Source organism: Limnobacter parvus (genome assembly GCF_024623725.1).
Taxonomy (GTDB): Bacteria; Pseudomonadota; Gammaproteobacteria; order Burkholderiales; family Burkholderiaceae_B; genus Limnobacter; species Limnobacter parvus.
In genome coordinates this window covers 230,686-287,818 of the sequence record NZ_JANKHG010000017.1, presented here as the reverse complement: position 1 = coordinate 287,818, position 57,133 = coordinate 230,686, and the positions used below count along the sequence as shown (strand labels likewise).

57 protein-coding genes (2 of these 57 running past the window's edge) are annotated in these 57,133 nt (G+C 51.8%); 18 read left to right on the top strand and 39 right to left on the bottom strand.

The window, feature by feature from the left end:
- On the bottom strand, window positions 1–287 hold the 5' portion of the coding sequence (locus NSP04_RS08420; RefSeq protein WP_257511895.1) for an ArsR/SmtB family transcription factor. The gene continues 58 nt to the left of window position 1, outside the view; the window shows 287 of its 345 coding nt (coding positions 1–287); the start codon lies at window positions 285–287; the stop codon falls past the left edge of the window.
- Window positions 288–350: 63 nt separating this feature from the next.
- Complete coding sequence (locus NSP04_RS08415; protein ID WP_257511894.1) at window positions 351–1,952, bottom strand: peptide chain release factor 3; 1,602 nt, start codon at window positions 1,950–1,952, stop codon at window positions 351–353.
- Window positions 1,953–2,210: 258 nt separating this feature from the next.
- On the opposite strand from NSP04_RS08415, the gene NSP04_RS08410 reads away from it, so the two are divergent.
- From NSP04_RS08410 to NSP04_RS08400, 3 genes are all read left to right on the top strand, one after another.
- Window positions 2,211–3,191 carry a TAXI family TRAP transporter solute-binding subunit gene (locus NSP04_RS08410; protein WP_257511893.1) on the top strand — a complete coding sequence of 327 codons (981 nt, stop codon included), beginning with the start codon at window positions 2,211–2,213 and terminating at the stop codon, window positions 3,189–3,191.
- A gap of 99 nt (window positions 3,192–3,290) precedes the next feature.
- Window positions 3,291–5,480 carry a TRAP transporter permease gene (locus NSP04_RS08405; protein WP_257511892.1) on the top strand — a complete coding sequence of 730 codons (2,190 nt, stop codon included), beginning with the start codon at window positions 3,291–3,293 and terminating at the stop codon, window positions 5,478–5,480.
- Between the two features lie 137 nt (window positions 5,481–5,617).
- A complete protein-coding gene (locus NSP04_RS08400; RefSeq protein WP_257511891.1) occupies window positions 5,618–6,193 on the top strand; it encodes a hypothetical protein in 576 nt (191 codons plus the stop codon).
- Window positions 6,194–6,270: 77 nt separating this feature from the next.
- Here the strand turns inward: NSP04_RS08400 and NSP04_RS08395 are convergent, their stop codons facing one another.
- Complete coding sequence (locus NSP04_RS08395) at window positions 6,271–6,396, bottom strand: hypothetical protein (protein ID WP_257511890.1); 126 nt, start codon at window positions 6,394–6,396, stop codon at window positions 6,271–6,273.
- Window positions 6,397–6,532: 136 nt separating this feature from the next.
- Here NSP04_RS08395 and NSP04_RS08390 point away from each other — a divergent pair, with 136 nt between their 5' ends.
- A complete protein-coding gene (locus NSP04_RS08390) occupies window positions 6,533–6,997 on the top strand; it encodes a hypothetical protein (RefSeq protein WP_257511889.1) in 465 nt (154 codons plus the stop codon).
- A gap of 35 nt (window positions 6,998–7,032) precedes the next feature.
- The gene (locus NSP04_RS08385) at window positions 7,033–7,899 is read left to right on the top strand and encodes an esterase/lipase family protein (protein WP_257511888.1); all 867 of its coding nucleotides are present in this window, start codon (window positions 7,033–7,035) and stop codon (window positions 7,897–7,899) included.
- On the opposite strand, the gene NSP04_RS08380 is transcribed toward NSP04_RS08385, so the two are convergent.
- Entirely contained in the window at window positions 7,896–9,665 is a 1,770-nt protein-coding gene (locus tag NSP04_RS08380; protein WP_257511887.1) for a long-chain-acyl-CoA synthetase, read from the bottom strand. The two genes, NSP04_RS08385 and NSP04_RS08380, sit on opposite strands and share 4 nt — an antisense overlap.
- A 129-nt stretch (window positions 9,666–9,794) precedes the next feature.
- Here NSP04_RS08380 and NSP04_RS08375 point away from each other — a divergent pair, with 129 nt between their 5' ends.
- Entirely contained in the window at window positions 9,795–10,289 is a 495-nt protein-coding gene (locus NSP04_RS08375) for a hypothetical protein (RefSeq protein WP_257511886.1), read from the top strand.
- 34 nt (window positions 10,290–10,323) lie between these two features.
- Here the strand turns inward: NSP04_RS08375 and NSP04_RS15035 are convergent, their stop codons facing one another.
- The 7 genes from NSP04_RS15035 to NSP04_RS08340 are packed head-to-tail and all read right to left on the bottom strand — an operon-like array spanning window position 10,324 to window position 17,065.
- A complete protein-coding gene (locus NSP04_RS15035; RefSeq protein WP_257511885.1) occupies window positions 10,324–12,003 on the bottom strand; it encodes an ATP-binding domain-containing protein in 1,680 nt (559 codons plus the stop codon).
- A 3-nt stretch (window positions 12,004–12,006) separates the two neighbouring features.
- A complete protein-coding gene (locus NSP04_RS08365; RefSeq protein ID WP_257511884.1) occupies window positions 12,007–12,936 on the bottom strand; it encodes a 3'-5' exonuclease in 930 nt (309 codons plus the stop codon).
- A complete protein-coding gene (tilS, locus tag NSP04_RS08360; RefSeq protein ID WP_257511883.1) occupies window positions 12,923–13,915 on the bottom strand; it encodes a tRNA lysidine(34) synthetase TilS in 993 nt (330 codons plus the stop codon). The genes NSP04_RS08365 and tilS overlap by 14 nt, the downstream gene beginning before the upstream one ends.
- A complete protein-coding gene (locus NSP04_RS08355; RefSeq protein WP_257511882.1) occupies window positions 13,916–14,878 on the bottom strand; it encodes an acetyl-CoA carboxylase carboxyltransferase subunit alpha in 963 nt (320 codons plus the stop codon).
- A gap of 9 nt (window positions 14,879–14,887) precedes the next feature.
- Window positions 14,888–15,523, bottom strand: coding sequence for a DNA-3-methyladenine glycosylase family protein (locus NSP04_RS08350; protein WP_257511881.1), 636 nt, complete (start codon window positions 15,521–15,523; stop codon window positions 14,888–14,890).
- A 2-nt stretch (window positions 15,524–15,525) separates the two neighbouring features.
- Window positions 15,526–16,932, bottom strand: coding sequence for a cysteine--tRNA ligase (cysS, locus tag NSP04_RS08345; RefSeq protein ID WP_257511880.1), 1,407 nt, complete (start codon window positions 16,930–16,932; stop codon window positions 15,526–15,528).
- The gene (locus tag NSP04_RS08340; RefSeq protein WP_257512289.1) at window positions 16,868–17,065 is read right to left on the bottom strand and encodes a hypothetical protein; all 198 of its coding nucleotides are present in this window, start codon (window positions 17,063–17,065) and stop codon (window positions 16,868–16,870) included. Before NSP04_RS08340 ends, cysS begins: the two co-directional genes overlap by 65 nt.
- Window positions 17,066–17,123: 58 nt before the next feature.
- Here NSP04_RS08340 and NSP04_RS08335 point away from each other — a divergent pair, with 58 nt between their 5' ends.
- The 4 genes from NSP04_RS08335 (at window position 17,124) to NSP04_RS08320 (ending at window position 21,078) form a co-directional block, all read left to right on the top strand.
- Window positions 17,124–18,263 carry a nuclear transport factor 2 family protein gene (locus tag NSP04_RS08335; protein ID WP_257511879.1) on the top strand — a complete coding sequence of 380 codons (1,140 nt, stop codon included), beginning with the start codon at window positions 17,124–17,126 and terminating at the stop codon, window positions 18,261–18,263.
- A complete protein-coding gene (locus tag NSP04_RS08330; protein WP_257511878.1) occupies window positions 18,264–19,562 on the top strand; it encodes a L,D-transpeptidase family protein in 1,299 nt (432 codons plus the stop codon).
- A 122-nt stretch (window positions 19,563–19,684) separates the two neighbouring features.
- A complete protein-coding gene (locus NSP04_RS08325) occupies window positions 19,685–20,176 on the top strand; it encodes a peptidylprolyl isomerase (RefSeq protein WP_257511877.1) in 492 nt (163 codons plus the stop codon).
- A 74-nt stretch (window positions 20,177–20,250) separates the two neighbouring features.
- On the top strand, window positions 20,251–21,078 hold the full coding sequence (locus NSP04_RS08320) for a UDP-2,3-diacylglucosamine diphosphatase (protein WP_257511876.1): 828 nt from the start codon (window positions 20,251–20,253) through the stop codon (window positions 21,076–21,078).
- A gap of 6 nt (window positions 21,079–21,084) precedes the next feature.
- On the opposite strand, the gene cysE is transcribed toward NSP04_RS08320, so the two are convergent.
- Both cysE and NSP04_RS08310 read right to left on the bottom strand, forming a co-directional pair.
- The gene (gene cysE, locus NSP04_RS08315; RefSeq protein WP_257511875.1) at window positions 21,085–21,852 is read right to left on the bottom strand and encodes a serine O-acetyltransferase; all 768 of its coding nucleotides are present in this window, start codon (window positions 21,850–21,852) and stop codon (window positions 21,085–21,087) included.
- Window positions 21,853–21,904: 52 nt separating this feature from the next.
- Window positions 21,905–22,723: an RNA methyltransferase gene (locus NSP04_RS08310; RefSeq protein ID WP_257511874.1), complete on the bottom strand. Its 819-nt coding sequence runs from the start codon at window positions 22,721–22,723 to the stop codon at window positions 21,905–21,907.
- Between the two features lie 43 nt (window positions 22,724–22,766).
- Between NSP04_RS08310 and NSP04_RS08305 the strand changes: the two genes are divergently transcribed.
- The 3 genes from NSP04_RS08305 to NSP04_RS08295 all read left to right on the top strand — a co-directional run bounded on the left by NSP04_RS08305 (window position 22,767) and on the right by NSP04_RS08295 (window position 27,211).
- On the top strand, window positions 22,767–23,534 hold the full coding sequence (locus tag NSP04_RS08305; RefSeq protein ID WP_257511873.1) for an inositol monophosphatase family protein: 768 nt from the start codon (window positions 22,767–22,769) through the stop codon (window positions 23,532–23,534).
- Between the two features lie 72 nt (window positions 23,535–23,606).
- Window positions 23,607–26,183: a DNA mismatch repair protein MutS gene (mutS, locus tag NSP04_RS08300; protein ID WP_257512269.1), complete on the top strand. Its 2,577-nt coding sequence runs from the start codon at window positions 23,607–23,609 to the stop codon at window positions 26,181–26,183.
- Window positions 26,180–27,211 carry a metallophosphoesterase gene (locus NSP04_RS08295; protein WP_257511872.1) on the top strand — a complete coding sequence of 344 codons (1,032 nt, stop codon included), beginning with the start codon at window positions 26,180–26,182 and terminating at the stop codon, window positions 27,209–27,211. The genes mutS and NSP04_RS08295 overlap by 4 nt, the downstream gene beginning before the upstream one ends.
- 2 nt (window positions 27,212–27,213) lie before the next feature.
- Here the strand turns inward: NSP04_RS08295 and NSP04_RS08290 are convergent, their stop codons facing one another.
- Window positions 27,214–27,762, bottom strand: coding sequence for an FKBP-type peptidyl-prolyl cis-trans isomerase (locus NSP04_RS08290; protein ID WP_257511871.1), 549 nt, complete (start codon window positions 27,760–27,762; stop codon window positions 27,214–27,216).
- 101 nt (window positions 27,763–27,863) lie between these two features.
- On the opposite strand from NSP04_RS08290, the gene NSP04_RS08285 reads away from it, so the two are divergent.
- A complete protein-coding gene (locus tag NSP04_RS08285) occupies window positions 27,864–29,015 on the top strand; it encodes a cupin domain-containing protein (protein WP_257511870.1) in 1,152 nt (383 codons plus the stop codon).
- 238 nt (window positions 29,016–29,253) lie between these two features.
- Window positions 29,254–29,478, top strand: coding sequence for a hypothetical protein (locus NSP04_RS08280; RefSeq protein ID WP_257511869.1), 225 nt, complete (start codon window positions 29,254–29,256; stop codon window positions 29,476–29,478).
- 83 nt (window positions 29,479–29,561) lie between these two features.
- Here the strand turns inward: NSP04_RS08280 and NSP04_RS08275 are convergent, their stop codons facing one another.
- Genes NSP04_RS08275 through NSP04_RS08235 form a run of 9 tightly spaced genes read right to left on the bottom strand, consistent with a single transcriptional unit; the run spans window position 29,562 to window position 37,134 of the window.
- Entirely contained in the window at window positions 29,562–30,416 is an 855-nt protein-coding gene (locus NSP04_RS08275) for an MBL fold metallo-hydrolase (protein ID WP_257511868.1), read from the bottom strand.
- Window positions 30,417–30,421: 5 nt separating this feature from the next.
- The gene (gene bamC / locus NSP04_RS08270; protein WP_257511867.1) at window positions 30,422–31,576 is read right to left on the bottom strand and encodes an NlpB/DapX family lipoprotein; all 1,155 of its coding nucleotides are present in this window, start codon (window positions 31,574–31,576) and stop codon (window positions 30,422–30,424) included.
- Between the two features lie 24 nt (window positions 31,577–31,600).
- Window positions 31,601–32,479, bottom strand: coding sequence for a 4-hydroxy-tetrahydrodipicolinate synthase (gene dapA, locus NSP04_RS08265; protein ID WP_257511866.1), 879 nt, complete (start codon window positions 32,477–32,479; stop codon window positions 31,601–31,603).
- Window positions 32,480–33,040, bottom strand: a complete 561-nt coding sequence (locus NSP04_RS08260; protein WP_257511865.1) for a class I SAM-dependent methyltransferase — start codon at window positions 33,038–33,040, stop codon at window positions 32,480–32,482. It abuts the gene before it with no gap.
- Window position 33,041: 1 nt separating this feature from the next.
- Entirely contained in the window at window positions 33,042–34,079 is a 1,038-nt protein-coding gene (trpS, locus tag NSP04_RS08255; protein WP_257511864.1) for a tryptophan--tRNA ligase, read from the bottom strand.
- 6 nt (window positions 34,080–34,085) lie between these two features.
- Window positions 34,086–34,742, bottom strand: a complete 657-nt coding sequence (locus NSP04_RS08250; protein ID WP_257511863.1) for a site-2 protease family protein — start codon at window positions 34,740–34,742, stop codon at window positions 34,086–34,088.
- Window positions 34,742–35,398 carry an L-threonylcarbamoyladenylate synthase gene (locus NSP04_RS08245; protein WP_257511862.1) on the bottom strand — a complete coding sequence of 219 codons (657 nt, stop codon included), beginning with the start codon at window positions 35,396–35,398 and terminating at the stop codon, window positions 34,742–34,744. The genes NSP04_RS08250 and NSP04_RS08245 overlap by 1 nt, the downstream gene beginning before the upstream one ends.
- 11 nt (window positions 35,399–35,409) lie before the next feature.
- Entirely contained in the window at window positions 35,410–36,309 is a 900-nt protein-coding gene (locus NSP04_RS08240; RefSeq protein ID WP_257511861.1) for a 3',5'-nucleoside bisphosphate phosphatase, read from the bottom strand.
- A gap of 15 nt (window positions 36,310–36,324) precedes the next feature.
- On the bottom strand, window positions 36,325–37,134 hold the full coding sequence (locus NSP04_RS08235; protein ID WP_257511860.1) for a ferritin-like domain-containing protein: 810 nt from the start codon (window positions 37,132–37,134) through the stop codon (window positions 36,325–36,327).
- An 81-nt stretch (window positions 37,135–37,215) separates the two neighbouring features.
- Here NSP04_RS08235 and NSP04_RS08230 point away from each other — a divergent pair, with 81 nt between their 5' ends.
- Window positions 37,216–37,740 (top strand): gamma carbonic anhydrase family protein, encoded by a 525-nt coding sequence (locus tag NSP04_RS08230; protein ID WP_257511859.1) that lies wholly within the window; start codon window positions 37,216–37,218, stop codon window positions 37,738–37,740.
- A gap of 38 nt (window positions 37,741–37,778) precedes the next feature.
- Window positions 37,779–38,702, top strand: a complete 924-nt coding sequence (gene hslO, locus NSP04_RS08225) for an Hsp33 family molecular chaperone HslO (RefSeq protein WP_257511858.1) — start codon at window positions 37,779–37,781, stop codon at window positions 38,700–38,702.
- Here the strand turns inward: hslO and ftsB are convergent.
- The 6 genes from ftsB to NSP04_RS08195 form a co-directional block, all read right to left on the bottom strand.
- Window positions 38,699–39,046 (bottom strand): cell division protein FtsB, encoded by a 348-nt coding sequence (ftsB, locus tag NSP04_RS08220; RefSeq protein WP_257511857.1) that lies wholly within the window; start codon window positions 39,044–39,046, stop codon window positions 38,699–38,701. The genes hslO and ftsB overlap by 4 nt on opposite strands.
- 46 nt (window positions 39,047–39,092) lie before the next feature.
- Window positions 39,093–40,376, bottom strand: coding sequence for a phosphopyruvate hydratase (gene eno, locus NSP04_RS08215; RefSeq protein ID WP_257511856.1), 1,284 nt, complete (start codon window positions 40,374–40,376; stop codon window positions 39,093–39,095).
- A gap of 48 nt (window positions 40,377–40,424) precedes the next feature.
- Window positions 40,425–41,282: a 3-deoxy-8-phosphooctulonate synthase gene (kdsA, locus tag NSP04_RS08210; protein WP_257511855.1), complete on the bottom strand. Its 858-nt coding sequence runs from the start codon at window positions 41,280–41,282 to the stop codon at window positions 40,425–40,427.
- 25 nt (window positions 41,283–41,307) lie between these two features.
- The gene (pyrG, locus tag NSP04_RS08205) at window positions 41,308–42,954 is read right to left on the bottom strand and encodes a CTP synthase (protein ID WP_257511854.1); all 1,647 of its coding nucleotides are present in this window, start codon (window positions 42,952–42,954) and stop codon (window positions 41,308–41,310) included.
- Window positions 42,955–43,065: 111 nt separating this feature from the next.
- Window positions 43,066–43,710 (bottom strand): CoA transferase subunit B, encoded by a 645-nt coding sequence (locus tag NSP04_RS08200; RefSeq protein ID WP_257511853.1) that lies wholly within the window; start codon window positions 43,708–43,710, stop codon window positions 43,066–43,068.
- Window positions 43,711–43,725: 15 nt separating this feature from the next.
- Window positions 43,726–44,427, bottom strand: coding sequence for a CoA transferase subunit A (locus tag NSP04_RS08195; RefSeq protein ID WP_257512268.1), 702 nt, complete (start codon window positions 44,425–44,427; stop codon window positions 43,726–43,728).
- A 211-nt stretch (window positions 44,428–44,638) separates the two neighbouring features.
- Between NSP04_RS08195 and NSP04_RS08190 the strand changes: the two genes are divergently transcribed.
- Entirely contained in the window at window positions 44,639–46,291 is a 1,653-nt protein-coding gene (locus NSP04_RS08190) for an electron transfer flavoprotein-ubiquinone oxidoreductase (RefSeq protein WP_257511852.1), read from the top strand.
- A 320-nt stretch (window positions 46,292–46,611) separates the two neighbouring features.
- Here the strand turns inward: NSP04_RS08190 and NSP04_RS08185 are convergent, their stop codons facing one another.
- The 10 genes from NSP04_RS08185 to nuoG all read right to left on the bottom strand — a co-directional run.
- The gene (locus tag NSP04_RS08185) at window positions 46,612–47,040 is read right to left on the bottom strand and encodes a hypothetical protein (protein ID WP_257511851.1); all 429 of its coding nucleotides are present in this window, start codon (window positions 47,038–47,040) and stop codon (window positions 46,612–46,614) included.
- A gap of 84 nt (window positions 47,041–47,124) precedes the next feature.
- The gene (locus NSP04_RS08180) at window positions 47,125–47,427 is read right to left on the bottom strand and encodes a DUF2818 family protein (protein WP_257511850.1); all 303 of its coding nucleotides are present in this window, start codon (window positions 47,425–47,427) and stop codon (window positions 47,125–47,127) included.
- Between the two features lie 51 nt (window positions 47,428–47,478).
- Window positions 47,479–48,948 carry an NADH-quinone oxidoreductase subunit NuoN gene (nuoN, locus tag NSP04_RS08175; protein ID WP_257511849.1) on the bottom strand — a complete coding sequence of 490 codons (1,470 nt, stop codon included), beginning with the start codon at window positions 48,946–48,948 and terminating at the stop codon, window positions 47,479–47,481.
- 22 nt (window positions 48,949–48,970) lie between these two features.
- Window positions 48,971–50,452, bottom strand: a complete 1,482-nt coding sequence (locus NSP04_RS08170) for an NADH-quinone oxidoreductase subunit M (RefSeq protein ID WP_257511848.1) — start codon at window positions 50,450–50,452, stop codon at window positions 48,971–48,973.
- A gap of 39 nt (window positions 50,453–50,491) precedes the next feature.
- A complete protein-coding gene (gene nuoL, locus NSP04_RS08165; protein WP_257511847.1) occupies window positions 50,492–52,477 on the bottom strand; it encodes an NADH-quinone oxidoreductase subunit L in 1,986 nt (661 codons plus the stop codon).
- A 6-nt stretch (window positions 52,478–52,483) separates the two neighbouring features.
- Window positions 52,484–52,789 carry an NADH-quinone oxidoreductase subunit NuoK gene (nuoK, locus tag NSP04_RS08160; protein ID WP_008251215.1) on the bottom strand — a complete coding sequence of 102 codons (306 nt, stop codon included), beginning with the start codon at window positions 52,787–52,789 and terminating at the stop codon, window positions 52,484–52,486.
- Between the two features lie 16 nt (window positions 52,790–52,805).
- Window positions 52,806–53,438 carry an NADH-quinone oxidoreductase subunit J gene (locus NSP04_RS08155; RefSeq protein WP_257511846.1) on the bottom strand — a complete coding sequence of 211 codons (633 nt, stop codon included), beginning with the start codon at window positions 53,436–53,438 and terminating at the stop codon, window positions 52,806–52,808.
- A 30-nt stretch (window positions 53,439–53,468) separates the two neighbouring features.
- Window positions 53,469–53,960: an NADH-quinone oxidoreductase subunit NuoI gene (gene nuoI / locus NSP04_RS08150; RefSeq protein WP_257511845.1), complete on the bottom strand. Its 492-nt coding sequence runs from the start codon at window positions 53,958–53,960 to the stop codon at window positions 53,469–53,471.
- 13 nt (window positions 53,961–53,973) lie between these two features.
- Window positions 53,974–55,023 (bottom strand): NADH-quinone oxidoreductase subunit NuoH, encoded by a 1,050-nt coding sequence (gene nuoH / locus NSP04_RS08145; protein ID WP_371825013.1) that lies wholly within the window; start codon window positions 55,021–55,023, stop codon window positions 53,974–53,976.
- A gap of 14 nt (window positions 55,024–55,037) precedes the next feature.
- Window positions 55,038–57,133, bottom strand: partial view of an NADH-quinone oxidoreductase subunit NuoG gene (nuoG, locus tag NSP04_RS08140; RefSeq protein ID WP_257511843.1) — the 3' portion only. Its footprint extends 181 nt past the window's final position; the window shows 2,096 of its 2,277 coding nt (coding positions 182–2,277); the start codon falls outside the window, past its right edge — the gene reads right to left on this strand; its stop codon occupies window positions 55,038–55,040.

The window sequence follows — 57,133 nt, the reverse complement described above, 5'->3', positions numbered from 1 at the left end:
TTGGCGGCCACATGCACACACACTGTGCGACACAACTCCACCACTGTGGGCTCTTTCACCTGATACAAAACCAGCGTGCCTTCCTTGCGGCGCTGCAAAACCCCTGCCCTGTACATCAAGTTCAAGTGGCGTGAAATATTGGATTGGGTGGAATCGACCTCGTCAACAATGTCGTTGACAGACTTTTCACCGTTACACAAAGCGTGAATAATCTTAAGCCGGGTCGGCTCGGAAAGCACAGCAAAGTAGCCGGAAACTTGTTCCAACAGGGTATCCAGTTCGCTCATTGCATGACCGTAGTATTTGTGTATTGTTAAGATTGTACCCCCGTTTGCCAACGGGGGAAAAAATCAATGATTTGCCAGCAGTAGTCCGGCATGCTCGCGCATAGGGTGGAACTCAATGGTCTCCCAACGTTTCTGCATCACATCCAGATCAAAACGAGAGGTGGCCAGAAATGCGTTGGTGTCGGATGCATCTGTAACCATGCGACCCACATTTGCCTCCATGAAGCGGCGCAAATCGTTTGCATTTTTACTGGTGACCCAACGCGCGCAGCTGTAGCGGCTAGGAGCCAAACGCACTTCTACACCATACTCTCCCTTCAGGCGTGCTTGCACCACTTCAAACTGCAACTGGCCAATTGCACCCAACAACATTTCAGAACCCACCACCGGCTTGAACACTTGAATCGCGCCCTCTTGCCCCAGTTCCATCAAACCCTTTTGCAGCTGTTTGCTGCGCATCGGGTCTTTCAGTTCAACGGCGGCAAACATTTCCGGTGCGAAAAATGGCAAACCTGTGAATTGCAAACCTTCGCCTTCACTCAGGGAATCGCCCAGCTGTAGGCCGCCATGGGTGGTCAAACCAATAATGTCGCCAGCGTAGGCTTCATCAACGCGATCGCGGCGCTGCGAGAGGAACGTCACTACGCTGGTGGGCCTGAAGTCTTTGCCGGTGCGCAGCACCTTGAATTTCATGCCATGTTCAAACCGGCCAGAGAGCACACGAACAAACGCAATTCGGTCGCGGTGCGATGGGTCCATATTGGCCTGAATCTTGAACACAACGCCGCTGAACTTGCTTTCAGTGGGCGCCACTTCTCGCTCAACGGCCTTGCGTGGGCCGGGGGGTGGAGCAATGTCCACCAAAGCATCCAGTACTTCCTGCACGCCAAAGTTATTTACTGCAGAACCAAAAAACATGGGGGTTAGCTTGCCCGCCAAAAATTCTTTTTCATCAAAACTTGGCGCAGCGCCTGTTACCAGCTCAATTTCCTGCTCAGCCTGCTTGAACTCTGCACCGAAGCGGGACCTTAATAGTTCCCGGTTGTCACCATGAATTACCTCGTCGTCTTCACGACGACGGTCGGCCCCGGGAGTAAACACGCGCATGTGGTTCTTTCGAATGTCGAAAATACCGTGAAACAACTTGCCCTGCCCCACTGGCCATGCAAAGGGAACACACGGGATGCCTAAGGTGCTTTCGATTTCATCCATCAGTTCAAGCGGATCGCGCACTTCGCGGTCCATCTTGTTCACGAAGGTAATAATAGGAGTATTGCGGGCACGGCAAACCTCGATCAAACGCAAGGTTTGGGGTTCTACACCGTTGGCCGCGTCGATCACCATCAAGGCAGCATCTACAGCAGTCAGCACCCGGTAAGTGTCTTCAGAAAAATCTTTGTGACCAGGGGTATCAAGCAGATTAATGACCTGGTCGCGATATTCCATCTGCATCACCGAGCTGGCCACAGAGATACCACGCTGCTTTTCAATTTCCATCCAGTCCGAAGTGGCATGTCGCGTCGCTTTACGCGCTTTCACGCTTCCTGCAATTTGAATTGCACCCGCAAACAACAGCAGTTTCTCAGTCAGCGTTGTTTTACCGGCATCGGGGTGGGAAATAATTGCGAACGTTCGACGACGCTTAACTTCAGATTCGATAGACACAGCAGCCCTTGTGGCGCAAAAGTCGTGATTCTACACGGCTCGAGCCGTAAATTCACTCCCCTCTCGATTGATATCGATTAGCGAAACTCTTTTGTCAGGCAAACCCGGATGCGGACATCCCGTATTGCCCTAAATACCGATAGATAAGACAGTAACGAGGTGTTTTCCAACACCAAAGTCTTTTAATTTAAGAATGATATAAAACACCAAGCCCAAAACCCAAAGGGCACGGTGCCATCAAAAACATAGGGGATACGAATGAAATCAATTCTGGCAAAGTCAGCGGTGGCAATCAGCTTGGCAGCTTTCGCCATGGGCGCAGCCCATGCAGACAAATCCAAGTGGCCTAAAAGTTTCACCGTAGGCACGGCCTCCCAAGGCGGCACTTACTACGCCTATGGCGCTGGCTGGGCCAACCTGGTAGCTGAAACTGTTGGCATTACCGGCGGTGCGGAGGTTACCGGCGGCCCCACGCAAAACCTGGCGCTTGTTCACACAGGCAAGCTTGCATTCGGCATGACTACCATGGGCCCTGCCCGCGAAGCGCTAGACGGCAAAAGCCCATTGGCTCCCGGTTTGAAGATGAACAAGGTTTGCGCCATGTTCCCCATGTACGAAACACCATTTTCAGTCACAGTACTGTCTTCAAGCGGTATCAAGTCGATCAAAGACATTCCAGCCGGCTCGAAAATTGGTTTCGGCCCAGCAGGTTCAACTTCTGATGTGTACTTCCCGAAAATGCTTGAAACTCTGGGCGTGAAATTTGAGCGCCGCAACGGCGGCTGGGGCGACCTGGGTGGTCAATTGCAAGACGGCTTGATTGATGTGGTGGCCTTTGCCGCCGGTGTGCCCATTCCTGCTGTTACACAGCTGGAAGTGCAAACCGACATCAATATTCTTGAGTTCAATGAAGCTGAGCAAAAGAAAATTATTGATGCTTACCCCGTGTCTGCATTCCCAATCAAAGCAAGCACCTACAAAACCTTGAAGAATGATGCACGTGCCGTGTCCATGTGGAACTACGCGATTGCGAACTGTGACCTGCCGGAAAGCTTTGTTTACGAAGCCACCAAGGCAGTACTGGACAACAATGCAAAAATGATGAACATCCACAAAGGTGCCCGCACCACATTGACCGAGAACTGGGACAAGAACACATTAATCCCGTTCCACCCAGGTGCAGTGAAGTACTTCGAAGAAAAAGGCATCAAGATTCCAGCGAATCTGAAGCTGAAGTAATACAGTTTCGATCAACCTGATCGAATAGACGCCGGGCCCTGCAAAGGGTTCGGCGTTTTACAACAATCAATTCCCCTTTCACTTTTAATCGGTTTCATCATGACCACACCATCTAGCGCAGCTCGAACCGCAGAAGAGGACCGTCTTATCGCCCAAGGCGTTGATGACGAACCACTTGCGAATAACCAGCGCACATTTACCCAAAAAGCAGCATTGTTTGTTTCTGTGATTTCAGCGATCTACGCCTTTTGGCATGTTTTTACGCTAAACGTTGCGCCAGTTGAAACATGGGCTTTCCGCATTCTTCACGTGGCAGGCGCGCTGGTAATTGGTTTCATTGCCTATGGTTCCAGCAGCACCGACCACCCGGCTAGAGGAAACCAGAATCTGATTAAAATACTGGCAGCACTTTTGACGCTGCCAGTTCTGTATTCGCTCTACATCGTCTTTGAGATGAGCCAAATTATCGCCCGCGGCGAAATGATTACGCCGGAAATGGAAGTGAATCAATTCGGCATTCCATTGGCAATTGGCGCATTGACGGCAATCCTCGCCTCCATGTTCTTGCGCCCGGCCGGCAACAAATTCAATTGGCTGGATGCAACCCTGGTGTTGGCCGTTATCGCCAGCACTGCCTATCTAATGGTGCACCTGGACGGCACTGCCATGCGCATGCGCGCCGGCACTCCGTTCGCTTCACCGGGTAATGCATGGGCCGCCATGGTGGGTATCGCCTTAATTCTGGAACTGACACGCCGCGTTGCAGGTACAGCCCTGGTCATTATTTCGGTGATCTTTGTGATTTATTCGTTTGTTGGGCCTTATTTACCTGGCTTTTTAACGCACGACGGTTTCGATTTCAGTCGATTCTTCTCGTACATGTACACCGATGCAGGCGTGTTGGGTGCAACCACGGCAGTGTCGTCCACCTACATTATTTTGTTCATCGTGTTTGCGGCATTTTTACAGGCCTCTAAAGTGGGCGATTACTTTGTTAACTTCGCTTTTGCAGCTGCGGGCCGCTCACGGGGCGGACCGGCGAAAGTGGCCGTGTTTGCATCTGGCCTAATGGGCATGATCAACGGCACCAGCGCAGGCAATGTGGTGGCCACTGGCTCACTGACCATTCCTTTAATGAAAAAGGTGGGCTATAGCGGCAAAACCGCTGGTGCGATTGAAGCTGCTGCGTCTACGGGTGGGCAAATCATGCCGCCCATCATGGGCGCAGGCGCATTCATCATGGCTGAAATTACGGGTATTCCTTACTCCGACATTGCGATTGCGGCCATCATTCCAGCGGTACTCTATTTCCTGTCAACCTACCTGATGGTCGACTTCGAGGCAGCCAAACTCGGCATGCGCGGCATGCGCTCAGATGAACTGCCGCAGTTTTCAAAAATGGTGAGGCAGGTGTACTTGTTCATCCCTATCATCATTTTGATTGTGGCTCTGTTTATGGGCTACTCCGTCATCCGTGCGGGTACTTTGGCCACTGCCGCAGCAGCAGTGGTTAGCTGGCTCACTCCATTCAAAATGGGACCAAAAAGCATTTTCAAAGCCTTTGATCTGGCTGGTGTGATGTCTATCCAGATCATAACCGTGTGTGCATGCGCTGGCATTATCGTCGGTGTGATCGCGCTGACCGGTGTAGGTGCACGCTTCTCGTCCATTCTTCTGGACATTGCGGAAAACTCACAGTTAATCGCTTTGTTCTTCGCAATGTGCATTGCCATTTTGCTGGGTATGGGCATGCCCACCACAGCGGCCTATGCAGTTGCCGCTTCAGTTGTGGCACCGGGTCTGATCGAACTTGGCATTCAGCCCTTGGTCGCACACTTCTTTGTGTTTTACTTCGCCGTAATCTCGGCCATCACGCCGCCTGTTGCATTGGCAGCCTATGCGGCTGCTGGAATTTCTGGGGCCAATCCCATGGCCACATCGTTCACATCATTCAAGATCGGTTTGACCGCGTTTATCGTCCCTTTCATGTTTTTCTACAACGCTGCGTTGCTTATGGAAGGTGAATGGTTCGTCATCCTGCGTGCATTCGTAACAGCCTGCATTGGTGTGTTCTTCCTGGCCTCTGCAATCCAGGGTTGGTTCTGGGGGGCACATGCCAACTGGGTAGTGCGCGGGGTTCTGCTGATCGCCGCGCTGTGCATGATTGAAGGCGGTTTGTACACTGACATTGCCGGCGCAGTTTTGGCTGGAATCGCCATTGTTCTTAATAAGTTCTTTAAAGGAAAACCCGCACCTGAACCCATGGTTCAATCGCGCGGAATGGACTAAAACTGCAACATCCTGAGGCTTTTACACCAATTTTTAGTGTAGAGCCTCAGGTTCAAACCCTTTCATTGCGTAATCGATTTCCCTATAGTGCGAAGTGTCACGAAATTTGACTACCCGCTACCCCAAGGAGATCTCACATGTACGCATTCGAAAAAACAGCAGAGCTGCTGACCAAAACCAACACTGAACTGAAAAACCAGCACCAAGCCGCTGCCAAAGCTTTGAACAGCTTGGTACAAACGCAGTTTGGCCTGTTGTCTCAAGGTCTGGGCAACGCTTTCACAGCCGCTGAAAAACTGCCTTTGGCCGACAAGCCCGTAGTTGTGAATGCCCGTACCGAGATCAAGCAAGGTCTGGAAAAAGTAGTGGGCGTAAGCCAGGTTTACACACAGAAAGGCGTTGAGCTGTTTGAAGTTCAACTACCAGTTGTAATCGACAAAGGTTTTTCGTACGCAGCTTTGGCCTTGTCACAAGCTGAATCGTTGACCGAAAACGCCATCACCATGGGTGTTAGCGCTTTGGAACAAGCCAAGAAAAACGAAACCTTGAAGCCTGCGATTGAACAAGCTGAGCAAATTGCTGCCCAGTTGTTCGAGAAAATCGGTGTGAAAGGCGAAGCCGGCGTTAAGAAAGCTGCAAAGAAGCCAGTTGCCAAGAAAGCCGCTGCACCACGTGCCAAGCGTGCTGCTGCAACGCCAAAAGCTTCTGTATGAATGGGCATGGCCCAGCTTGAGCTTGGCTTTGACTGAAAAAACCCTCGACAAATCGTCGAGGGTTTTTTATTTGTAGTTCAGCACAGCCACAAAATCAACGCATAACAAAAGCTTGCGCCTAGAATTCCCACGATCCATTCGCGTTTTGCTTCCATTTCGCCCAAAGCCTGAACACCTTGGTTTTTGTAATTAAAATCGTCCATATTCATGCTCCAAGCGCGCAATCCACGCGCATATGTTGATGAATGGATTAAACGTCAGAAACGTTGATTCGTCTGTCCCACAATGGGGGCCACCTTATACGGCTACCCCCAGGGGATGACATTTTAAAGGTCAATCATGTCCATTAGTGCAGCCACCTCCTTCGCAATTTTCTCAGCAGGCGTGTTTCTACTTACCGGTCTTTTCAGCGGCTTGTGGAAATTCATTCAGATGTGGCGCAGCCCCCAAGGCCTTGCCCACCCTTATGTTGACATTGCCCACCGCGCCAGCCTGTTGTACGGATTCGCCTGTATCACGCTGGCTGCTTTGGCCCACTTCAGCGTATACAGCCCCCGCGGCAATTTAATCGCGATGGTCATCACCATTTTGTTTTTCGCCCTTGCCGTAATGGGTTACCTGCTACAAGCCGCGCTGAATGGCCCTGACAACCAATTGCGCCAGCCCCACAAGCTGGGAAAGCATCCAATGCCTCGAGCAGGGCTGATGGCATTTATGGTGGCACTGATACTGTGTGAAGTAGGGGGAACGCTCTATTTGTTTTTAGGCGCAGTGCAGAACCCTTTGATTCAATTTTGGTCATAAACAGTGAAACAAGCCGACTCGACATTTTCACGACCATGAAAAACATCCGCTCATTGATCGCCGTGTGTAGCCTTTCACTATTCGGCTTGAGTGCCTGCAGCACAACCAAGGGCGAGGGCCAGTACAGCGCAAAAGCAAACTGGACCAGTTCTTTCCTAAGCCAGGTGGTGGGCGGGCAAACTGTGCCTGATGGTGTGAACAACTGGCAATGCAAGCCCGCCGAAGGGCAAAACCCAGTGGTGCTGATCCACGGCACATTTTCTTCAACCATGTATTCATTTGGTGCATTGGGCCCTGCCCTTGCCAACCAGGACTTGTGCGTTTATTCAATAGATTATGGTGCGGCTGACCCCAGCGATTGGTTCAAAGGTGTGGGAGCTGTGGATGAATCGGCCCAACGGATTGCAGATTTCATTGTGTCAGTTAAAACAGCAACTGGCCAAGACAAGGTCACCTTGGTGGGTCATTCACAGGGTGGACTTATTGGCTTCTATTATTTGAAAATGCTGGGCGGTTCACAGCATGTAGACCGATTTGTGGCGCTTGCACCTAGCGTGAATGGTACATCGATAGCCAAAACCCCAAATCGTGAACTCGTGGACTATTGTGTGGCATGCGCCGACCAACATCCCAGGTCAGCTTTGCTTCGAAAGTTGAAAGAAGGAAATATCACAGTGCCTGGCGTGCAATACAGCGTGCTTGTCACCAAAAACGACAAGGTTGTGTTGCCAGTTGAAAAGCAGTTTGTTGAAGAACCGGGAGTTCAAAACCTATACATTCAAGACCGTTTTCCTGGCAAAAGGGTGTCGCACAGTGGCATGCTGTACGACGAAGAGTCCCTTGGCTTGATATCCCAACTGGTGAAGGGCGAACAGGTAGAAACTGCCGCCAACAAGCCCTAATTGATGGAATAGTAGGTTTTTCGCTTCGTATCAAATTGGTACAGCGGGTCACTGAAGGCAGCTGGGTTCGCCCCATCTTTTTTAAGTTGTACTTTCTGGTACTTAAATGTGCCGGTTGTTTCAACAGCGTTCAACACGCGCACAAATTGAGGCACTGCATAAGTGGGTAGATTTGCGACCAACGCAGCAGCCAAGGCGTTCATGTCAAGATGATGGCCAGATTTAACAGCAACTGCGGCCATCCCTGCCCTTCCGTCGGCGCCGTCGATTTTTACGCCGTAAACCACCGCATGTTCCAGAAAAGGCAATTTGGCCAAGGCACCCTCTACCTCGGAAGTGGCCACATTTTCTCCCTTCCAGCGAAAGGTATCGCCCAACCGGTCCACAAATTGAATATGCTGCCAGCCTTGCCGGCGCACCAAGTCACCTGAATTAAACCAACAGTCGCCCTTTTTGAATACATTGCGCAGCAGCTTTCCCTCGTTGGCTTTTGGATCGGTATATCCGTCAAAAGGGCGCAATTCAGTAACCTCGCTGATCAGCAAACCTATTTCACCGCGCTCTACTGATTCACAATAACCTTGTCGATTCCGAACCACTTGCTCGGTGTCTGCATTGCATGCCACCACTTCAAATGGCAAAGGGCAAAAACCCACTGTTTCCTTCAAACCAAAGGCATTCATGAACCCAAGATTTGATTCACTGGCGCCATAAAACTCAAAAATGTGATGAATACCAAATCGGTCTTCAAAGTCATTCCATATTTCCGGTCGCAAACCATTGCCAAGAATTAAACGTATTTCGTGATTTTGATCACTCATGTGCTCGGGCTGGTTCATCAAATACCGAAGTAATTCGCCGATGTAGCAAAACGCCGTGGCCTTGTAATGAACGATCCGCTGCCAGAACTGGCTGGCGCTAAACTTCTCATCCAAAGCAAAACAGGCCCCTGAAGCCAACACTACCCCCAGCGACACGGTGAGGGCATTGTTGTGATACAGCGGTAAGCAACAATAAAATACGTCACTGCTATTCAAGCGCACCGCAGTGCTCATGCCCTGCGAGGCTTGAAGCCAGCGATAATGGCTCATTACCGACGCTTTGGGCAAGCCAGTAGTGCCCGAGGTAAAAATGTAGAAACACGGCGAACTGGCAGCAATTTGCGGTGTTTGCGCCAAGTTGTGAGAAGGCTGCGTGCACCAAGCACTTTTAAAATCGCTGACGCGAAGTGTGGCGCTTTCAGTTTCCAGTGAAAGAATTTCAACGCCGTCCAGCGCGCCAGGATACGAAGCAAGCATTTGGCTCACAATCTCAAGCCCTTGACTGCACGCCAGCAATAGCTTGGGTTTGACCAAACTCAAGCTGTGGGCCTGTACCTCACCCCGCTGATTGATATTCAGCATGGCTGCCACCGCTCCCAGTTTTGCGCATGCAATCACCGCCAACAAAGTATCCGCGTGGTTTGCCGATAACAAACCCACCGTGTCCCCTGCTTTCACACCCATGGCGAGCAGACCTCGCGCCATCTGGTTGCATATCAAATTGGCATGTTGATAGGTCCAGCTCTCAGTGCCGCTTTTTAAAAAAGTGCGTTTTGCGTACTTCCGTGCTGTCTCTTGAAACAGCAAACCCATCGATTTTCTGGCATGTGGGCGAAGCAAAGCCAGGCTGGCCAGTGAAGGAATGATTTGCGGTACATCCGGCAAATAGCCAATCGCGCCTTTCGCGATGTCAAACACTGAAACTCTTTTGCCTTGTGCTGTCATTTTGTGCCGCCTCCCGGGCTTTTTCTCATGTTTTTTTATACAGAAAAAGATACACTCAACGGGTCAACGAAACACGCGTGCACACCGTTTTTATCAATGTCATCACGATGCTCAGTTAAGTATTTCTCCATGCCAATAGCCAAAGTACGCCTTAATACTGTTCTTTGCCTGTTTGCGCTGCTGTCGGCTTTGCCGATTCAAGTCGCAAATGCGAAGAATTTTATCGGCTACACCGGCAAAGGATGGAACAGCGACTTCGGTGTATTGCGCGGGCAGTGTGAGGCCAAGCTGGTGCACAATGAAGCCATGAAAGGCACCGCGACTCAGCTGATGGCTTATGTGGAATCCAGCGAAGCATTCAGAACCATTTTCCCTGAATCTGAATTGGTCGACGCCGTTGCTGTGGATTCCCATTGTTTCGGTCACACCATGGAGCTGGTGCCTTCTGGCCAGGCGGTACGGTGGTTAAATCCAGTGAATGGAGTGGGTGTTTATCTGTCACCAGGTGCGAAATCCGATACATGCCGCACCTACCTTGGCGTCACCATCGTAAATGGAGAGAAGAAAAAATTTCGGGGAGAGATGTGCTCGCCCAGCAAAGGAATGTGGAAGGTTCAGCAGTAAAGTTCTGTTGAACGTGCTAAACCGCACCGCATCATCATGAATGCGCTGCACTTTTCAAGCGCTGCAATGTGTCTGCATGCCCCACGAACACCAACAGCAATTTGGCCCGTGTCATGGCCACAAAAAGCTTTCTGAAATCGGCTTCATTGAATTCTTCAAATGCAAGCTCGGTGACCACCACGGCCTGGGCTGATTGCCCCTTGAAACGATAAACCGATTCAGCATGCACATTGCCCTCAGTGAATATCTGGCTGCCATGCTCATCATACCGACCTGTAAAATGCCGCAGGCTGTGGGGCCCAAGGCTGGGTTGTGCCAGCACCTTTGATTTTTCATGACCACGCATGCTGAGCACCGCGATTTTGTCGCGTGTAAAACCATGGCGCAAACAGGCAGTGATTGCCTTGGCAGTTTGGCTTAGCAAGCCCTCGTCGTCGCTGTACTCAAAAAATTCCAGCGGCAAACCTTCCAGCGGGCATGCGGCTTCCACATCAAGGTTAAGCGGCGATTCGAACTTGAACTCATGCTGCACCAATTGCAAGGCCTGCACCACACGCTTTGGGTTTCGATAATTCATGGGCGTGTGCAAACTGACCCAGCCGGGCAAGCTAACCGCGGGTTTGGCATACAGGTTCTGGATCGGGTCTTCCAGCCACAACCAACGGGTACCAGAATGCGAACACCGCTGTAGTACGGGCAGCCAGCTTTGGTCAAAATCCTGACCTTCGTCCACCACGATTGAATCAAACACCCAACGCTTATCAAGGGAGGTGGCCAACACCTGTTCGGCCAAACGCCCAAACACGCCCGGTGCGGAATAATCCACCTCTTGGCCCGCATCCCTCAGCATTCGGTCGCACAGTGCGTGGAAATTAAATACCGCTGCGCCCATCAAGTTTGCGTCGCGAACCTGCTTCGCCATGTGCGACGAAAGCGGGCGGTTGTAACACACGTACAGCGTTCGGGCCTTCAATCGGTGGTTGCGTTGCAATTCACTGAAGGCCAGCTGCGATTTTCCGCTGCCTGCAGTGCCGGTAACTCGCAATCGAAAAGGCTCGAAACTAAGGCGCGCCACCCATTGCTCCAGACCATGTGAAAGTCGGGTGACCAAGGTTTCCGCAGCTTGCGACAAAGCCCCCACTTCAGGCACCAAATTTAACTCATTACACAGGAAAGAATGAATTGGTTTGGTGTCGGGGTGGCTGCTGAATAAATCTGTACTCAAGTCGATTGCTTGAATCAAGGCGGCCAATTCATTTTTGTGCCGCGCGTCAACTACGCGCTCTGCGTTCACGGTCAAACCGCTTGCGTCTGGCACGGTGAAATCGGGGCAATAAAAAATGGGTTCGATGCGCAAAGTGCCCTGGTGTTGCTGCTTGAATTTTTGACTCAGCAAGGCGCCCTGCTCGGCCAAGGCGTTGAATACGTCTTGCCGTTGCTCACCAAGCTGTTTGATCACGCGGCCCTGGTCCAGCTTCATCAAACCGGTTTTCATCAAAATGCTGTACACAATGCCACTGGGGCCCAGCACCAAAAATTGAATGCGCCCGGTTACAGTCAGCCCATGTTCAATGCGCGACCAATGAATGCCGTGGTAAACCGTGTAGTTTTCAGGCAGGTCGGCCTGCAACTGCAGCAACACATCGCGTTCCCGGGCCTGCGCACCGTCAAGTGCCATTTCACTGGTGTCTGTGGGGTAAACCTTGGCGGGCACGCTTTACACCTCTTTGAACTGCTGCTTTAACTCGGTGCCAGAATAACGATCCACACCAGCCTGAATACGAAAGCCCAACATGATTTTTCCGGTGGTGCAGTAAACCTGTTCACGCAACCACTCAATCACTTCTTTGCCCTCTGAAAAACCCACAGCTTCGAATTCCCACACGCGGTCGTCCGGGTTCCATCTAAAGCCCTTGGACTTTAAAAAGTCTTTCTTCTCGAAAGGCGCTTTCAGTGCGGCAATTTGAAAGATGGACTCATTTGCGCTGTCGAACAACACTTGAAACGGCATGCGTTGGGAAGTTTTCAAAGGCTGCGCCAGCACATGGGCCAAAGCATTGCAGTCTTCCACCGCCCGGTGCGCGCCGTGAAAATAGCCGCAATCCGACAACAAATATTCAAGCTTTCGACCCGAGTAGCTTTCCTGAGTCCAAGGCAGTTCGCGGAAGGTGCAGGCCCATATGGATTTGTTTAACCACGGAAACCGGCGCAACATGAAGGGTTTGTCGAAGGCGGCATTGTGGGCCACGAACAAAGCTGCCTTGTCACACAATTCTTTCAACGCATTTTCATCAAATCGCTGGCCTTTCACCATTTCATTGGTGATGCCATGAATGGCAGAATTCTCGGCGCTTATTGGTACTTTGGGCTCTTCAAGCCCACCAAAACTGCCCAGCACCGCGCCTATTTCACCGGTGTCCTGGTCTACCTCAAGCAGCAACGCGCCCACCTCAATCACTTCACTTGTGGCGTAATCAAGACCTGTGGTTTCCGTGTCCACCACCAGTACTTTCACCGGGCTGTTGATTTGCCCGCCAAAATTTTCCTGCATTTGTATGCGGCGCAGTATCTTGTAATTGCCGGTGCTTTCAAGCCACTGGGCGACTGTTTCCGGGTCAATGTTGTTATTCAATTCATTGCTGTTCAACACGTATTTCCTTTGTTTGGCCTTGTACCAGAATGGCCTGTTGGCGACTTACCTTCACATGCCAGCCCTGTTTCACTTCGCGAACGCCGCCTTTGTTAATGCGCAGTTGACGCGCCAACTCAATTAACTTCAACTTGCCGCAGCGCACACCCTGCCCCAACAACCAATGCCGAAGCATGGTTAACTGAAGCGATTCATCCAGTTCACGCCATGGAATCAGCTGCAATTCGCCCGCAGCTGAAACCACATGCGGCGCACAGGCCTCGGTGTGTAAATCTTCGTTTGAATAGTGTGCCTGAAAATGCTCGGCCAGTTGTAAAAGTGCCTTTGGGCTTTGCGGAAAGTGTTCTTCAAGCTTGGGCAGCAACGCATGCCGCACCCAGTTGCGGCGCAAGCTGGTGTCATCGTTACTGGGGTCTTCAATGTGTTCTAGCTTGTTTTGCTTTGCATATTCAAGCAAGCTTGTTTTGCTGCAGTTTAATAGCGGCCGGCCCAAAATAATTTCCGGGTGAAGGTGGCGGTCAACACCAACCGGGCCAATGGGGCGCATGCCGCCCACACCCCGTAAACCCGACCCGCGCAGCAATTGAAGCAACACAGTTTCCAGTTGGTCATCCAGATGGTGGGCACACAACAACACGGAGTGCCCTTGTGATTTCATCCAGTCGAACATGGCGCGGTAGCGCACCAAACGGGCTTGGCCTTCCAGCCCCAAGTCACCGGGCTCTACGTTCACACGCAAGGCAGTAAAGGGTACGCCCATTCGCTCGCACTGGGTTTTGCAATGCAATTCCCATTCATTGGCATGTTCTTGAATTTGGTGGTTTACGTGCAGCGCGTGAACGGGTACGCCCAGGGCATGCAGAGCATGCAGCAGCACCGTAGAATCCGCCCCACCGGAATACCCCACCACGAAACAGGCAGGCAACGGGGCGTGGTGTTTGACGTCGCTTAGAAAGGCTTCAAGCGACTGTTTCAATTACTTGTTCACCTTGAAATGGCCGTAGCTCATCAAGCGATCGTGGCGGGCATCCAGCAAAGTCTTCGGTTTGTACGAGACCAGCATATTCAATGCAGCCCGGATCGAGGTTTTCAGGTTATTCGCTGTTTGAGCATGGTCGCGATGCGCTCCGCCAAAACTTTCCTTCACGATTTCCTGAATCAAACCCAGTTCGCGCAAACGCTTCGCGGTAATGCCCAAAGCCGCTGCGGCATCGGATGCTCTCTCTGCACTGCGCCACAAGATGGATGCACAACCCTCTGGTGAAATCACGGAATAAGTTGCGTTTTCCATCATGATCACATGGTCGGCCACTGCCAACGCCAAAGCACCGCCTGAACCACCCTCACCAATAATGGCGCTTACGATGGGCACTTGAATTTGCGCCATTTCAATCAGATTACGGCCGATGGCCTCAGATTGACCACGTTCTTCAGCGTCAATGCCAGGGTAAGCGCCCGGGGTATCAACCAAAGTTACAATCGGAATGCCGAATTTCTCTGCGGTTTTCATCAGTCGCAAAGCCTTGCGATAGCCTTCGGGCCGCGGCATGCCGAAATTGCGCAAAGTTCGCTCTTTTACATCACGGCCTTTTTGGTGGCCAATCACCATCACGCTTTCGCCGTCCAAACGCGCCAAACCACCTACGATGGAAGGGTCGTCGGCAAAATGGCGATCGCCGTGTAACTCGTGAAAATCGGTGAATGCATGGGCAATGTAGTCGAGCGTGTAGGGGCGCTGGGGGTGGCGCGCCACTTGCGATACTTGCCAAGGGGTCAATTTGCTGTACAGGTCCTTGGTCAGCGTGTCGCTTTTGCCTTCTAGGCGCCGAATTTCTTCCGACAAATCCACGGCCGAGCCGTCTTGTACAAGTCTCAGCTCGTCTATTTTGCCTTTCAGTTCGGCAATCGGCGCTTCGAAATCCAGAAATGTTTGCTTCATGAGGCTCTCTTAGTAGTCCACAACGGCTGGGTCGAGGCTGCGCCACAAATACCACGCTGCCACAGTGCGCCAAGGTTGTAATTTTTCCCCGAATTGTAGTGCTTCTTTAGGCCCGATGGGCTCACCTTCGAAAAATTGACGCGAGATACCGCGTTGCACGCCGATGTCATCCACAGGCCAAACGTTGGGTCTGCGCAAACAAAACATCAGGAACATTTGTGCAGTCCATGGGCCTACACCTTTGATTTCACAAAGGTGTTTGATACAAGCATCGTCATTCATGCTCTCGAGCAACTCAAGTTTTAAGCCGCCAGTTTGTTCAAATTCACTCAAAGCACGCGCGTACGCAATTTTTTGTCTTGAAAGCCCGGCGGCTTTTAAGGTGTCATCAGGAAGGGCTAGTACAACATCACTGGCAATCCTGCCATTCAATGCATCCACCATACGTGCCCACACTGCTTCGGCGGCCTTCACGGAAATTTGCTGCCCGGTCAAAGACCTCAACATGGTCTCGAAAGGTGCGCCACGCGAACGAAGTGCCCGTTCCGGGTAGCGATTGACCAATTCCGCCCACACGGGGCTACGCAAAACAAGCGCCTCGCAAGCCTCTTGCCAGTAGGCCGGAGCTTGGACGTCATGATTCAACTTCAGGCCCGCCGCCATTCGGTTGCACCGCCGCGCTTGTCTTCCAACACCACGCCCAGGTCCAGCAACTGTTGGCGAATGGCATCGGCCTTGGAAAAATCGCGGTCCGCCTTGGCTTGCGTTCGCGCGTCGATCAGGGCTTGAATACCAATTTCGTCCAGTGCGCTGGCCTGTTCGCCTACCTCAGCCTTTTGAAATGCTTCAGCGGTACGACCCAGCAAACCCAAGACCTGCGCCAGTGCTTTCAAGCGTGCGGCCAATGCAGAGTCAGTGGTGCGGTTAACCTCGTTGGCCATTTCAAATAACACCGACACAGCAATTGGCGTGTTCATGTCGTCGTTCATGGCCTCGGCAAAACGGCCCTCAAACTCTTGACTCCAGTCAATCCGGCTTGCTGCCTGGGTATTGCCTACTGCCGTGTACAAACGGCCCAAAGCCGCTTTCGCATCCTGAACATGGCCTTCCGAATAAGTCAGCTGGCTGCGGTACTGAGCGCGCAGAATGAAAAAGCGCACCACTTCAGCGTCGTACACCTTCAATATGTCGCGAATCGTGAAGAAATTATTCAGCGATTTCGACATTTTTTCCGACTGCCCATTGTTTTCAACGCGCACGAAACCATTGTGCATCCAGTACTGGGCAAAGCTTTCGCCCGTCGCACCTACACTTTGCGCAATCTCGTTTTCATGGTGGGGAAACTGCAAGTCGGCCCCACCACCGTGAATATCGAAGGTGTTGCCCAGCAACTTGCAGCTCATGGCAGAACATTCAATGTGCCAACCAGGGCGGCCTGAGCCGAAATCGGAATCCCACTTTGCATCCGCAGGCTCATCAGCCTTGGCACTTTTCCACAACACAAAGTCGAGTGGGTCATTTTTGCTGCCAGAAACACCCACCCTTTCGCCTGCCCGCAGTTCATCGAGGCTTTTGCCCGAAAGGCGGCCATAATCCGGAAAGGCGCGCACTGCAAAGTTCACATCGCCCGAATCATCCCGATACGCCAGCCTTTTATTCATCAAGGTGTGGATCATTTCCTGCATTTCTGCCACATACTCGGTGGCACGTGGTTCATGGTCAGGGCGCTCAATGCCCAAGGCATCTGCGTCTTCATGCATGGCGGCAATAAAGCGGTCGGTCAACGAACGGATGCTTTCACCGTTCTCAACTGCGCGACGAATAATTTTGTCATCAATGTCGGTGATATTGCGCACATAGGTTACCGGGTAACCCGAGGCCCGAAGCCAGCGCTTTAACAAGTCGAAAACCACCATGACACGGGCATGACCCAAATGGCAGAAGTCATACACTGTCATGCCACACACGTACATTCGGATGTTCTGAGGATCAAGAGGCGAAAAAGCCTGCTTTTTCCTTAGAATTGAATTGTAAATTTGGAGAGACGATTTCATTGGGCTCAGAAAAAAAGCGGCCTTGGCCGGTCAAAACGGTACAATCTGAAACAGGATTCGACAGGAAACCCTGTTCAGAAGCCAACCCGCTCTGGGGCTTGCTACAATAGCGGTCGAGTATATCATTACGCATGATCGAGTTTTTCCCTACCAATCAGATGAAACGGGTAACCCCGCAAAGGCGCAACCGAATGCAGGACAAAAAAACAATCACGTCATCAATCAGTGGCAAATTTCAGAAAAGCAAATACGCGCTTCTGTTCGCACTGGCGGGCCTGGCCTTCGCCGGCGCACCCAGCCATGCAGACGAAGCGGATGAAGTATCCAAACTCATTCAAAGAAGCCAGTTTGAGCAGGCACAAGCGCGCGCTGACGCTTATTTGGCCAATCGCCCCAATGACGCGCAAATGCGCTTTTTGAAGGGTTTGATTTTGACTGAGCGCAACAAAACCGGTGAAGCCATCACTGTTTTCACAAAACTGACTGAAGACTTCCCCGAGTTGCCTGAACCCTACAACAACCTCGCTGTGCTGTACGCAGGCCGTGGTGAATACGAAAAAGCCCGTGAATCGCTTGAGATGGCGATTCGCACCCACCCCAGCTATGCCACTGCCCACGAAAACCTGGGCGATGTATACGCAAAATTGGCCAGTCAATCTTACGACAAAGCCTTACAGTTAGACGGCCGCAATTCAACCGCACAAACCAAGCTATCGCTTGTACGCAACTTGATCGCTGGTAAGCCTGAAGCTATCGCAGTGGCAGCGGTGGTTCCTGCACCCGTCACCCCGGCGCCCACCCCTAAGCCTGCACCAGTTGAAACAAAACCTGCTGCAGTTGAGCCCAAACCCGCCCCTGCGGTTACACCACCGCCCCCAGTGGTTGTGGCGCCACCAGTTGTTGCTGTTGCGCCAAGCAAACCTGCGCCAACACCTGCCCAACCAGCCATTACGGCCAGCCAGCCGGCTGAATCCAAGACCAATACAATTGGAATGGATCGCGACGTGCTGGCCGCAGTTGAAGCGTGGGCCAAGGCTTGGACTGACCAAAACATGGCGGGTTATCTCGGCGCTTACAGCAAAGACTTCGACACCCCAGGCAAGATGAGCCGAGCCAACTGGGAAAAAATGCGAGAGCAACGCATTGTGGGCAAGGAAACCATTCGCGTGGTCGTGGAAAATCCTTTGATTACCATCACTGGCAACCAGGCTGTCGTAAAATTCAAACAAAGTTACTTTTCCAACCGCTTGAACAATGTGTCAACCAAAACGCTGACCATGAAACAAGAGAATGGCACCTGGAAAATTACCACTGAACAGGTGGGCGGCTAAATGTTTTCAAGAAGTGGGCTTCGTGGGGTGTTTAAAGGGTTGCGTATTGTTGCACCCTTGGTGTTTTGGACATTCACCGCAGCCCCCTCCTTCGTAAAAGACCGCCCGGCGGATTCCTTCAATTTGGCTGCGTACAGCAGCCCGGCTGAAAGTTCCTCCAGTTCTTTGGCTAGCAAATTGTTCGAGCAGGCCTCTTACAAGCCAGTCATTGACACGGCAGTTGAGGAAATTTACACCGCACTTAGCAACCACGAGTTGAACAAAGCACTTGAGCTTTCAGATCGCTTGCTTGCGGAGTTCCCGAACTTCCATTTGGGGCACATGCTGCGTGGCGATATTTTGTCGCTTAAGGCGGGGCGACCACTTAAGAACATCGGCGACATGCCCAACGTTCCAAAAGGGAAGCAGGAGGACCTGGTTGAATTGCGTGAAGAGGCCATCGCCCGCTTCAAAGCGGTGAAAGACCGTCCTCAGCGCGACCTGTTACCCGCCGAGTTGGTGCAACTTCATGATGACCAGCGCTACGTTATTTTAGTGGACACCACACGCTCTCGCCTTTTTCTTTACGAAAATGCATTTCCGCAGCCCCGCCTGGTGACCGATTTTTATGTGTCTCAGGGAAAAATGGGCGCGGTAAAGGTACGCGAGGGCGACAAGCGCACGCCGATTGGCGTTTACACGATCACTGAATTGCTGCCCAAAGAGAAATTAACCGATTTTTACGGCCCGATTGCCCTGCCCATCGACTACCCCAACGCCTGGGACAAGCGCTTGGGCAAAACTGGCCATGGAATTTGGCTGCACGGCATGCCGAAAAATTATGTAAGCCGTCCACCCAAGGCAAGCGACGGCTGTGTGGTGTTGGCCAATGAAGACCTGTTGGCGCTGAAGCGTTTTGTTGACATCGGTAACACGCAGGTGGTGATCAGCGAGAAGCTGGACTTTGTGCCTGCTGATGTGTGGAAAAGCCACCGCAAGGCTGCACTGCGGATGGTCGACACCTGGAAAAAAGATTTGGAAAAAGGTTTTTCTAAAGGAATTTATCACTATGCAAGCAATGTGAAAATTGACGGACAAGGCTTGGTGGAATGGCAGCAAAGCAGCCAAATCGGCAGCAAATCATTCGGCAAGATCACGATTGATGACCTCACGGTAATGCGCTACCCCAGCGACAAGGACATGATGTTGATTTCCTTCAAACAGGAAGACAAGTTGTCAGGTGAAGTTCGTAAACAACAGTACTGGATGAAAGTCGGCACACGCTGGCAGATTGTGCAAGAAGACAGCTATAAACTTTAAAGGATTTGTCTGTGACTCAAAGCAAACGTGTTTTCCTCAAGTGGTCGATGTTCTCGGCGATTGCTGTTAGCATCGGTAATTCTTCAATCTCCTCTGCGTTTGCAAAAGCGAAAAAACGAACCATGGTTAAACTTAAAACTAATTTTGGCGACATCACAGTTGCGCTGGACGCCGAAAAAGCGCCTGCGACCGTTGCGAACTTTTTGGAATATGCAAAAAGCGGTTACTACGCCAACACAATTTTCCACCGTGTAATCAGTGGCTTTATGGTTCAAGGCGGCGGCTTCGAGCCTGGCATGAAACAAAAGCCAACCAAAGACCCGGTAAAAAACGAAGCAGACAATGGCTTGAAAAACGAGAAGTACACGCTTGCAATGGCGCGTACCAACGATCCCCATTCAGCCACTGCGCAGTTTTTCATCAACGTTGAAAACAACGAATTTTTGAACTTCAAAAGCCCTACCCCACAAGGCTGGGGATACTGTGTTTTTGGCAAGGTAACAGAAGGCCAAGACGTGGTGGACAAGATAGTGGCTGTGAAAACAGGCTCCAAAGGCTTCCACCAGGATGTGCCGGTTGAAGACGTTGTCATTCAAAGCGTAGAAGTTCTGTAAGTATTGTGTAATTCAAAAAAAGCCCTTTTTTAAAGGGCTTTTTTTATCACCTCATTTTTTAATCAGGTAACAAGTTGATTGAAATTCCGCAACACGGTGCCGCGTTCTTTGCATCAGATCTTCATCTGTCTGAACACACCCCACACACCCTCGATGCATTTGAAAACTGGCTGGCCAGCGTGTCGCAAGACGATGCATTGATTTTTCTGTTGGGCGACCTGTTTGAAGTTTGGTACGGCGACGATTACAGTGACGCCACCAGCAACAGGGTGGTTCAGGCTATACAAAGCGCTAAATCGGCAGGCGCCAAGGTGTATTTTATGCACGGCAACCGCGACTTTTTGATTGGCGAAACATTTGCAGAGGCTGCGGGCCTGGAAATTCTTCCTGATCCGGAGTTCTTGCTGGTCAAGCACCATGTGGTGCTGATTACGCATGGCGACCAACTGTGCACCGACGACAAGCCATACCAAAAATTCCGAACTCAAAGCCGTGACGAAAAATGGCAAGCAAATTTTTTGGCGCTACCGTTGGAAAAACGCATTGAAACAGCCAATTCAATTCGTACCGAAAGCAAAGCCCACAAGGCCAACAGCGCGCTCAGTATCATGGATGCAAATACGCAAACCGTGGCTGAATCATTCCAGGGCAAATGGCCCGATGGCTATTACATCGGCAAAAACGATGTAATTTTGCACGGGCACACGCACCGCTGCGCGATTCACCCAGACCTGAGCAGCAAAGCGCCAACCAAGCCTGAAAGTACGCAGGGCGAGCTCCTGAAAGGCTTGCGAATTGTGCTGCCCGACTGGAATTTCGACAACCCAGAAAAAAACCGCCCCAAAGGCGGTTTTTTGAAAATGCTGGCAACTGGCGAATACAGCCTGAATCTGTTCAGCTAATCGATTTTAATCATCAACCAGCTTGTTCAAGGCTTTTAGTTCTTCACAATCTGCCGAATCGCCGCATTCGGGCTGTGGTTTGCCTTTACTCAACTGCTTTTCGAGTTGCTCAATGCGCTGTTGCTGGGCAATGGCCTGGTCGATCAAGCCATGCATGGCTTTGATCAAAGGGTCATCGCCATTTTTTGAAACACCGTAGGCTGAAAACTCTTCTTTGGTTTTCGCAGCCCCAGTTAACTCTTCAGCGGGCATTCTTTCCTCTGCCTTCAAGATCATTCGGGCCGGGTTGCCCACCGCAGTTGCGCCGGCGGGCACAGGCTTGGTTACCACTGCATTGGATCCAATTTTCGCGCCCTCGCCCACAGTGAAGGGGCCCAGCACTTGCGCGCCAGCTCCCACCACAACGCCCTTTTCAAGCGTGGGGTGTCGCTTGCCTGGGGCAAGCGATGTACCACCCAAAGTAACGCCTTGATAGATCGTCACATCGTCGTGCAACTCGGCAGTTTCACCGATTACCACACCCATGCCATGGTCGATGAATACCCGACGGCCAATGCTGGCGCCAGGGTGAATTTCAATGCCAGTGAAAAAGCGTCCCAAATGCGACAAAAAACGCGCCAGTGTAGTGAATCCCGCTGCCCAAGATTTGTGAGCCAGGCGGTGCCAAATCAAGGCATGCAAGCCGGGGTAGCACAAAAAAACTTCCAGGCGGCTGCGAGCCGCCGGGTCTTTCTTCAAAATTGTGTCGATGTCTTCTTGCAGTCGAATCCACATGCGCGGAATACCCTAGGTCTAAAGCTGGTCGCCGCAGTGTATCACGGCTGCATCATGGCTTCTTGCGCTCCATTTCATGCGGATACAGGCGGTTGTCAACCACACGAATTACATCTGAAAAAAAGCCCCGCAGCATGTCCACTTCCTCTTGTTCCAGCGGGGTTTTTGCCAACATCCGCGCCAAACGTTGTACCACCTTCTTCGGCTTGTCCGGGTTAATGAAGTCGACTGCTTCCATGGCTTGCAGCCAATGGGCCTGCAAGTCAGCCACCGCCTTCACACTGGCCAGCCTTTCACCCTTGACCAAGCCTGCTGCAAGTGAATTCTCGCCACCATATGTACCAAGCTCTGTCTTGTCTGCTGCCCATTCCGTACGCAGCGCATACGCCACAATTTGCACAGCCTGCGACAAGTTCAGCGAGCTGTAAATGGGGTTGGCTGCAATGGTGACCTGCCGGTTGCACACCAGCAATTCATCGTTGCTCAAGCCTGTGCGCTCGGCCCCAAATACAAATGCCGCGCCCACACCAGCTTCTGTCAGCGTTAAAGCCTCGCGAGCAGCTTCTTGCGGACTTTGCAAAGCGGGGCCCAGGTCGCGCAGGCGTGCGGACAAAGCAAAAGCCACACTGCGATCAGCCAAAGCATCGGGCAAAGAATCGTAAATTCGCGCGCTTTCAAGTACATCTGCCGCACCGCTGGCCAGCGAAATGGCCTCTTCGGCAATGCAAATGTCAGCTGTTTTTGGCTCGACCAGGCGCAGGTCACTTAAACCCATGGTTTTCATGGCACGCGCCACCGAACCCACATTGCCGGGATGACTTGTTTTTACAAGAACTATTGAAATGGATTCGAGGGAAATGGCTGCGGTCATTTATAATGTCGGGTTAAACGTATTCAAATTGAAAGGAAAGGCCATGCATCCGATGTTGAACGTGGCGGTGAAAGCCGCTCGCGCTGCGGGAAAAATCATTAACCGAGCCGAGCTTGACCTGGATCAGGTAAAAATCGGGGTCAAAGGCCCAAACGATTTCGTCACCGAAACTGACCAAGCTGCTGAAAGCGCAATCATCGAGGTGTTGAAACAAGCCTTTCCTGATCATGCCATTTTAGCCGAGGAAAGCGGTGCTTCCGGCAAATCCGACTACGAGTGGGTCATCGACCCCATCGACGGCACAGCCAACTTCATTCATGGCTACCCGCACTATGCGATTTCTATTGCCCTGCGCGTCAACGGCAATGTGCAACAAGCCGTGGTGTACAACCCAGCAACCAACGACCTGTTCACCGCATCCAAGGGCGAAGGTGCTTATTTGAACAACCGCCGAATTCGCGTTTCGAAGCGCGGCAAGCCCAATGAGTTTTTGGTGGGTTTTGCTTTTCCGAGTGGTCAAAATGAAGGCTCACTTGGTGTGAAGCGCAAAATGCTGGCCTTGACTGAAAGTACCGCGGGCATTCGAAAATCAGGCTCTGCTGTACTTGATTTGGCCTACGTCGCCTGTGGTCGGCTGGATGGTTACATGTGTTTTGGCTTGAAACCTTGGGATTTGGCCACTGGCGTGTTGTTGGTTTCTGAAGCGGGTGGCTTGATCACTGACCCACAAGGCAACGACACGTTCATGGAAACTGGCGACGCAGTGGCCGGCAACCCAAAAGCTCTTCAATACCTGCTGAGTTTCAAATAAAACAGTGACCAAACAGTGACATTGAGTTCAACCCAACCATTTGCATCACAGGCGTTTGAAAACCACACGCCGATGATGCAGCAGTACCTTACCCTAAAAGCCGATTACCCCGACAAACTGCTTTTCTATCGCATGGGCGATTTTTACGAGCTGTTTTTCGACGATGCACAGCAGGCGGCGCAACTGTTGCGCATTACCCTGACCCATCGCGGCCAATCGGCCGGGCAACCCATCCCCATGGCTGGCATTCCTTTTCATGCCGCTGACCAATACCTGGCCAAGCTGGTTGCCTTGGGCCATTCAGTGGCGATTTGCGAGCAAGTGGGCACACCTGGGCTAAGCAAAGGCCCCATGGAACGCAAAGTGGCGCGTGTGGTAACACCGGGCACGCTGACTGAATCCACCCTGCTTCCCGATCAGGAAAACAAAACCCTGCTTAGCCTGTATTCCGAGGATGGCAAACACTGGGGTGTGGCTTGCCTTTCCCTATCGGCAGGCAGCATTCGCTTACTTGAATGCGATTCAGGCGCACTGGCTGCACATTTAAGCCGCTTCAACGCAGCTGAAGTGCTGGTGAACAACCGCACATGGGCGCAGCAAAGCCAAATCACAGGCAGTGGCAAGCAATGCATAGAACGCCCGGCTTGGCACTTTGATGCGGGCTTTGCACAAACCCATTTGCAAGCAGTGTTGCAGGCGGCCAACCTTGAAAGCCTTGAACTGAACAAAGCCAAATTGGCCGTGCCTGCCATGGGTGCAGCGCTGCAGTATGCCAAAGAAACCCACCTTAGCATCGACACCTTCAAGCATGTTTCAGATGTGCAGGTACAACACGAGCACGATTTTTTGGTGCTCGATGAGGCCGCCCGCCGCAATCTGGAACTGACTGAAACCCTTCGGGGCGAGCCAGCCCCTACGCTGTTTTCGCGCGTTAACAGAGCGGGCAGTGGCATGGGTGCAAGGCGCCTTCGCCAGTGGCTTCTTGAACCAATGCGCAACATCGCTGCGATCGAGGCACGACAAAACAAAATTCAACACTTGTTGGCCACCTTGGGTCAAGCACCCGAACCTGCATGCTTTGGGTTGGTGAAAACACTGCGCACCATGGCGGACATTGAACGCATCAGCAGCCGCGTAGCCATGCAAACCGCCAAGCCACGGGATTTGCTGGCCCTGCGTGAAAGTCTGCAAGCCCTGCCCCACGTGGCCGAGTTAATTAACAGTTTTGAAGGCGACGAATTCAACGCAGCAATCCAAGCTCTGCAAGCGCCACCGGAATTGCTGGCCGAACTGATGCAGGCCTTGGCCGAAAACCCACCTGTGCTGATTCGCGATGGCGGGGTAATTGCCGATGGTTACCATGCTGAATTGGACGAGCTGCGCAACATTCAAACCGGCAGCGGCCAGTTTTTAATTGAACTGGAAAAACAGGAACGCGACGCCACTGGCATTGCCAACCTGAAAGTTGAATTTAACCGGGTGCACGGTTTTTACATTGAGGTCAGCAGCGCGCAGGCAGACAAAGTGCCAGGGCACTACATACGCCGGCAGACTATGAAAAATGCCGAGCGTTACATTACCGAAGAATTAAAAGCTTTCGAGGAAAAAGCGCTGTCTGCAAAAGACAAAGCCCTGAACCTTGAAAAAGTAATTTATGAAAACCTGATGGCCTGGCTGGGCCAATTCACACCCTTTTTGCAGCGCTGCGCCCGGGAATTGTCTGAACTGGATGCTTTGGCAGCACTGGCCATTGTGGCGTTTGAAGCCAACTGGGTTCGCCCGCAACTGGTGCCACATGCCCTGCTGAATATTCAGCAAGGCCGGCACCCGGTACTTGAAATGCAGGTGGAGCAATTTACCCCCAACGACTGCGCCCTGCACCCCGGCAAACACATGGCACTGATTACCGGCCCCAACATGGGCGGCAAAAGCACCTACATGCGCCAAACTGCCTTGATTGCGCTGCTGGCCCACATGGGCAGCTACGTGCCCGCAGCCAGCGCACAAATTGGTTTGCTCGACCGAATTTTTACACGCATTGGTGCTTCAGATGACCTTGCGGGCGGACGCTCCACCTTCATGGTGGAAATGACGGAAGCAGCCACCATTGTTCGCCAGGCTACACCGCACAGCTTGGTCATCATGGATGAAATTGGGCGGGGCACCTCCACTTTCGATGGTTTGTCACTGGCCTGGGAAATCGCCAAGCGCCTTGCCAACACCAACAAATGCTTAACCCTGTTTGCCACCCATTACTTTGAAATTACGGCGCTGGGCAATGAACTGGACAGCGTGTTCAATGTGCATTTGTCAGCCACTGAACACCAGGGCAAATTGGTGTTTTTACACCGCATTGAAGCAGGCCCTGCCAGTCAAAGTTACGGCTTGCAGGTAGCCAAGCTGGCGGGTTTGCCCGCCTTGGTGGTAAAAAATGCGCAGAAACGCCTTGACCAACTGGAAGCAGAAAAACGTTCAATGACTGCGCAGGTGGATTTGTTCGACCTGCCTGTTGAGACCGAAACTGAAGCCCCTGCCAGCACAGAACATGTGAACCTGATTCTGGAAAAGCTGAGCGAGATCGACCCCAATGAACTTAGCCCTCGCGAAGCCTTGCAACTGGTGTTTCAATTGAAAGGCTTGCAAGGTTGAGCAGGTGGCACGCAGCCTTTAAACACTGCGCGGCGCAAATGATGGCGCTGTGCCTGCTGGTGTTATCGCCCATGCAGGCAGCAATCGCGCAAGTTGCTGAATTCAGTTTTGCATTGATCGGCGACCAACCCTACAACGACTTTTTTGAACCCGCCACCGATCAGCTCATTCAGAGCATCAGCAACGATTCGGGTGTGCAATGGATTTTGCACATCGGCGACATCAAGGGCGGTGCCGAGCCCTGCACTGATGAACGGCTGGAACGTCGAATTCAGCAATTGAATCGCAGTACAAAGCCTCTGGTGTATGTGCCGGGCGACAATGAATGGACAGACTGCCACCGAGATTCCGCAGGTGGTTTTAATTCGCAAGAACGATTGGATTTCCTGCGCCAGCTGGCATTCAAACCGGTCAATGAAGTAACTTCGACACTGGGCAGCAACACCTTTCCGGTTCGCCAGCAAACTGAACACTCTTACCCTGAACACCTGATGTGGCAACAAGGCAGCACCTTGTTCATCAGCTTGAATGTACCGGGCAGCAACAATGACCTGCACAATCCGCCTTCAAGAAAAACCAGTGGAAGTGAAGTAAAACGGCTGCTAAAACAACGCAAGTTGGCGATTGCTGATTGGTTGAAAGATGCAGAGCAGCTTTTTCAAGCGAAGCACAATGCGCCGACTGAAACGGTGATCACCATCCAGGGCAATCCAATTGATGGCTCAGGTGGCCAATCCACCAATCCAGGCAAAAACGGCTATGCGGAGTTCATGAAACGCATCGTGGAATACATCAACACAACGCAACGTCCTGTGTTGCTGGCTCACGGTGACACACACCGGTTCAAATGGGACAGGCCAAGCCTGAAGAAGTTTGGCGGCACTGCGGCCACCGATGCCTTGTTTTACCGCGTGGAAAGCTGGGGGCATCCGTTCCTGAATGTTTGGGTAAAAGTCAGTGTGAAGCCCGGCGCCGAAGTGCCTTTCACAGTTGAAAGCATTTCTGAAACCGCCGAGCCCAACAACTAATCTCAATTCAATTTTTTGGCGTCTGGATTGGGCGCTATGCTGAACAAGGATTGTGCCGCTGCACCTTGGGCCTTTTCTTCCTCGTTGGCCAAACGAATGTCCAATACTTTCAAGTGGTAACGCAAAGCCATGCCAGCGAATGGATGGTTGCCATCGAGCACCACTTTCCCCTCTGCTATGTCTGTCACCGTCCACACACGGCCAAATCCGGTGTTTTCGTCTGTAGCGGTTTCATCAGGTTCGTTTTCGTCATCAACTGGCACCTCTTCAAGCTGCATGCCAATTTCCAGTTCCTCACCGAAACTTTCCATGTCTTCCACCCGCATTAAATCCGGGTCGAAGTCACCAAACGCGTCCTCTGGCTCCAGCTGAACAAACACTTCATCGCCCACCGCTTTTCCTTCGACAGCTTCCTGCAGTTTCGGGAACACTTCGTTTTCGCTGCCTTGCAAGTAAATGATTGGCTCACCACCGTGTTCCTGAATCAATTCACCCTGCGCATCACGCAGCTCAAAATCAAGGGTAACCACCGTGCCGTGTTCAACAATCATCGTACATAACTCCAGAAATCAGCGCCCGAACAGTGGGCAGTCTTTTAAGGTGGCCTATGATACCCGTAATCGACAAATCACCCAAATTCACAAAGCATCCAATGATCAAACCCCTCACCCACATTGCTGGCGTTTCAGTAGAACAGTTCATGAAAGAAGACTGGCACACCAAGCCACGGCTGTTTCGCCAGGCCTTCCCGAACTTTGAGCCCCTTTGCGATTTTGACACCATTGCAGAAATGGCCTCTGATGAAGACATCGAAAGCCGCCTTATTCAGCACAGCAAGAAAGGCTGGACCCTTGAACAAGGTCCCTTTGAAGAACTGCCCGGCATGAACAAAAAAGCATGGACCGTCTTGGTACAGGGCATCGACCACCATTTGCCCGAGGCCTACGACCTGCTTCAGTTGTTTCGCTTCATTCCCGACGCTCGGCTTGATGATGTCATGCTCAGCCTGGCCAGCGACGGTGGTGGTGTAGGCCCTCACTACGATTCCTATGACGTGTTTTTACTGCAAATGCACGGAAAACGTCGCTGGAAGATTGGGCCACTGCTGAACATGGATCTGGAAAAAGACGTTCCACTGAAAATTTTGAAGAATTTTGAAGCCACCGAGGAATTTGTGCTCGAGCCAGGTGACATGCTTTATCTGCCACCAAACTACGGCCACGATGGAGTGGCTGAAGGCACTTGTTCAACGCTAAGTATTGGCTTTCGGGCGCCAACCCAGGCCGAGGTGCTTGCAGGAATTCTGCGCGACTTGGCAGATCAGGTTGAAAGCAGCCCCGAAATGCAAAACACCCTGTTTTCCGATCCAGGTCGTGGAACACAGACCAACCCAGCAGAACTCCCTGACGACCTGCTGAATTTCGGTGTTAATTTATTCAGGCAATACACCAGCAAATCACCGGAAGTACTGCGAAGCACAGGCTGTTTGCTAACAGAACCCAAACCGCATGTGTATTTTGTAAACAACACTGAAGATCAGGAATTACACGAAATTATTGGTGTATTGGCAGAGCGCGGTGTGGCACTAAGCATGAAAACTAAAATGTTATTCAAAGACAATGTTTTTTTCATAAATGGCGAGTCTGTCAACCCGACAGACGACCTCACCGTTAAACAGTTGCAAATGCTCGCAAACCAGCGCGAAATGGACCCGTCCGACGCTACAATGGCATTGGAAAATCCTGAATTTCAGTATTTTTTACTAGGCTTTGTAAAAGCGGGCTGGGTAGAAACCCTAATGTGATTAAATTCATTTAGAATTTGAAACGACTCAGTAAAGTCAATAGAATTTTGCTTCCAAAATATGGTCGAAACAATGACTTGAATTTGGCGCGCTATTCGATAGAATTTGCAGAGTTTTCCGCGTGAGTGCTTGAACACCCGGCAGGAAAATGGGTGATTCTGGGTTCTCTTGTGAGCCTATTTGCTCTAAAAAAGGCGCTTGAATCGGCGCCTAGTTCGTGACCCCAAAAGGAAATAACATGAAAAATTCAATTTTGATCGCATCATTGTTCGCAGTTGCTTTGGCCGCTTGTGGCAAGAAAGAAGAAGCTGCTCCAGTTGAGCCAGCAGCACCTGCCGTAGTTGAACCAGCACCTGTAGAGCCAGCACCTGCTGAGCCAATGGCAACTGAGCCAGCACCTGCTGAGCCAATGGCCACTGAGCCAGCCGACGCGACAGCGCCAGCCGAAGAAGAAAAGAAGTAATTTCACAGCGCCTTTAATGGCGCTTGAAACGAAAAAGCCCCAAGCGAAAGCATTGGGGCTTTTTTTATGAACACCAGAATATTCTACAGAATAGTCTGTTGTGTAGAGCATGAATCCAATTGCCTGCTCACCGCCATTGGATCAAGACTGGTCCAATCCATTCCCTCAGCCTGGCAAGCAATTTCAAACATAATTCCGCGGGGACCCAAAACCTGCTGCCACATGCTGTTAACCACCTCTGGAGAATTGGTAGTCTGGCTCAAATGTGCAGCCACCACAAACTTCAATCTGCCAGAATCCAGCTTTTGAAGAATGTCGCAGGCCACTTGATTGCTTAAATGCCCGAAGTCACCGCCCACCCGTTTTTTAAGACTCGGTGGATAAGGCGAGTTGGACAACATTTCTGGGCAGTGGTTGGACTCAAGAATCAAAGCATGGGCCCGGTTCAGCATACTCACCAAGTGCGGCGTGGAACTGCCACAGTCGGTCAAAATGCCAGTCACGAATCCGGTCTTGGACTCGATCAGCATTTGAATGGGCTCCACAGCATCGTGGGGCACAGGAAAAGGATGAAGTGTGAGGCCATTGATTGAAAACGGAGAATGGCTGTCAATCAAAACCACGCGACCCGACTGAAGATAATCCTCATCAGTCAGCTTCGAACGCAAGGCTGCACGCCAAGTACCATGGGTCAGGTAAACCGGCGTTCCAAACTTTCGGCTGAATTTGAACACACCACCAATGTGATCGCCATGTTCATGGGTCACTACAATGGCGTCGATCTCAGCAGGGGTTAAGCCAACTCTTTCCAAACGGCCCACAGCTTCTTTGACTGCGAAGCCGCAGTCCACCATCAACCGAGTGGGGTCAACAGTCAGCCCGCATTCGAACAGCCAACTATTGCCCTCGCTACCGCTTCCCAAACTAGCAAAACGCACACCAGTTACCGCAACTTACCGGCCAGTTTGGTTGCAGCCTCTTCAGAAATGGCCACGTCGATTGCCGCACCCCGCTCCGAAGTAAACTTCACTGATGTGGCTTTGCTGCCCTCGGGCGCCACGACAACCTGGAAACGCTGGTCGGCTTTCAAGGTTTTGTCGTTTGCCGCGCCACCGAATATCTTGCCGAAAAACCCGGTTTTTCCGCCTTCTGCTGAAGCAGAGTCAGGGATGTATTTAACGTAGTACACGCCATTGGAACGGTCTCGGTCTTCCACGATAAAACCTGCGCGATCCAGGCCAAAACCAACTCGGCGCCAAGCCAAGGGGAAGTCTTCCGCCAAAACGATGGAAGTGCCTTCAGGCTTTTTTTGGACAGAAACCAATTCCTGGGCTACAGGGCGACCCGATGCCGCAGCAAGTTGTTCGTTGCCTGTGAGTTTGGACATGAGGCGGTTCAACATTTCAGCTTCCAGCTCAGGATCAGATGGACGATTCATCCAGACCAGATTCGACTGAGATTGATCTGTGTAATTCTCTTCCATGCCACGGTGGGTTACAAAAATTTCCACCCCGCCGCCCTCAATAGGCTCTACACGTGTGCGATACCTATCGCGGGTATTGCTTGAGTAAAGACCGTCAAATACAGTACCGATGACTTTGCGCAAACCATCCAGTGGAATATTTGCACGGTTCTCCGCCCAGTTCGTTTCCATCAGGCCAATCTTGGGGTCGTCCACCGCCAATTCGAAACCTGTGTCTTTCCAGAATTCTCGCAGTTGGGGCCACAATTGCTCCGGAGGCATTTTAACCTCCAGTGACCGCAGATTGCCTACTCGCTTGATTTTCACATCCTCAGAACCTACCAACACCGGCGCTACAGCAGCTTGGGCTCTTGAACCAGCAGGACGAGTACCACCGTAGAATTCAGCCGCAGAAACCGCGCCTGAACCGGATTCGCCAGGAATCATGAACTGCTCATCGGCTGACTGCGCTGTCAAATCTGGTGGCACTTCAAGCCCTTGAACACGCTTTTCGGCAGTGCGGTATGCAGTCTTTTGACCTTCAACCGCCTCTTTGTAGGAAGCACAGCCAGCGGCTGTAGATACAGCGGCAGCAATCAGCAACAGCTTGAATGGGGTCTTCTTGTTCAATTCCATGGGTTTCACAGCCTTAAATAATCTTTAGTCGATCAAGCGATGTGCGCGCAATGCAACATCAACCGCTTGGTGATAGCCCGATTCAAGTCGGGTCAAAGGCAAGCGCACGCCGGGTGCCATCTTGCCCATTTTACTCAGTGCATACTTCACGGGAATGGGGTTAGCCTGTACAAACATGGCCTGGTGCAAATCAAGCAGAGCCAGATTCAATGCATGGGCTGTTTTTGCATCACCAGCAATTGCGGCGGCACACAGTTCATGCATCAACTTCGGTGCCACGTTGGCGGTCACAGAAATATTGCCTTTGCCACCCATCAGCATCAAATTCACTGCAGTGGGATCGTCTCCGCTATACACCGCGAAATCTGCTGCTGTGTCGCGAATTAGCCATGCCCCACGCTCCAGGTTTCCAGTTGCCTCTTTGATACCAGTGATGTTATCGATCTGGCTCAATCGGACCACCGTGGAATGCGCCATGTCAGCAACGGTTCGCCCTGGCACATTGTACAAAATAACCGGCAAATCCACTGCTTCGGCCACTTTGCGCATATGCAGGTAAATACCTTCCTGCGTGGGCTTGTTGTAGTACGGCACTACCTGCAAACTGGCGGCAGCGCCCACCTTTCGGGCATATTCAGTCAGCTCAATAGCTTCAGTGGTCGAATTACCGCCTGTACCCGCAATAATCGGGATGCGGCCCGCGGCCTGTTCAACGGCTACACGTATCAATTCTCCGTGCTCTTCCACGTCCACAGTCGGCGATTCGCCGGTTGTGCCAACGGCAACGATTGAATCAGTGCCTTGTTCAATATGCCAATCAATGAGCTGACGGTAGCTGTCGTAATCCAGCGAACCGTCTTCAAACATCGGCGAAACAATCGCGACAATGCTGCCAGTGATCATTTAATCCCTTTGAGTGAGTGTTATTGATCCAGATTGTATCTCAGACCAAGTGCCTGTAATGCCCATGGCCCGTTGAATCATTGCAGGGCTTGGAATGCTGCGAAGCCCTTGTTCAAAACGCAGAATATTCAATGACGACATACAGGAAAGCAATTCGCCCGGTTCAAGCAAAAACTCGGGGCTGCGGGGCGAACCAAACTGCGCATTGCCGTCCATAAAGGTTTCATACACCAACACTGCCTGTTCAGACTCCAGGTTGGCCAAAAGGTTCTTGAAGTGTGGGCGGTGCAAGTAATTGGTCACCACGATCACATCGTATTGCTGCCCGGCCAGCGGCCAGTCCGCTTGCTCAAGATCCATGACTTCGAAGGTCACCCCCGCAGGCCATTCGGTTTCTGGTGTTTTCACGTCGACTGCATGCACGCTGTAACCAAGGCTGGCCAAATAAAGCGCATGTCGGCCACTGCCACAAGCAAGGTCAAGCGCACGCGCGCCTTGCTTTGGCTGTTTGCCTGCCAGTAAGCCTTCAAGGCAACTTCGTACCCAGGGTGAAGCGTCCATCTCAGGAATAATCCAGGCCCATGTGCTTGCGCACATCTTTCATGGTGTCGGTGGCCATGGCACGCGCACGGTCACAACCTTCCTCGATAATCTTGCGCACCAGCGCGGGGTTTTCGGTGTACATGGCCGCCCGTTCACGCATTGGGGCCAGCTCAGCGGTTACCGCTTGAATAATCGGTTCTTTGCACTGAATACAGCCGATACCGGCCGATTTACAACCTTCCTGCACCCACTGCTTTGTGTTGTCATCGGAATACACTTCATGCAATTGCCACACCGGGCACTTGGCCGGGTCGCCAGGATCGGTGCGGCGCACACGCGCTGGGTCAGTGGGCATTTTACGAATTTTCTGCGAAATATTTTCTGGCGTTTCTCGCAAGGCCAAGGTGTTCTGGTAACTCTTGGACATTTTCATGCCATCCAGTCCCGGCATTTTGCTGGCTTCAGTCAACAAGGCTTTGGGTTCCAGCAGAATTGGCTTGCGGCCAATTTCAGCACCTTTGGCGTCCAGCAGTTTTTCTTTGCTGTAAAAATGATTAAAGCGCCGGGCAATTTCACGCGTTAATTCAATGTGCGGCACCTGGTCTTCGCCCACAGGCACTTGCGTGGCGCGATAAATCAGGATGTCGGCCGACTGCAGCAATGGGTAACCCAAAAAACCATAAGTACCCAAATCTTTGTCGCTTAACTTTTCCTGTTGATCTTTGTAGGTGGGCACACGTTCAAGCCAGCTCAAAGGTGTGTTCATGGAAAGCAGCAAGTGCAGCTCCGCATGCTCGGGCACCTTGGATTGAATAAACAGGGTGGCCTTCTCAGGATCAACGCCAGCAGCCAACCAGTCGATCACCATGTCCCACACGTTTTCCTTAATGACTTCAGGTGTTTCATAGTGCGTGGTCAGCGCATGCCAATCGGCCACAAAAAACAGGCAGGGAAACTCGTTTTGAAGTTTCACCCAGTTTTTCAATACACCGTGGTAATGGCCAAGGTGCAACAAACCGGTGGGGCGCATGCCCGACAATACGCGTTCAGGAAACATGGTGACTTAAAAGTTAAACAAGACGGTTAGTGCGCCCAAACCCACATTTACAATGGGTTGGATGAACATGGGCAAAATACCCAACATCAAGAGTGCGATCAGCACGATCATGCCATAGGGCTCGGTTCTGCTGAAACTGTAGGCTGCAGAACTGGGCAGGAAGCTGAACAGGATTCGCCCACCATCCAGCGGCAAAATGGGCAGCAGGTTCAAGGCTGCCAACACCAGATTCACCACAATGCCTGCCTTGGCCATTTCTGCAAAAAACGGCTCATTCAGGCCCGTCATGAATTGCAGCTTCAAACTAAGCGCCCACATCAAGGCCATGAAAAAGTTGGCACCAGGCCCGGCAAAAGCCACGTAGCGAATGTCTTTTTTGGGGTCGCGCAAATTGCCAAAGTTCACGGGCACTGGTTTGGCCCAGCCAAACAAGAATGCGCCCACACCCATCAGCGTGGATGAAACCAAAATTGCTATGGGCACCAGAATGGTTCCCACAGGGTCAATGTGCTTGATTGGGTTCAAGGTAATGCGCCCGGCCAACATGGCCGTGTTATCGCCATACATGCGCGCCACGTAGCCGTGTGCTGCTTCATGCAGCGTAATGGCGAACAACACCGGCAAGGCGTACACCGCAATGGTTTGAATGATGCTTGAATCCATTACAACTCTTCCTGTACTTCAATACTGACCGGCTCAAGCGGCCCCGTTAAGGGGCCTGCACCAACACGTATTACAACTGGTTCATCGGCAGTCCAGTCAATTACCGTGGTGGGAAATGCGCCGCAATATTCGCCGTCGTCCACAATCAGGTCCACATCGTTGCCAACCGCTTCCTGGGCTTCCCAACCACTGCGCGCGGGCTCTTCCATGCCGGGCAGCTGCAAGGTGGTAGCGATTAACGCACCCTCAATATGTTCAAGCAAGCCCTGCACCACCACGTGGGCAGGCACACGCAAACCAATTGATTTTTTGGAGGGGTGTGAAACCCGTTTGGGCACTTCCTTGGTGGCTTCCAGAATGAAGGTGTACGGGCCGGGAAACACCGACTTCAACAAGCGGTATTGCGCGTTGTTCACTTTGGCGTAACTGCCCAGTTCGCTCAAGTCTTTGCACAGAAGCGCCAAGTGCTGCTTCTCGGAAATACCTTTTAACCTGCGAAGGCGCTCAACCGCATTTTTGTCATCGAGGTGGCACACCAAGGCATAGCAACTGTCGGTCGGAATGGCGGCTATACCACCCGCATTGATAAGGTCTGCCGCTTGTTTGCACAGGCGGGATTGCGGGTTTTGAGGGTGTACATTGAATAACTGCGCCAAGGGGGATCCTGTTAACTGAACAACTTACCCCAATTATCCCAGATTGGCACGCAACCATCAGGCAGGCGGGGCAATTCACCCAAATTAACCCTGGATTCATTGGGGCCATGGAAATCAGACCCACGTGAAGCTTTCAAGCCCGAACGCACCGATTTGCGCGCATAGGTGGCGTACTGGTCGGTGGTGTGGCTGCCAGTGACCACTTCAATGCCCACGCCACCGATTTTTACAAATTGCTCCACCAACTCGTCCATTTGCATGGGATTCAAACTGTAGCGGCCAGGATGGGCGATGACGGGTAAACCGTTCGAGTCTAGAATCCAGTCCACAGCCTGTTTCAAACTGGCCCATTCATGCGGCACATAGCCGGGCTTACCAGGGGTTAAAAAGCGCTCAAACACCTCGCGAATTTCGCTGCAAACACCCCGCTCAACCAGGCAACGTGCAAAGTGGGTTCGGCTGATCAAGTCGGGGTTGCCCACAAACTTCAACGCGCCTTCGTACACGCCATCGATCCCCACCTTCTCAAGCTGACGTGACATTTCTTTCGCGCGCTCGGTTCGGCCACTGCGCACACTGGCCAAGCCGTTTGAAAGGGGTGAGTCCACATAATCCACATTCAAACCCACAATGTGCAAAGTAACCACAGACCAGGTCACAGAGATTTCCACACCGGGTATGAAAATCATATTGTGTTCGGCGGCGGCCTTGGCCGCGCGGGCCAGCCCGCCTACTTCATCGTGGTCGGTCAGCGACCATATTTGTACGCCGTTTGCTGCCGCGCGGGCGGCGAGTTCTTCAGGGGTCAGGGTGCCATCAGAGGTGGTGGAATGGCAATGCAAATCCGCGTTGATAAGATGCGGGTCGCTCCAGTCGAGTTCCTTTACCAAAACGTGTGCTGCTGTACTCATACTTTTGCAATCGGCTTATTGGGCAGATTGCTCCAATTCAACTTGCATCAACCAGGCCAATTCTTCTTCGGAAAAACCAGCTTGCGCGCGGGCCTTGAAATTGAAGGGCGAACGGGGCTGCGGTGCAGTGTATTCACGCAAACAGTACTCGAATGCTTCAATTGGATCGCGTTCTTCATTGTTACACACTTCATTAAACCAGCGGTTGCCAATGGCCACATGACCAATTTCATCGCGCAAAATAATGTCCAAAACTTCGGCACTTTCCGTGTCGCCTGCAGCGGCCAGTTTTTCACGAATGGCCGGGGATACGTCCAGTCCACGGGCTTCCAAAAGCCGGGGCACCAAAGCCAGGCGAGCCAACAGGCTGCCCTTGGTTTTCTCAGCCATTTGCCACAGCCCGTCGTGCGCCAAGTAGTCGCCGTATTCCAAATTGTAAGCAGCCAAACGCTCGCACAACAAAGTGTGGTGATAGGCCTCTTCTTTGGCCACCTTCAGCCAGTCGGCATAGAACTGGGCGGGCATGTTTGAAAACCGAACCAGCAAATCAAGCGCCAAGTTAATCGCATTGAATTCAATGTGGGCCAGTGAATGCAACAGCATGCCCCGCCCCTCCGGCTGGCTGACCTTGCGGGTGGGCACGCGCGCCGGGTGCACCAGTTCAGGCTGATCAGGCCGGCCCACTGTCGATTCAAATTGCAGGTGTACGCCAAGTGGCAATTGTTCATCAATGCAATGCACCAAGTGAACTTTGTCCACGGCGTTTTTACATTCCAGTGCCTGCAAGGCGGCATGCCTTAAGGTGTGTTCCTGTTCACTGCGCATTGGGGGTCACTGCATTGAAGTTCGATGCATGTTATTTTAAGCCAAACAAGGCAAGGCACCACCCGAAAACAGGAGACGAATGTGGCCAAATACAAAATCAATGGGGAAGCCCCCACGGTACACCCCAGCGCCTATGTGGCTGAAATGGCCAGCGTGATCGGCAAAGTACAACTGGATGAGAACACTTCGGTGTGGGATTTCGCCGCCATTCGTGGCGACAATGAGTTGATTCACATCATGGAAGGCAGCAATGTGCAAGAAGGCGCAGTGCTGCACACCGACATTGGCTACCCAATGGTTGTGGGAAAAAATGTAACCGTGGGCCACCAAGCGTGCTTGCACGGTTGCACCGTGGGCGAAGGCAGCTTGATTGGCATTCGTTCTGTGGTGTTGAACGGCGCAAAGATTGGAAAAAACTGTATTATCGGCGCCGGCGCTTTGATCACTGAAGGCAAGGAAATTCCTGACCGCTCCCTGGTAGTGGGCTCGCCTGGCAAAGTGATCCGCACGCTGAACGATGATGAAGTGGCACGCCTGATCGGCGCAGCCTTTTATGTTCACAAAGCCAAATTGTTCAAAGACACGCTTGAAAAAATTGACGATTAACATATGAAGTTTTACTTCGGCACCCCTTCCCTACGCTCATGACCGACACGCTACGCACCCTGATATTTGATCAATCCAGCTGCCGTGCACACCTTGTGCACCTAACTGATGCCTGGCAAAAAGTGGTTGCCAACAACAGCTACCCAGCGCCTGTTCAACAGGTATTGGGTGAATTGGTGGCAGCCAGCACCATGCTGTCGGCTTCGCTGAAATTTGAAGGCTCCCTGATTATTCAAATTCAGGGCGATGGGCCCATTCGTTTGCTGGTGGCTGAATGCAACAGTCGCCTTGGGTTACGTGCCACGGTAAAGCTTGCCGACGGTGCAGAGATCCCGGAAACAGCCAATTTCAAAAGCTTGGTCAACGCCACCGGCAAGGGCATTTGCGCCATTATTCTCGACCCCCGAAACCGGCTTCCAGGCCAGGCCCCTTACCAAGGCATTGTGCCGCTGGAAGGTGAATCTGTGGCAGATTCGCTTGAAGGTTACATGCACAGCAGTGAACAGCTTGAAACCAAGCTGATTTTGAATGCAGACTCAAGTACCGCCGCAGGAGTGATGTTGCAGCAAATGCCACAGCATGGCGGTGTGGTGTCGACCAAGCCACACGATGCAGACGGCTGGGATCGCTTGAAAGCGCTGATCAACACGGTTCAATCAGCAGAACATCTAAGCACCGACACCGATGAAATGGCCAAGCGCCTGTTTTGGGAAGAAGACCCCGACGGTTTGGCCGAACGCCAAGCACGTTTTGAATGTACTTGTTCGCGGGAAAAGGTGGGGTGCATGTTGGTATCGCTTGGGCAAGCAGAACTGGACGATGCCTTGTCCGAAACTGCAACCGTAGAAATTCAATGCGATTTTTGCAATGCGAATTATTCGTACACTCGGGAGGATTGCAACGCCTTATTCACCGACGATGCTGGCGACAATTCAGAACCTTTGCCACCTACGCTGCATTAATTTGATGTGCCTTGGGGCGGATTTGGCTTCGCGGTGCCTTGCTGCCCCGTGACCTGTTGCCCTGCCCTCGGCTCGATTAGCTGAATGAAAACTTCGTCTTTCTGAATCATGCCGAAGTCGTTGCGCGCTCGCTCTTCAATCGCTTCCACACCTTCGGTCAAACTGCGCACATCGCCTTCCAGCTGCTGATTGCGCAGTCGCAAGGCCTCATTCACCAGCTTTTGCTGGTCCAACTGGTTTTCAAGATCACTGACGCGCAGCACTCCGCCTTTGCCAAACCACAAGGGGTATTGAAGCAAAATCAGCAAACCAAAAAGGACAAGTGAAATCAGCCTGGGGTTCATATACAAGAAGGCCCCGCAGTGCGGGGCCACCTTCGATTAATACCGATTAATCCAGGTTGTAAAAAGCTGAACGGCCGGGGTAGTAGGCGATGTCGCCCAAGTCCTCTTCAATGCGCAGCAGCTGATTGTATTTTGCAACGCGATCTGAGCGGCTCATGGAACCGGTTTTAATTTGCATTGCATTCGTTCCGACTGCGATGTCGGCAATTGTGCTGTCTTCGGTTTCGCCTGAACGGTGAGAAATCACTGCGGTGTACCGCGCACGCTTGGCCATTTCAATGGCGGCGAATGTTTCAGTCAAAGTGCCGATCTGATTGATCTTGATCAAAATGGAATTGGCAATTTTCTTCTCAATGCCTTCAGCGAGAATTTTGGTGTTGGTTACAAACAGGTCGTCACCCACCAACTGCACTTTGCGGCCCATGGTTTTGGACAGGTAAGCCCAACCGTCCCAATCATCTTCGGCCATGCCGTCTTCAATTGAAATGATGGGGTACTTGTTGCACCAGCTTTCAAGCAAGTGCGCAAATTCCTGTGAGCTAAGCTCCATGCCCTCACCAGCCAGCTTGTATTTGCCGCCTTTATAAAACTCGGACGCTGCGCAATCCAGACCCAAAGCCACTTGCGTGCCGGGTTCGAAACCTGCAGTTTCAATGGCCTGAATAATCATTTGAATTGCGGCTTCGTGGTTGGCCACAGAAGGCGCAAAACCACCTTCATCGCCCACCGCTGTGGACATTCCTTTGTCGTGAATAATTTTCTTCAGCGCGTGAAACACTTCCGCGCCGTAGCGGATGGCCTCACGGAAGGAAGGCGCACCCACGGGCAAAATCATGAACTCTTGCAAATCCAAATTGTTGTTGGCATGCGCGCCACCATTGATCACGTTCATCATGGGCACTGGCAGGCTCATGCCGCCCATGCCGCCAAAGTAACGGTACAAAGGCAAACCGGTTTCTTCGGCTGCCGCGCGGGCCACCGCCATGGAAACAGCCAATGTGGCGTTCGCACCCAAACGGCTTTTGTTTTCAGTACCGTCCAGGTCGATCAGGTTCTGGTCCAGAAACACTTGTTCTTGAGCATCCAAACCCAGAATGGCTTCGGAAATTTCGGTGTTGATATTTTCAACAGCGCGCAATACGCCTTTGCCCAAGTAACGGGACTTGTCGCCGTCACGCAGCTCTACAGCTTCGCGAGTGCCTGTGGATGCGCCGGAAGGCACAGCCGCACGGCCCATTGCACCGCTTTCCAGCAACACGTCACATTCCACGGTGGGATTGCCGCGAGAATCAATAACCTCACGGCCAATCACGTCAACAATTGCGCTCATAATTTCCTCTTCAATGGATTAAATTCTGTTTTTGAATGCTCTGCCTGTTTACTGCATCAGGTCTGTTTCCGCCATTGGGCCCGACTTCACCATGCGATCCAGCTGCTGCAATGTAGCAAGCAAGGCCTTCATGCGCGGCAAAGGCCAAGCATTGGGGCCATCCGACATCGCTTTGGCGGGATCTGGGTGGCTTTCCATGAACAATCCTGAAATGCCTACAGCCACTGCCGCACGCGCCAATACTGGCACAAATTCACGCTGACCACCGGACACATTGCCCTGCCCGCCTGGCAACTGAACACTGTGCGTGGCATCAAATACTACAGGGCAACCGGTGTTGCGCATGATGGCCAGGCTACGCATGTCTGAAACCAGGTTGTTGTATCCAAAGCTGACACCGCGTTCACACACCATGATGTTTTTGCCATCACCGCCCGCTTCAATCGCTGCGGCGCGAGCCTTGTCGACCACATTCACCATGTCGCCTGGGGCCAGAAACTGACCCTTTTTGATATTCACTGGCTTACCACAGGTGGCCACAGCTTCAATAAAATCAGTTTGGCGACACAAAAACGCGGGAGTTTGCAACACATCGACTACGCTGGCCACAGCACCAATTTCTTCAATTGCGTGCACATCGGTCAAAATATTGACGTTCAATGTTTTCTTCACATTGGCCAGAATATCCAGACCTTTTTCCATGCCCAAGCCACGGAAGCTTTTGCCTGAACTGCGGTTGGCTTTGTCGTACGAGCTTTTGTAGATGAATGGCACGCCCAGTGACTCACAAATTTCCTTGAGTTGCCCAGCCGTGTCCATGGCCATCTGCTCACTTTCAATCACGCAGGGGCCTGCGATCAGAAAAAACGGCTTGTCCAGACCCACTTCAAAATTGCATAGTTTCATGTGACTTTCTCCTGTTAGTTCCAGCTTATAACGCTTTTCCTAACTTGTGGGCCAAAGCGGCTTTCACATAAGCCAGGAACAGGGGGTGACTGTCGCGCGGAGTGCTGGTGAACTCGGGGTGGAACTGTACACCAAAGAACCACGGGTGATCTGGCAATTCCATGATCTCCGGCAGGTCTTCGTTCGGTGTGCGGGCCGATATGCGCAAACCCGCCTCTTCAAGCTGATCCACGTAATTGTTGTTCACCTCGTAACGGTGACGGTGGCGCTCGTTGACCTCGGGGCCGTAAATCGACTCTGCCAAAGTACCGGGCTTGATGGGGCAGCGCTGAGAACCCAGGCGCATGGTGCCGCCCAAATCGCTTTGATCTGTGCGCAATTCAACCTTGCCGGTGCTGTCTTTCCATTCTGTAATCAAGGCCACTACAGGGGTATCTGCCAAGCTGTCAAATTCAGTGGAATTGGCTTTGGGCAAATCCGCACAATGGCGCGCAAACTCGATCACCGCCAATTGCATGCCCAAGCAAATTCCGAGATAAGGTACTTTGTTCTCGCGGGCGTATTGAATGGCTTTGATTTTGCCCTCAGTGCCGCGCTTGCCGAACCCGCCTGGAACCAACACAGCGTCCAGCTTTTTAAGGCTTTCTGTGCCGTTGGCTTCAATTTCTTCTGAATCAATGTAATTGATGTTCACCTTGGTTCGGGTGTGCAGACCCGCATGGTTCAGGGCTTCAATCAGGGATTTGTACGATTCCGTCAAATCCACATACTTGCCCACCATGCCGATGGTGATGTTTTGCGCCGGGTTTTCCTGCGCGTAAACAATTTCTGCCCACTTCGACAAATCGGCAGGTGGTGCCTCAATATTCAGCTTTTCCAGAACGATGTCGTCAAGCTTCTGGGCTTCCAGCATGGCTGGAATTTTGTAAATTGTGTCTGCATCCCAAACGGAAATTACTGCGTCAAGCTGCACATTTGAGAACATGGAAATTTTTGCGCGTTCATCGTCTGGAATACGGCGATCTGCGCGGCACAGCAAAGCATCTGGGAAAATACCGATTTCACGCAGTTTCTGAACACTGTGTTGTGTGGGCTTGGTTTTCAATTCACCCGCAGACGCAATGAATGGCACCAAAGTAAGGTGCACAAAGCATGCGCTGTTGCGGCCCAATCGCAGGCTCATCTGTCGCACGGCTTCAAGAAATGGCAATGACTCAATGTCGCCTACCGTGCCGCCAATTTCAACAATGGCCACCTCGGTTTCGCCACCCCAGGCAGCGCGTGCACCCTTTTCGATGAACGCCTGAATTTCATTGGTGATGTGCGGAATAACCTGAACGGTTTTGCCCAAATATTCACCACGACGCTCTTTGCGCAATACAGACTCGTAAATCTGGCCCGTGGTGAAGTTATTCGACTTCTTCATTTTGGTGGAAATGAAGCGCTCGTAATGGCCCAAATCCAGGTCAGTTTCTGCACCATCCTCAGTCACAAAAACTTCACCGTGCTGGAAGGGACTCATGGTGCCTGGGTCCACGTTGATGTATGGGTCCAGTTTCAGCATCGTGACTTTCAAGCCCCGACTTTCTAAAATCGCGGCCAAAGAGGCTGCGGCAATGCCTTTGCCAAGGGACGAGACTACCCCGCCAGTAACGAATACATATTTGGTCATAGTGCCAGGCGGCGCTATAAAGCGCGCTCAGTTGGGCACCCAATTGAACAAATTGAGTGCTGTTTGAAAGCAGAATTATAACCTGAGCGCGCTGGGTGCATGCCAGTGAACTTAACTAAACTTCAGTTCGCACGCTGTTTTTTCCTGAAGCTCTTCCCTGCTGACTCCCGGGGCGATTTCCAGCACTTGCAAGCCCTGCGGCATAACGTCCATTACCGCCAAATCAGTAATAATGCGGTTCACCACAGCCTTGCCAGTCAAGGGCAAAGTGCATTCAGGCAAAATTTTCAGATCGGTGGTACCGTCTTTCTTGCGGGCCACATGCTCCATCAGCACAATTACTCTTGAAACTCCTGCCACCAAATCCATGGCACCGCCCATGCCCTTCACCAGCTTGCCCGGAATCATCCAGTTGGCCAAATCGCCTTTTTGGCTGACCTGCATGGCACCCAAAATGGCCAAATTGATGTGCCCACCACGAATCATGGCAAATGATTCTGCACTGGAGAAAAACGCAGAGCCTTTCAGGGTAGTGACAGTTTGTTTGCCTGCGTTGATCAAATCTGCATCGACTTGTTCCTCGGTCGGGAAAGGCCCAATGCCCAACAAGCCGTTTTCACTTTGCAGCATCACATCCATGCCATCGGGAATGTGATTGCTCACCAAAGTGGGCAAGCCAATGCCCAAATTCACATAAAAACCGTCTTGCAACTCTTTGGCAGCGCGCGCCGCCATCTCATCGTGATTCCATGCCATTTTTTATTCTCCTTCTTATGCAGTGGCAGCCAAAGTGCGCTTTTCAATTCGCTTTTCGGGGTTGGCGTTCAACACCACACGCTGTACATAAATACCCGGGGTGTGAATGAAGTTGGGGTCAAGTGCGCCAACCTCCACAATTTCTTCTACTTCAGCCACTGTGAACTTCGACGCAGCTGCACATTCCGGATTGAAGTTACGGGCGGTAAGCCGGTAAATCAGGTTGCCAGAGGTATCCGCCTTCCAGGCTTTTACCAGTGAAATATCCGCTTTCAGGCTGTGCTCCAACACATAATTTTCACCATCGATCACACGGGTTTCCTTGCCCTCGGCAATCACGGTGCCAAAACCTGTTTTCGTAAAGAATGCGGGAATGCCTGCACCACCTGCACGCAGCTTTTCAGCCAAGGTTCCTTGCGGCGTGAACTCCAGTTCAAGTTCACCGCTCAAATACTGGCGCTCAAATTCTTTGTTCTCACCCACATAGGAAGAAATCATTTTTCGAACTTGCCGGGTTTCCAGCAAGCGGCCCAGACCAAAGCCATCGACGCCCGCATTGTTTGAAATCACGGTCAGGTTCTTCGCGCCCGATGCACGCACCGCCTCAATTAGCGCTTCCGGAATGCCGCACAGGCCGAAACCGCCCACAGCAAGAGTCATTCCATCTTTAATTTTGTCGACCAATGCTTCTGTGGCACTTGCTGAAATCTTATTCATCCCCATGTCTTTGTTCCTCATGCTCTAAATTTGTGTTCATAGTTTAACGTTTAAGCACCTACAAACATCTTGCTGCAACGCACAAAAGCAAGTTTCTCAGACTAGAGATCAAAGTCAACTATTTTTTCCCGTTATGCAATAAGCTTTCGGCTTAAAATCAAGGCAGCACCTAGCTGTAGTACCTGCGAAATACTTAAAGGAGACGCACCCAATGTCGGCAGTTGAACGAGACATGATGGAATACGACGTACTGGTTGTCGGCGGAGGCCCAGCCGGCCTTTCCACAGCCATTCGCTTGAAGCAAGTGGCCGCTGAAAAGGGCCAGGAAATCAATGTGTGCGTGCTGGAAAAAGGCTCGGAAGTTGGCGCTCATATTTTATCGGGTGCTGTGATGGACCCACGCGCGATAACCGAGTTGTTCCCTGACTGGAAAGAACGTGGTGCACCGCTGAATACCGAAGTGACTGAAGACCAATTTTTGTTCTTGACAGAGACATCTGCCAAAAAAGTACCCAACGCACTGTTGCCCGAATGTTTTCAGAACCATGGCAATTATGTGATTAGCCTGGCGAACGTGGTCCGCTGGCTGGGCGAACAAGCGGAAGCGCTAGGCGTTGAAGTGTTCCCTGGTTTCGCAGGCGCGGAAATTCTGTACGACGACAAAGGTGCTGTGAAGGGCGTACAAACTGGCGACATGGGCATTGGCAAAGACGGTGAACACACCCACGCATACCAGCCCGGCATGGAACTGCATGCCAAATACACCGTGTTTGCTGAAGGTGTACGTGGTCACTTGGGCAAACGCGTCATTGAAAAATACAACTTGAATGAAGGCCGCGACCCACAGGTTTATGGCATTGGTTTGAAAGAACTGTGGGAAATTGACCCCGCCAAACACAAGCCCGGTTTGGTCGTTCACTCCGGCGGCTGGCCGCTCGATTCGAATACCTACGGTGGCTCATTCTTGTACCATCTGGAAAACAATCAGGTTGCTGTTGGATTCGTGGTTGGCTTGGCTTATGAGAACCCTTACCTGTCACCTTTCGAAGAATTCCAGCGATACAAAACTCACCCGGAAATTCGCAAATATTTTGAGGGTGGCAAGCGCATTTCTTATGGCGCACGTGCCATTGCCGCAGGCGGCTTGATGAGCCTGCCCAAGCTGGTATTCCCCGGCGGTGCACTGGTGGGCTGCGATGCTGGCTTTTTGAATGCATCGCGCATCAAAGGTTCGCATGCCGCCATCAAGAGCGGCATGCTGTGCGCAGATGCGATTGCAGACGCATTGACCCAAAACCGAGCTGGCGACGAATTGGAAGCTTACCCAAAGGCCTTCCACGACTCTTGGTTGTTCGATGAGTTGTACCGCGCCCGCAACTTCAAGCAGTGGATGAGCAAAGGCCTTTACACCGGCACCATGATGGTGGGCATCGAGCAAAAGCTGTTCAAGGGCAAAGTGCCATGGACCTTGCACCACAAGCACGCCGACCATGAATGTCTGCGCCCTGCTTCTGAATTTCAGCCGATCAACTACCCCAAACCCGATGGCAAGATTACATTTGACCGGTTGAGCTCAGTATTCATTTCAAACACGAACCACGAAGAAAACCAGCCTGCACACCTAACATTGAAAAATGCCAATGTGCCAGTGGCCACCAACCTGACCACCTATGCAGGTCCGGAACAGCGCTACTGCCCGGCGGGTGTGTATGAGTACGTGAAGAAGGAAGACGGAAAAGACCAGTTGCAGATCAATGCACAAAACTGTGTGCATTGCAAAACCTGCGACATCAAAGACCCCACGCAAAACATTGTGTGGGTAACACCGGAAGGTGGTGGCGGGCCGAACTACCCGAACATGTAAGCAAGATTGGAACGCCGGCTTTTCAGTCGGCGTTTTTGTTTAAGCAGTGTGCGCTCAAGCCAAAGCAGCGAGTGAGAATGCTTAAGCCAATAACGCAGTGCTGCGTTCATTTTGCCGATTCAGGCGAACGTCCCGTTTGATGCGTAGCGAGGAGCAATTTCGAAGAAATTGATGCGAAGACGCTTTAGCGTTTCGCATACCCCAAGCCAGCAATCAAAAAGGGGAGAACGTTTGCCAAGGCGAAATGATGCAACACGCGATATTGGTGAAAGCAGCGCCACTCACTGGCAAGCAATGGTGCATGTGCGCGCATTCAACAATCAAGACGATAAATCAGAGGTAGTGTCGTTCAACAATTTTGAATTTTCATTCGCATCAATCTCGAACGTGTATTCGCCCTTCAACACGTTTGTGACGTAAGCAAAACGGCCATTCACGGTCACCCCATCCAACTTCAACTCGTAGAAACAGCCTGCCGACTGCCCACACCCGTTTTCAAACAAATGTCGGCTGGTGGCTTCGTCAATCCATTTCACTGAATATTTTTGATCGGCGATGTGAACAGTGACGGGTTTCCATTCCGTTTCACAGAAGTTTTCCACCACTTGGGCACCGCTTGATTTGTAAACCAATTCGCAATCTGTTTTAGCCAGAAATGGCAATTTAAGCGTGGGCGTTTCAGGCGCAGGTTTGCAGGCAGACAAAACAACTGCCGCTGAACATACAACGCACGTGAGTAAACTTTTCATGGTGAATTTTCTTGGAGTGGATTTTGAAACTACAACGCGCCACTGTATATCAAGTGGACACACGACCCGGTCGGGGTAAGTGATTTAACCCTTAGGTGCGCGCCATAAGAAACGGTACACAAAACCCGGAAACGCCAGCACTAAGAACAAACAAGCTGTAAGCGCATAGAACTCCCAGCGTTGTGGAGTAACCTGACTTAAGCTGCCTTCAATACCAAAGCCAATCAAACCCACGATGAAGTAACCAGCAATCACTTCAAGTACGCGAGTCCAACCGCCCTTTTTGACCACGGGCAGAACGCCCATAATGCGGTTACTTACAAAGGGCAGGTTTGCAAACAGCAAGGCCAAGCCAAACAACAACCAATGCCCAATCGTCTGCGTCAAAACCTGCTCCCTTCATAAACCAAAAATTTCAAACTTCAAGTAAAAATGTGATTAACCGGCCAGCGTTTGCTGAATGGCGGTCATGCAGTAAGCCATCAAAGGCGCGGGCAACAAGCCCAGTGCAATCACGGCCAAGCCGTTCAAACCCAATACAGCGCGCGCATCATTGCCCATCACAATTTCTGTTTCATCGGCAGGGGCCTCGAAATACATTGTTTTGACAATACGAATGTAATAAAACGCACCCACCAGGCTGAACATCACTGCATACACGGTCAACCACACCTGCCCGGTCGCCAACAAGGCTTTCAACACCGCCAGCTTGGCTGCAAATCCCACCATGGGCGGAATACCAGCCAGCGAGAACATCAACAACAACATGATCAAAGCCAACCAGGGTGCACGCTTGTTCAGGCCCTTTAGGTCGCTGATATTCTCTACTTCAAAACCTTTTCTGGACATCACCATGATGACGCCAAACGTACCCAATGTGGTTAGAACATAAATAATGCTGTAGAACATTGCCGAAGAATAAGCCTGGGCAGCATTGCCAGTGTCTTCACCACTTACGCCTGACAGGAAACCCAGCAACATAAAGCCCATTTGAGCAATTGTTGAGTAAGCCAACATACGCTTCAAACTGGTTTGTGCAATCGCTGTCAGGTTACCAATTGCCAGCGAGGCAATGGCCAACACCATAAGCATGTTTTGCCAGTCAAAAGCCATCACAAACAGGCCATCCACCAACAGGCGCATCATCATTGCAAATGCGGCCAGCTTTGGTGCACCGCTGATCAAGAGCGTTGAAATAGAGGGCGAACCTTGGTATACATCAGGCACCCACATGTGGAAAGGCACCACGCCAAGTTTGAACGCCAAACCCGCCACCAAAAATACGATGCCGAACACGAAGATGATCGACTTCTCGCCAGACACTGCTGCGGTGGCTGCAAAGGCGATGTCGGAATGATTCAAAGAGCCAGTTGCGCCGTAAATCATGGACATGCCATATAACAAGAAGCCAGAAGCCAATGCACCCAAAACGAAGTACTTCATCGATGCTTCTGTGGCGCGCACATTGTCGCGCTGCATGGCAACAGCCGCATACAAGCTAAGCGACAACAGCTCAACACCCAGGTACACCAGCAACAGGTTGTTGGCCGAAATCATGATCATTTGGCCCAGCAAGGTAAACAGCACCAAAGCGTGCAGCTCGCCCTTAAACATGTCGCGGTCTTTGGCGTAATTCGCGCCCACAATCAATGTGAAAGCAATTGCCAGCGCAGAAAAGCCTTTCAACGCCAAGGCCATGCTGTCGGCAATGTACATATTGCTGAACGCAAGCTCGGTGCCCGTGGTGGGCACTTGCGCCAAGCAGTACACACCCAAGCCGATACAAAACAACACAACGATATTGTGCAGGATGGGCAAAATACGGCCCTTGGTCACGCTGTCTGCAATCAGAAAGGCACAGGCGAATAGCGCCAGTGCAATTTCAGGAATAGCGAGTGAGAGATTCATCTGATCCACGAACATTCCTCAATTAAAGCTTGGACTGAGCCACATGCTGCAACAGGGCATCAACTGACACCTGCAACACATCAGTAAAGGGTTTGGGGTATAGGCCCATGGCCATCACCAGAACTGCCAAGGCGCCCAGCATCATGAATTCGCGGGAATTCACGTCGGTCAGCTTCTTGACATCGTCATTGGCGACTTCGCCGAATACCACGCGCTTGTACATCCAAAGTGAATACGCGGCACCAAAAATAAGCGTGGTGGCAGCCAGCAGGCCAATCCAGAAGTTGTACTTCACAGCGCCCAGAATCACCATGAACTCACCCACAAAACCACTGGTGGCAGGCAAGCCGGCATTGGCCATGGCAAACAAAAGGAAGAAGGCAGCGAACTTGGGCATGGTGTTGACCACACCGCCGTAGGCAGAAATTTCACGGCTGTGTACACGGTCGTAAAGCACGCCGATACAAATGAACATGGCACCAGAAACAAAACCGTGCGAAATCATTTGAATGACGGCGCCCTGCACCGCCAGGTCTTGAAACATGAAGAAACCCAGAGTTACAAAGCCCATGTGTGCAATCGACGAATAGGCCACCAGCTTTTTCATGTCTTTCTGAACCAGCGCCACCACGCCGATGTACACCACCGCAATCAATGACAAGGTAATCATGAAACCAGCCAGTTCCTGGCTCGCATCAGGCGCGATCGGCATGCTGAAGCGCAGGAACCCATAGGCACCCAGCTTCAACATAATGGCGGCCAGCACCACGGAACCGCCCGTTGGCGCCTCAACGTGCGCGTCTGGCAACCAGGTGTGTACGGGCCACATCGGCACCTTCACGGCAAAAGCCATAAGGAAAGCCAGGAAGATCAGGATTTGCTCCGTCATGCCCAGCGGCAAGTCGTGCCAAGCCGCAATTTCGAATGTACCCGACTGAAATTGCAGGTAAATAATTGCAACCAGCGTCAGCAGCGAACCTAACAGCGTGTACAAGAAAAACTTGAAAGCAGCGTAAATTCGATTCGGACCACCCCATACACCCACGATGACGTACATCGGGATCAGGGTTGCTTCAAAGAACATGTAAAACAGCAGGCCATCAGTAGCAGCAAATACACCCACCATCAAACCTGACAAAATCAGGAAAGCCGCCATGTATTGCGCCACTTTTTCAGTGATCACTTCCCAGGCTGCGACCACCACAAACACAGTGATCAAGGATGTCAGGATTACGAACCACACCGACAAGCCATCAACACCCAAACCGTAAGAAGCACCGAAAGACTCAATCCAGGGCAGCTTTTCTACGAACTGCAATTGCGCGGTGCTGGTGTCGAATCCGAAATACAGTGGCAACGTGATGACAAAACTGATCAAGGCGGCAATTAAAGAGGCACCTCGAACCGCGCCAGCGTTCTTGTCATTGCCCAAAGCCATGATCAAGACACCGAAGGCGATTGGCAACCAGATCGCCAAACTTAGATAAGGAATATTGTTAGACATTGATATTTTCCGATCGTAAGAACCGAAGTTCCGCCTTGTTTATTTGAGTGTGATGAAAGTAATGATCATGGCCAACACGCCAAGGATCATCGCGAATGCATAGTGGTAAATGAAACCGCTTTGCGCGAATCGAACCACACCCGAGATCAAACCCACCAGCTTGGCGCTGCCATTGACCAACAAGCCGTCGATCAACATGCGGTCACCAAACTTCCACAGAGCCTCGCCCAAGCCACGTGCACCGCCGGCGAACACCACTTCGTTGAATTTGTCCATGTAGTACTTGTTGTCCAACAGCGTGTGCACGGGCTTCAGTGCCTTCATGAATGCGGCAGGAATTGCAGGCACCCACAGGTAACAGACGGCGGCTGCCACCACACCTGCCAAGGCCATCCAGAATGCTGCTGTTTGCACAGAGTGCAGACCCATGGCCGCTGCTCCATGGAAAATACTGCTTAAGCCAGCCATGGCGCCGTGTTCAGGATTCACGGTAATCACGCCTTCAAAGAAGGTGCCGTGCAACATGGGCTCAACAGCAATGTAACCAATGATCACCGAAGGAATTGCCAGCAGAATCAACGGCAGGGTAACAACCCAACGCGATTCATGCGGCTGCACCGGGCCATGGTGCGCGTGGTGATCATCATCACCATGGTCGTCATGGTGCTGAATGTCATGGAAACGCTCTTTGCCATGGAACACCAGAAAATACATGCGGAAGCTGTAAAACGCTGTGATGAACACACCGGCAACCACTGCAAAGTATGCGAAGTCGGCAGCAGGCAGGTTGCTGAAATGCACGGCTTCAATAATGCTGTCTTTGGAGTAGAAACCTGAAAAGAAAGGCGTACCAATCAGCGCCAGTGAACCCAATAGCGAAGTGATCCAGGTGATGGGCATGTACTTCCACAATCCACCCATGTGGCGAATGTCCTGATTGTGGTGCATGCCGATAATTACAGACCCTGCACCAAGGAACAACAGCGCCTTGAAGAACGCATGGGTCATCAGGTGGAAAATTGCGACCGGGTAAGCAGACACACCCAAAGCCACGGTCATGTAACCCAACTGCGAAAGTGTGGAATACGCGACCACGCGTTTGATGTCATTTTGAATAATGCCCAGGAAGCCCATGAACAAGGCTGTGATCGAACCAATCACCAACACGAAGTTCAGTGCAATGTCGCTGAGTTCAAACAGCGGCGACATGCGACTAACCATGAAAATACCCGCGGTCACCATGGTGGCGGCGTGAATCAGCGCAGAAATCGGGGTTGGACCTTCCATGGAGTCGGGTAGCCACACATGCAAGGGAAACTGGGCTGATTTACCCATGGCACCAATGAACAAACAAATACAAGCCACCGCCAACAAAGGCCAGTCAGTGCCGGGCATGGTTTGACCCACCAGGCTATCAGCTTGAGCAAACACCTCGGCGTAGTTCATAGAACCGGTGGCGGCCATAACAAGGCCAATACCAAGAATGAAGCCGAAATCGCCCACGCGGTTGACCAAGAACGCCTTCAAGTTGGCGTAAATCGCGCTTTGCTTCTTGTACCAAAAACCGATTAGCAGGTAAGACACCAGGCCCACCGCTTCCCAACCGAAGAACAGCTGCAGGAAGTTGTTGCTCATGACCAGCATCAACATTGAAAACGTGAACAGCGAGATGTAAGAGAAGAAACGTTGATATCCGTCGTCTTCTTCCATGTAGCCAATGGTGTAAATGTGCACCATCAGCGACACGCTGGTTACCACAAGCATCATGGTGGCTGTCAATGTATCAATCAGAAAACCGACTTCAAAAACCAGTGTGCCAACCACAGCCCATTCGTACAAGGTGCCGTTGAAGGTATTGCCTTCCATCACATCCATAAACACCATGATGGATGCGATCAAGGAGATCGCAACGCCGGCAATCGTGACAGTGTGAGCACCTGTTCTACCAATCTGCTTGCCAAAAAAACCGGCAAGAATGGCACCAACAAGCGGGGCGAATGGAATGATCAAATACAAGGGATTCATTCGCGCTTACCCCTTTAGTTGGTCGAGGTCTTCGACATTGATTGAATTCATGTTGCGGAAAAGGACCACCAATATTGCCAAGCCAATTGCAGACTCGGCAGCAGCCACTGTAAGAATGAAGAAAACGAATAACTGCCCGGACAAATCGCCCAGGAAGTGGGAAAAGGCAACGAAGTTCATGTTGACCGCCAGCAGCATCAGCTCGATGGCCATCAGAATCACAATCAAATTTTTGCGGTTCAGGAAAATCCCGATCACGCTGATTGAAAACAATATCGCGCCCAGCACGAGGTAATGAGACAGTGAAATCATTGTTGTTTATTCCCGTTCAGGCTTTGGGACCACTGGGGGTCTCGCTTTTTGTTTGTTTGCGGTCAAGGTCGGCTGGCATGCTGACCAGCTTCACGCGGTCTGTCGACTTCACACGAACCTGGTCGGAGGGCACCTGCCCCTTGGTGTCTTTGCGTTTACGCAGGGTTAGTGCAATCGCAGCCACCATCGCAACCAGCAAAATCAACGCCGCGACCTCGAAGGGGTATAGATACTCGGTGTAAAGCAATACACCCAGAGCCACTGTGTTGTTGGCTGCCTGTTCAGGCACTTCCAGATTTGGGTCCCAAAAGCCACGCAATAACACCACAGACATTTGAAACGCGATCAGGGAACCGACAATCGCAGCGACCGGCAGGTTTTTCCAGAACCCCGCGCGCACCTTGTCCATGTTCACATCCACCATCATGACCACAAACAGGAACAACACCATCACAGCACCCACGTAAACCAACACAAGGGTAATGGCCAGAAATTCTGCTTCAAGCAACATCCACAAGGCAGAAGCCGAGAAGAAAGAAAGCACCAGATACAACGCAGCGTGAACCGCATTGCCCGCAGTAATTACACGCAACGCTGCAAACACCAGAATGGCGGCGAACACATAGAAAAAGCCGGTTATTGCATCCATGAAATTGAGTCTTTTAAGTTTTGTTTCAAGTTAACGGTAAGCCGCATCGGCTTCGCGGTTGGCTGCAATTTCAGCCTCATAACGGTCACCCACGGCCAGCAACATTTCCTTGGTGAAGTACAAGTCACCACGCTTTTCACCGTGATACTCGTGAATGTGCGTTTCAACAATCGAGTCGACTGGGCAAGATTCTTCACAAAAGCCGCAGAAAATACACTTGGTCAAATCAATGTCGTAACGGCTGGTGCGACGCGAACCGTCTTCACGCTGCTCAGACTCAATGGTAATGGCCATAGCAGGGCACACTGCTTCGCACAATTTACAGGCGATGCAGCGCTCTTCCCCGTTTTCATAGCGACGCAGCGCATGTAATCCACGAAAGCGTGGCGACATCGGCGTTTTTTCCATTGGGTACAGCACGGTGATTGGCTGGGTGAACATGTAGCTCATGGTCAACGCCATGCCCTTCAGCATTTCGCGCAACAGCAGACTGTTCAAAAACTCTTTAACAACTTGAAACATGGTTCGCTCTCAGTTAATTCCAGATGTTCCAGGGGGTCTGCATCCAGGCTGCAACCACCACCAGCCAAACCAGGGTCAGCGGAATGAACACCTTCCAGCCCAAACGCATGATTTGGTCGTAGCGGTAACGCGGGAATGAGGCGCGGAACCAGATGAACATGGACACCAGCAAGAAGGTTTTCAGGCCCAGCCAGATCCAGCCCGGAATGAATTCCAGGAAGGCGACAGGTGCGTCCCAACCACCAAAGAACATGATTGCTGCCAGACACGACAACAAAATCATGTTGGCGTATTCGGCTAGGAAGAACACCGCGAAAGTCATGCCTGAATATTCAACCATGTGGCCAGCCACAATTTCAGACTCGCCTTCCACGACGTCAAACGGATGACGGTTTGTTTCAGCAACTGCTGAAATCATGTAAATCACCACCAAGGGCAACAAAGGCAACCAATTCCAAGACAAGAAGTTCAGGCCCATGTCAGCAAATTGACCTGTGGTTTGCGTCATGACAATGTCTGTCATGTTCAAACTGCCCGCCACCAACAACACGGTGACCAGCACAAAACCAATCGCCAATTCATAAGAGACCATTTGCGCAGACGCACGCATGGCCGCCAGGAAAGCGTATTTGGAGTTGGAGGCCCAACCCGCAATGATCACCCCATACACTTCCAGCGAAGTAATCGCCATCAGGTACAACAAGCCCGCATTCACATTGGCCAACACAGTTTCGGGCCCAAATGGAATTACGGCCCAAGCCGCAAGCGCGGGCATGATGGTCATGATCGGCGCAATGATGAACAGCCCTTTGTTTGCGTTCATCGGCACGATGATTTCCTTGAACATCATCTTGACCGCATCGGCAATTGGCTGCAGCAAGCCCATGGGGCCCACATAACTTGGACCCATGCGAATGTGCATGCGGCCAATCATTTTACGTTCCCAGTAGGTAAGGTAGGCAACCAAGCCCAACAGCGGCAGGGTGATGCACAAAATTTTGACCAAGGTCCAGACAGGCACCCAGGCGGGGCCCAGCAAATCAGCACCAAAGGTGGTGATCATTTCAACCGGTGAACTCATGCCTGCACCTCGTCAGCCACAACTGCTTCAACCGTTGCACCACCAAACACGGTGCGCAGGCTTTGCGTTTCAATGCGGCCCATTGGTACCAGCACGGTATTGTCTGCAATGTTCTTGTTCACAAATACTGCAGCTTGCAAGGTGCCGCCCTCGGAGTCTGTCAATTGAATTTTATCGCCTGTGTTCAAACCCAACGCTTCAGCAGTTTGCGCGCTAATTTGTGCCAAAGCGGGTTTTGCTGCTTTGGTTTTACGCAAGGAATCAGCACGTCGAACCACGGAATCAGTGTCGTAAATTGGCGCATAAGCAGCCAGTTCAAGCTTGCCATTCAGATCAACACCGGTCACGGTTTGCTCCGGCAGGCTGTTGTTCAATCGCGCTGGTAAATCAGCAGGCATGAAAGCACTCAGCACTTCTTCTGAACTGTTGAATTCGAAATTTTCCAGCCCCAACAAATTGCCTAAAACACGCAGCACTTTCCAGCCTGGACGAGTTTCACCCAAGGGGCGCACGGCCGCTTTGAAGGTTTGCGGAGTGCCCGCAATGTTAATGAAGGTGCCGGAAGTTTCGGTGCTGGGTGCAATCGGCAGCAACACGTCTGCATACTGCTTGGCATTGCCCACAAAGGCACTGGCCTGCACCACAAACTCGGCATCGATAAGACCACGCAACACCTTGGAGCCTTCAACACAATCCAGATCAGGCTCGGCACCAAACACGATGGCGGCCTTGGCTTGACCGGCCAACATGGCTTGAACGTTTTTACCGCCATTTGCACTGGCTTGAACACCCGCAACAAATGAACCTACCCAGTTGGCACCATCGCCCAGGAAGCCCAAAGTGGCGCCAGTTGACTTAGCCAGTTCAGCGGCCTTGGCCACAATCTGACCTGCAAACGGGCTCATCAGAGCCTGCTGACCAATCAACACAAATTTGCCACCCTCTGACGCATTCAGTGCATCAGCCACAGCTTTGTGATGCAGGGTGTCTGCCCACATGGATGGCGCCGACATCAACCACACTGCTTTGGGCATCAAGGAGTCAAGTCCACCAGCATTGACAACCAACACGCGCGCGCCCTGCTTTGCAGCCTGGCGAATACGCTGGGTTAGCAAGGGTTGGTCATTGCGGGGGTCGGAACCGACTACAACAATAGATTCCGCATCGGCCACCTGTTGAACCGACGCGCCCAACCAAGGCATTGCACCGGTCAAATTCAAATTCGCACCATGGCGAAGGCCCGCATCAATGCTGGTCGAACCCATGCCGTCCATCAAGGCTTTGGCCAAAGCCATTTCCTCGAAGGTGCTGTTCGGCGAAATCAGCATGGCAATACTGTTCAGGTCGGTTGATTCACGGCGCGCTTTTTTCAAGCCTTCGAACACCACGTTCAATGCGGTTTGCCAATCAGTGGTCACCCACTGGCCGTTTTTCTTGATCATGGGTTCGGTAAGGCGGTCTGCCGCCAGCAGACCTTCGTAGCTGAAGCGGTCACGATCAGAAATCCAGCACTCGTTAATGCTTTCATTTTCCTGAGGAACGATTCGCATGACCTTGTCGGCCTTCACCTGTACTACCACGTTGGAACCCAGGCTGTCGTGGGGGGCAACCGACTTGCGGCGGGCCATTTCCCAAGTGCGGGCTTGATAGCGGAATGGCTTAGAGGTCAAAGCGCCCACCGGGCAAATGTCGATCATGTTGCCTGACAATTCTGAATCGACAGAATCGCCAACGAAACTCAAAATCTCGGAGTGTTCACCACGATTGGCCATGCCCAATTCCATGATGCCGGCCACTTCCTGACCAAAGCGCACACAACGGGTACAGTGAATGCAGCGGCTCATTTCTTTTGCAGACACAAGCGGACCAATGTCTTTGAAAAACACCACACGCTTTTCTTCTTGGTAGCGAGATGCTACGCCGCCATAGCCCACGGACAGGTCTTGCAACTGGCACTCGCCACCCTGATCGCAAATGGGGCAGTCCAGCGGGTGGTTAATCAACAAGAATTCCATCACGCTTTTCTGGGCGCTTATCGCTTTCTCGGATTTGGTGCGAACGATCATGCCTGGCGACACAGGCGTGGCGCATG

Coding starts and splice junctions, on each gene's coding strand:
- nuoN (WP_257511849.1), bottom strand. CDS start 48,948: ATGAATCTCTCACTCGCTATTCCTGAAATTGCACTGGCGCTATTCGCC.
- NSP04_RS08260 (WP_257511865.1), bottom strand. CDS start 33,040: ATGGACGCTTCACCCTGGGTACGAAGTTGCCTTGAAGGCTTACTGGCA.
- nuoH (WP_371825013.1), bottom strand. CDS start 55,023: ATGATCACCACCTTTGGTGCTGATTTGCTGGGCCCCGCCTGGGTGCCT.
- NSP04_RS08195 (WP_257512268.1), bottom strand. CDS start 44,427: ATGAATAAGATTTCAGCAAGTGCCACAGAAGCATTGGTCGACAAAATT.
- NSP04_RS08395 (WP_257511890.1), bottom strand. CDS start 6,396: ATGGACGATTTTAATTACAAAAACCAAGGTGTTCAGGCTTTGGGCGAA.
- dapA (WP_257511866.1), bottom strand. CDS start 32,479: ATGATCACTGGCAGCATTGTCGCGATTGTTTCGCCGATGTTTGAAGAC.
- NSP04_RS08190 (WP_257511852.1), top strand. CDS start 44,639: ATGTCGGCAGTTGAACGAGACATGATGGAATACGACGTACTGGTTGTC.
- NSP04_RS08240 (WP_257511861.1), bottom strand. CDS start 36,309: ATGAGTACAGCAGCACACGTTTTGGTAAAGGAACTCGACTGGAGCGAC.
- mutS (WP_257512269.1), top strand. CDS start 23,607: ATGATGCAGCAGTACCTTACCCTAAAAGCCGATTACCCCGACAAACTG.
- NSP04_RS08290 (WP_257511871.1), bottom strand. CDS start 27,762: ATGATTGTTGAACACGGCACGGTGGTTACCCTTGATTTTGAGCTGCGT.
- eno (WP_257511856.1), bottom strand. CDS start 40,376: ATGAGCGCAATTGTTGACGTGATTGGCCGTGAGGTTATTGATTCTCGC.
- nuoL (WP_257511847.1), bottom strand. CDS start 52,477: ATGAATCCCTTGTATTTGATCATTCCATTCGCCCCGCTTGTTGGTGCC.
- nuoI (WP_257511845.1), bottom strand. CDS start 53,960: ATGTTTCAAGTTGTTAAAGAGTTTTTGAACAGTCTGCTGTTGCGCGAA.
- NSP04_RS08330 (WP_257511878.1), top strand. CDS start 18,264: ATGTTTTCAAGAAGTGGGCTTCGTGGGGTGTTTAAAGGGTTGCGTATT.
- NSP04_RS08400 (WP_257511891.1), top strand. CDS start 5,618: ATGTACGCATTCGAAAAAACAGCAGAGCTGCTGACCAAAACCAACACT.
- cysE (WP_257511875.1), bottom strand. CDS start 21,852: ATGTGGATTCGACTGCAAGAAGACATCGACACAATTTTGAAGAAAGAC.
- NSP04_RS08250 (WP_257511863.1), bottom strand. CDS start 34,742: ATGGATTCAAGCATCATTCAAACCATTGCGGTGTACGCCTTGCCGGTG.
- trpS (WP_257511864.1), bottom strand. CDS start 34,079: ATGTTTCCTGAACGCGTATTGTCGGGCATGCGCCCCACCGGTTTGTTG.
- NSP04_RS08410 (WP_257511893.1), top strand. CDS start 2,211: ATGAAATCAATTCTGGCAAAGTCAGCGGTGGCAATCAGCTTGGCAGCT.
- NSP04_RS08335 (WP_257511879.1), top strand. CDS start 17,124: ATGCAGGACAAAAAAACAATCACGTCATCAATCAGTGGCAAATTTCAG.
- NSP04_RS08185 (WP_257511851.1), bottom strand. CDS start 47,040: ATGAAAAGTTTACTCACGTGCGTTGTATGTTCAGCGGCAGTTGTTTTG.
- NSP04_RS08200 (WP_257511853.1), bottom strand. CDS start 43,710: ATGGCATGGAATCACGATGAGATGGCGGCGCGCGCTGCCAAAGAGTTG.
- NSP04_RS08235 (WP_257511860.1), bottom strand. CDS start 37,134: ATGCGCAGTGAACAGGAACACACCTTAAGGCATGCCGCCTTGCAGGCA.
- NSP04_RS08280 (WP_257511869.1), top strand. CDS start 29,254: ATGAAAAATTCAATTTTGATCGCATCATTGTTCGCAGTTGCTTTGGCC.
- NSP04_RS08170 (WP_257511848.1), bottom strand. CDS start 50,452: ATGTCTAACAATATTCCTTATCTAAGTTTGGCGATCTGGTTGCCAATC.
- bamC (WP_257511867.1), bottom strand. CDS start 31,576: ATGGAATTGAACAAGAAGACCCCATTCAAGCTGTTGCTGATTGCTGCC.
- NSP04_RS08310 (WP_257511874.1), bottom strand. CDS start 22,723: ATGACCGCAGCCATTTCCCTCGAATCCATTTCAATAGTTCTTGTAAAA.
- NSP04_RS08285 (WP_257511870.1), top strand. CDS start 27,864: ATGATCAAACCCCTCACCCACATTGCTGGCGTTTCAGTAGAACAGTTC.
- ftsB (WP_257511857.1), bottom strand. CDS start 39,046: ATGAACCCCAGGCTGATTTCACTTGTCCTTTTTGGTTTGCTGATTTTG.
- NSP04_RS08385 (WP_257511888.1), top strand. CDS start 7,033: ATGAAAAACATCCGCTCATTGATCGCCGTGTGTAGCCTTTCACTATTC.
- NSP04_RS08155 (WP_257511846.1), bottom strand. CDS start 53,438: ATGGATGCAATAACCGGCTTTTTCTATGTGTTCGCCGCCATTCTGGTG.
- NSP04_RS08375 (WP_257511886.1), top strand. CDS start 9,795: ATGCCAATAGCCAAAGTACGCCTTAATACTGTTCTTTGCCTGTTTGCG.
- nuoK (WP_008251215.1), bottom strand. CDS start 52,789: ATGATTTCACTGTCTCATTACCTCGTGCTGGGCGCGATATTGTTTTCA.
- NSP04_RS08390 (WP_257511889.1), top strand. CDS start 6,533: ATGTCCATTAGTGCAGCCACCTCCTTCGCAATTTTCTCAGCAGGCGTG.
- NSP04_RS08355 (WP_257511882.1), bottom strand. CDS start 14,878: ATGAAGCAAACATTTCTGGATTTCGAAGCGCCGATTGCCGAACTGAAA.
- NSP04_RS08405 (WP_257511892.1), top strand. CDS start 3,291: ATGACCACACCATCTAGCGCAGCTCGAACCGCAGAAGAGGACCGTCTT.
- NSP04_RS08380 (WP_257511887.1), bottom strand. CDS start 9,665: ATGACAGCACAAGGCAAAAGAGTTTCAGTGTTTGACATCGCGAAAGGC.
- NSP04_RS08325 (WP_257511877.1), top strand. CDS start 19,685: ATGGTTAAACTTAAAACTAATTTTGGCGACATCACAGTTGCGCTGGAC.
- pyrG (WP_257511854.1), bottom strand. CDS start 42,954: ATGACCAAATATGTATTCGTTACTGGCGGGGTAGTCTCGTCCCTTGGC.
- hslO (WP_257511858.1), top strand. CDS start 37,779: ATGACCGACACGCTACGCACCCTGATATTTGATCAATCCAGCTGCCGT.
- NSP04_RS08305 (WP_257511873.1), top strand. CDS start 22,767: ATGCATCCGATGTTGAACGTGGCGGTGAAAGCCGCTCGCGCTGCGGGA.
- cysS (WP_257511880.1), bottom strand. CDS start 16,932: ATGAAATCGTCTCTCCAAATTTACAATTCAATTCTAAGGAAAAAGCAG.
- NSP04_RS08340 (WP_257512289.1), bottom strand. CDS start 17,065: ATGCGTAATGATATACTCGACCGCTATTGTAGCAAGCCCCAGAGCGGG.
- kdsA (WP_257511855.1), bottom strand. CDS start 41,282: ATGAAACTATGCAATTTTGAAGTGGGTCTGGACAAGCCGTTTTTTCTG.